At 69.7% G+C, this 57,671-nt stretch carries 46 protein-coding genes, 1 rRNA gene and 2 pseudogenes; 32 read left to right on the forward strand and 17 right to left on the reverse strand.

Features of this window, described 5'->3' with window-relative positions; genetic code table 11:
• The 7 genes and pseudogenes from rrf to recN form a co-directional block, all read left to right on the forward strand.
• Positions 1–82, forward strand: a 5S ribosomal RNA gene (gene rrf / locus ACWEQQ_RS27820); the annotation flags it as partial.
• 1,095 nt (positions 83–1,177) lie between these two features.
• Positions 1,178–2,119: pseudogene (locus tag ACWEQQ_RS27825) on the forward strand (hypothetical protein); the annotation flags it as partial.
• 279 nt (positions 2,120–2,398) lie between these two features.
• Positions 2,399–3,301: an HAD-IIA family hydrolase gene (locus tag ACWEQQ_RS27830; protein ID WP_452350308.1), complete on the forward strand. Its 903-nt coding sequence runs from the start codon at positions 2,399–2,401 to the stop codon at positions 3,299–3,301.
• A 658-nt stretch (positions 3,302–3,959) separates the two neighbouring features.
• Positions 3,960–4,190, forward strand: coding sequence for a hypothetical protein (locus ACWEQQ_RS27835; RefSeq protein WP_452342670.1), 231 nt, complete (start codon positions 3,960–3,962; stop codon positions 4,188–4,190).
• A gap of 1 nt (position 4,191) precedes the next feature.
• A complete protein-coding gene (locus ACWEQQ_RS27840; RefSeq protein WP_452350309.1) occupies positions 4,192–5,082 on the forward strand; it encodes a TlyA family RNA methyltransferase in 891 nt (296 codons plus the stop codon).
• On the forward strand, positions 5,079–6,044 hold the full coding sequence (locus ACWEQQ_RS27845; RefSeq protein WP_364624179.1) for an NAD kinase: 966 nt from the start codon (positions 5,079–5,081) through the stop codon (positions 6,042–6,044). Before ACWEQQ_RS27840 ends, ACWEQQ_RS27845 begins: the two co-directional genes overlap by 4 nt.
• Positions 6,022–7,803: a DNA repair protein RecN gene (gene recN, locus ACWEQQ_RS27850; protein WP_452350310.1), complete on the forward strand. Its 1,782-nt coding sequence runs from the start codon at positions 6,022–6,024 to the stop codon at positions 7,801–7,803. The genes ACWEQQ_RS27845 and recN overlap by 23 nt, the downstream gene beginning before the upstream one ends.
• Before the next feature lie 97 nt (positions 7,804–7,900).
• On the opposite strand, the gene ACWEQQ_RS27855 is transcribed toward recN, so the two are convergent.
• Positions 7,901–8,320, reverse strand: coding sequence for an SRPBCC family protein (locus tag ACWEQQ_RS27855; RefSeq protein ID WP_354844850.1), 420 nt, complete (start codon positions 8,318–8,320; stop codon positions 7,901–7,903).
• 261 nt (positions 8,321–8,581) lie between these two features.
• Between ACWEQQ_RS27855 and steA the strand changes: the two genes are divergently transcribed.
• From steA to xerD, 5 genes are all read left to right on the forward strand, one after another.
• Positions 8,582–9,793 carry a putative cytokinetic ring protein SteA gene (steA, locus tag ACWEQQ_RS27860; RefSeq protein WP_452350311.1) on the forward strand — a complete coding sequence of 404 codons (1,212 nt, stop codon included), beginning with the start codon at positions 8,582–8,584 and terminating at the stop codon, positions 9,791–9,793.
• A 7-nt stretch (positions 9,794–9,800) separates the two neighbouring features.
• A complete protein-coding gene (locus ACWEQQ_RS27865; protein ID WP_452350312.1) occupies positions 9,801–10,721 on the forward strand; it encodes a copper transporter in 921 nt (306 codons plus the stop codon).
• A 152-nt stretch (positions 10,722–10,873) separates the two neighbouring features.
• Complete coding sequence (locus ACWEQQ_RS27870; protein WP_452350313.1) at positions 10,874–12,601, forward strand: CTP synthase; 1,728 nt, start codon at positions 10,874–10,876, stop codon at positions 12,599–12,601.
• A 95-nt stretch (positions 12,602–12,696) separates the two neighbouring features.
• On the forward strand, positions 12,697–13,350 hold the full coding sequence (locus ACWEQQ_RS27875; RefSeq protein WP_402776802.1) for an NUDIX domain-containing protein: 654 nt from the start codon (positions 12,697–12,699) through the stop codon (positions 13,348–13,350).
• 100 nt (positions 13,351–13,450) lie between these two features.
• Positions 13,451–14,371 carry a site-specific tyrosine recombinase XerD gene (gene xerD / locus ACWEQQ_RS27880; RefSeq protein WP_452350314.1) on the forward strand — a complete coding sequence of 307 codons (921 nt, stop codon included), beginning with the start codon at positions 13,451–13,453 and terminating at the stop codon, positions 14,369–14,371.
• 66 nt (positions 14,372–14,437) lie between these two features.
• Here xerD and der read toward each other — a convergent pair whose 3' ends face one another.
• The 6 genes from der to ACWEQQ_RS27910 form a co-directional block, all read right to left on the reverse strand.
• Positions 14,438–15,853, reverse strand: a complete 1,416-nt coding sequence (gene der / locus ACWEQQ_RS27885) for a ribosome biogenesis GTPase Der (protein WP_452350315.1) — start codon at positions 15,851–15,853, stop codon at positions 14,438–14,440.
• On the reverse strand, positions 15,850–16,518 hold the full coding sequence (cmk, locus tag ACWEQQ_RS27890) for a (d)CMP kinase (RefSeq protein ID WP_452342764.1): 669 nt from the start codon (positions 16,516–16,518) through the stop codon (positions 15,850–15,852). The genes der and cmk overlap by 4 nt, the downstream gene beginning before the upstream one ends.
• A gap of 65 nt (positions 16,519–16,583) precedes the next feature.
• A complete protein-coding gene (locus ACWEQQ_RS27895; RefSeq protein ID WP_452350316.1) occupies positions 16,584–18,185 on the reverse strand; it encodes a pseudouridine synthase in 1,602 nt (533 codons plus the stop codon).
• Between the two features lie 11 nt (positions 18,186–18,196).
• Positions 18,197–18,925, reverse strand: coding sequence for an SMC-Scp complex subunit ScpB (gene scpB, locus ACWEQQ_RS27900; RefSeq protein WP_452350448.1), 729 nt, complete (start codon positions 18,923–18,925; stop codon positions 18,197–18,199).
• Between the two features lie 329 nt (positions 18,926–19,254).
• Positions 19,255–20,124 carry a segregation and condensation protein A gene (locus ACWEQQ_RS27905; RefSeq protein ID WP_452350449.1) on the reverse strand — a complete coding sequence of 290 codons (870 nt, stop codon included), beginning with the start codon at positions 20,122–20,124 and terminating at the stop codon, positions 19,255–19,257.
• An 89-nt stretch (positions 20,125–20,213) separates the two neighbouring features.
• Positions 20,214–21,110, reverse strand: coding sequence for a ParA family protein (locus ACWEQQ_RS27910; protein ID WP_379389062.1), 897 nt, complete (start codon positions 21,108–21,110; stop codon positions 20,214–20,216).
• Positions 21,111–21,797: 687 nt separating this feature from the next.
• Between ACWEQQ_RS27910 and ACWEQQ_RS27915 the strand changes: the two genes are divergently transcribed.
• A complete protein-coding gene (locus ACWEQQ_RS27915; protein ID WP_452350317.1) occupies positions 21,798–24,071 on the forward strand; it encodes a bifunctional serine/threonine-protein kinase/ABC transporter substrate-binding protein in 2,274 nt (757 codons plus the stop codon).
• Here ACWEQQ_RS27915 and ACWEQQ_RS27920 read toward each other — a convergent pair.
• Positions 24,065–25,333 (reverse strand): hypothetical protein, encoded by a 1,269-nt coding sequence (locus ACWEQQ_RS27920; RefSeq protein WP_452350318.1) that lies wholly within the window; start codon positions 25,331–25,333, stop codon positions 24,065–24,067. The two genes, ACWEQQ_RS27915 and ACWEQQ_RS27920, sit on opposite strands and share 7 nt — an antisense overlap.
• Positions 25,334–25,398: 65 nt before the next feature.
• Complete coding sequence (locus tag ACWEQQ_RS27925; protein ID WP_452350319.1) at positions 25,399–26,304, reverse strand: LysR family transcriptional regulator; 906 nt, start codon at positions 26,302–26,304, stop codon at positions 25,399–25,401.
• 114 nt (positions 26,305–26,418) lie between these two features.
• Between ACWEQQ_RS27925 and ACWEQQ_RS27930 the strand changes: the two genes are divergently transcribed.
• Entirely contained in the window at positions 26,419–27,741 is a 1,323-nt protein-coding gene (locus tag ACWEQQ_RS27930) for an MFS transporter (protein WP_452350320.1), read from the forward strand.
• Here the strand turns inward: ACWEQQ_RS27930 and ACWEQQ_RS27935 are convergent.
• Positions 27,707–27,988 carry a hypothetical protein gene (locus ACWEQQ_RS27935; protein ID WP_452342684.1) on the reverse strand — a complete coding sequence of 94 codons (282 nt, stop codon included), beginning with the start codon at positions 27,986–27,988 and terminating at the stop codon, positions 27,707–27,709. The two genes, ACWEQQ_RS27930 and ACWEQQ_RS27935, sit on opposite strands and share 35 nt — an antisense overlap.
• Before the next feature lie 214 nt (positions 27,989–28,202).
• The gene (locus ACWEQQ_RS27940) at positions 28,203–28,934 is read right to left on the reverse strand and encodes a TetR/AcrR family transcriptional regulator (protein ID WP_452350321.1); all 732 of its coding nucleotides are present in this window, start codon (positions 28,932–28,934) and stop codon (positions 28,203–28,205) included.
• A gap of 104 nt (positions 28,935–29,038) precedes the next feature.
• Between ACWEQQ_RS27940 and ACWEQQ_RS27945 the strand changes: the two genes are divergently transcribed.
• Positions 29,039–29,986: an ATP-binding cassette domain-containing protein gene (locus tag ACWEQQ_RS27945; protein WP_452350322.1), complete on the forward strand. Its 948-nt coding sequence runs from the start codon at positions 29,039–29,041 to the stop codon at positions 29,984–29,986.
• Complete coding sequence (locus ACWEQQ_RS27950) at positions 29,986–30,753, forward strand: ABC transporter permease (RefSeq protein ID WP_452350323.1); 768 nt, start codon at positions 29,986–29,988, stop codon at positions 30,751–30,753. The genes ACWEQQ_RS27945 and ACWEQQ_RS27950 overlap by 1 nt, the downstream gene beginning before the upstream one ends.
• A 138-nt stretch (positions 30,754–30,891) precedes the next feature.
• Here the strand turns inward: ACWEQQ_RS27950 and ACWEQQ_RS27955 are convergent, their stop codons facing one another.
• Positions 30,892–31,059: a hypothetical protein gene (locus tag ACWEQQ_RS27955; RefSeq protein WP_364624212.1), complete on the reverse strand. Its 168-nt coding sequence runs from the start codon at positions 31,057–31,059 to the stop codon at positions 30,892–30,894.
• A 396-nt stretch (positions 31,060–31,455) separates the two neighbouring features.
• On the opposite strand from ACWEQQ_RS27955, the gene ACWEQQ_RS27960 reads away from it, so the two are divergent.
• The 8 genes from ACWEQQ_RS27960 (at position 31,456) to ACWEQQ_RS27995 (ending at position 40,462) form a co-directional block, all read left to right on the forward strand.
• Entirely contained in the window at positions 31,456–32,304 is an 849-nt protein-coding gene (locus ACWEQQ_RS27960) for a lysophospholipid acyltransferase family protein (protein WP_452350324.1), read from the forward strand.
• Between the two features lie 497 nt (positions 32,305–32,801).
• Positions 32,802–33,884 carry a polyprenyl synthetase family protein gene (locus ACWEQQ_RS27965; protein ID WP_452350325.1) on the forward strand — a complete coding sequence of 361 codons (1,083 nt, stop codon included), beginning with the start codon at positions 32,802–32,804 and terminating at the stop codon, positions 33,882–33,884.
• 496 nt (positions 33,885–34,380) lie between these two features.
• Positions 34,381–35,406, forward strand: a complete 1,026-nt coding sequence (locus ACWEQQ_RS27970; RefSeq protein WP_452350326.1) for a polyprenyl synthetase family protein — start codon at positions 34,381–34,383, stop codon at positions 35,404–35,406.
• Between the two features lie 13 nt (positions 35,407–35,419).
• Complete coding sequence (gene ispH / locus ACWEQQ_RS27975) at positions 35,420–36,412, forward strand: 4-hydroxy-3-methylbut-2-enyl diphosphate reductase (RefSeq protein WP_452350327.1); 993 nt, start codon at positions 35,420–35,422, stop codon at positions 36,410–36,412.
• Positions 36,413–36,482: 70 nt separating this feature from the next.
• Entirely contained in the window at positions 36,483–37,559 is a 1,077-nt protein-coding gene (locus ACWEQQ_RS27980) for a polyprenyl synthetase family protein (protein WP_452350328.1), read from the forward strand.
• Positions 37,560–37,735: 176 nt separating this feature from the next.
• A complete protein-coding gene (locus tag ACWEQQ_RS27985) occupies positions 37,736–38,305 on the forward strand; it encodes a hypothetical protein (RefSeq protein WP_452342692.1) in 570 nt (189 codons plus the stop codon).
• Between the two features lie 88 nt (positions 38,306–38,393).
• Positions 38,394–39,503, forward strand: coding sequence for a PrsW family intramembrane metalloprotease (locus tag ACWEQQ_RS27990; protein ID WP_452350329.1), 1,110 nt, complete (start codon positions 38,394–38,396; stop codon positions 39,501–39,503).
• A 59-nt stretch (positions 39,504–39,562) separates the two neighbouring features.
• On the forward strand, positions 39,563–40,462 hold the full coding sequence (locus tag ACWEQQ_RS27995; RefSeq protein ID WP_452350330.1) for a GNAT family N-acetyltransferase: 900 nt from the start codon (positions 39,563–39,565) through the stop codon (positions 40,460–40,462).
• A 63-nt stretch (positions 40,463–40,525) separates the two neighbouring features.
• Here the strand turns inward: ACWEQQ_RS27995 and ACWEQQ_RS28000 are convergent, their stop codons facing one another.
• Positions 40,526–41,545, reverse strand: coding sequence for an alpha/beta hydrolase (locus ACWEQQ_RS28000; RefSeq protein WP_452342695.1), 1,020 nt, complete (start codon positions 41,543–41,545; stop codon positions 40,526–40,528).
• A gap of 199 nt (positions 41,546–41,744) precedes the next feature.
• Between ACWEQQ_RS28000 and ACWEQQ_RS28005 the strand changes: the two genes are divergently transcribed.
• The 4 genes from ACWEQQ_RS28005 (at position 41,745) to ACWEQQ_RS28020 (ending at position 46,333) form a co-directional block, all read left to right on the forward strand.
• Positions 41,745–42,194, forward strand: a complete 450-nt coding sequence (locus ACWEQQ_RS28005) for a helix-turn-helix transcriptional regulator (protein ID WP_354844782.1) — start codon at positions 41,745–41,747, stop codon at positions 42,192–42,194.
• Positions 42,195–42,199: 5 nt separating this feature from the next.
• Positions 42,200–42,613, forward strand: a complete 414-nt coding sequence (locus ACWEQQ_RS28010; protein ID WP_452342696.1) for a VOC family protein — start codon at positions 42,200–42,202, stop codon at positions 42,611–42,613.
• 46 nt (positions 42,614–42,659) lie between these two features.
• Complete coding sequence (locus ACWEQQ_RS28015) at positions 42,660–45,041, forward strand: ATP-binding cassette domain-containing protein (protein ID WP_452350331.1); 2,382 nt, start codon at positions 42,660–42,662, stop codon at positions 45,039–45,041.
• Positions 45,042–45,121: 80 nt separating this feature from the next.
• Positions 45,122–46,333, forward strand: coding sequence for a serine hydrolase domain-containing protein (locus ACWEQQ_RS28020; protein ID WP_452350332.1), 1,212 nt, complete (start codon positions 45,122–45,124; stop codon positions 46,331–46,333).
• Here ACWEQQ_RS28020 and trpS read toward each other — a convergent pair.
• On the reverse strand, positions 46,330–47,382 hold the full coding sequence (gene trpS / locus ACWEQQ_RS28025; protein WP_452350333.1) for a tryptophan--tRNA ligase: 1,053 nt from the start codon (positions 47,380–47,382) through the stop codon (positions 46,330–46,332). The genes ACWEQQ_RS28020 and trpS overlap by 4 nt on opposite strands.
• Positions 47,383–47,554: 172 nt before the next feature.
• Positions 47,555–48,859, reverse strand: coding sequence for an MFS transporter (locus ACWEQQ_RS28030; protein WP_452342700.1), 1,305 nt, complete (start codon positions 48,857–48,859; stop codon positions 47,555–47,557).
• Between the two features lie 185 nt (positions 48,860–49,044).
• Between ACWEQQ_RS28030 and ACWEQQ_RS28035 the strand changes: the two genes are divergently transcribed.
• The 3 genes and pseudogenes from ACWEQQ_RS28035 to car all read left to right on the forward strand — a co-directional run bounded on the left by ACWEQQ_RS28035 (position 49,045) and on the right by car (position 54,780).
• Positions 49,045–50,586 (forward strand): MFS transporter, encoded by a 1,542-nt coding sequence (locus ACWEQQ_RS28035; RefSeq protein ID WP_452350334.1) that lies wholly within the window; start codon positions 49,045–49,047, stop codon positions 50,584–50,586.
• Between the two features lie 182 nt (positions 50,587–50,768).
• Positions 50,769–51,077 (forward strand): annotated as a pseudogene (locus ACWEQQ_RS28040) (alpha/beta hydrolase); the annotation flags it as partial.
• A 172-nt stretch (positions 51,078–51,249) separates the two neighbouring features.
• On the forward strand, positions 51,250–54,780 hold the full coding sequence (gene car / locus ACWEQQ_RS28045) for a carboxylic acid reductase (protein WP_452350335.1): 3,531 nt from the start codon (positions 51,250–51,252) through the stop codon (positions 54,778–54,780).
• Between the two features lie 3 nt (positions 54,781–54,783).
• Here car and ACWEQQ_RS28050 read toward each other — a convergent pair whose 3' ends face one another.
• Positions 54,784–55,422: a TetR family transcriptional regulator gene (locus ACWEQQ_RS28050; RefSeq protein ID WP_452350336.1), complete on the reverse strand. Its 639-nt coding sequence runs from the start codon at positions 55,420–55,422 to the stop codon at positions 54,784–54,786.
• A gap of 119 nt (positions 55,423–55,541) precedes the next feature.
• On the opposite strand from ACWEQQ_RS28050, the gene ACWEQQ_RS28055 reads away from it, so the two are divergent.
• Entirely contained in the window at positions 55,542–56,681 is a 1,140-nt protein-coding gene (locus ACWEQQ_RS28055) for a lipase family protein (protein WP_452350337.1), read from the forward strand.
• Positions 56,682–56,733: 52 nt separating this feature from the next.
• On the opposite strand, the gene ACWEQQ_RS28060 is transcribed toward ACWEQQ_RS28055, so the two are convergent.
• Complete coding sequence (locus ACWEQQ_RS28060) at positions 56,734–57,516, reverse strand: VOC family protein (RefSeq protein ID WP_452350338.1); 783 nt, start codon at positions 57,514–57,516, stop codon at positions 56,734–56,736.
• Between the last annotated feature and the right edge of the window lie 155 nt (positions 57,517–57,671).

Here is a 57,671-nt window from a genome sequence, read left to right on the forward strand (position 1 = left end):
CATTCCGAACCCGGAAGCTAAGGCCACCTGCGCCGATGGTACTGCACTCGACAGGGTGTGGGAGAGTAGGACACCGCCGGAACATCCTTCGCGAAAGGGGACCCTCACCGGGTCCCCTTTCGGCGTTTGACCACCCGGTGCCGCGTTGACGCTCGAGAGCGGCGTGATTGAATTCATGGGTAGGTGGGATCGCCCACCGGCCCTCCTCACGCGCTCCAGCGCCGTGGCCGGGTACCGCAGGCTACAAGAACAGAGAGGGATCACCGTGGCGGAGCAGAACGACGGCCGCAAACCCTTCCGCCGTAATAGTGGTGGGACCGGACAGGGCGGCTATGGCCGGCGCGACGAAGGCGAACGCCGCGACCAGGGACGGTCGTCGGGCGGACCGCGCCGCGAGCGCGATGGCGGCCGTGAGGGCGGATTCAACCGCAGCGGTGGCGGATTCAACCGCGGTCGTGACAATGAGCGTGGCGGCTACCGCTCCGAGGGCGACAGCGATCGCGGCGGCTATCGGGGCGAGGGCGGCGGCCGCGGCGGGTCCGAGCGCGAAGGTGGCCGGGGCGGCTACAGCCGTGAGGGCGGATTCAACCGCGGTGAGCGTCGTGAAGGCGGTTTCCAGCGCGGCGGTGATCGTCGTGAGGGCGGTTTCCAGCGCAGCGGTGAGCGTCGTGAAGGCGGATTCAACCGCGAGCGTCGTGAGGGTGGCTTCGATCGCGGCGGTGATCGTCGCGAGGGCGGTTTCAACCGTGGTGACCGTCGTGAAGGCGGTTTCCAGCGTGGCGAGCGCCGTGAGGGCGGTTTCAACCGAGGCGGCGATCGTGACGGTGGCTTCAATCGCGGCGAGCGCCGCGAGGGTGGCTTCAACCGTGGCGATCGTGACGGTGGCTCCTACCGTGGTGACCGTCGTGAAGGTGGCTCCTACCGTGGTGACCGTCGCGAAGGTGGCTTCGACCGTGGCGAGCGTCGTGAGGGCGGTTTCCAGCGCAGCGGTGAGCGTCGTGAAGGCGGATTCAACCGCGAGCGTCGTGAGGGTGGCTTCGATCGCGGCGGTGATCGTCGCGAGGGCGGTTTCAACCGTGGTGACCGTCGCGAAGGCGGCTTCAACCGTGGTGAGCGCCGTGAAGGCGGATTCAACCAGGGAGACCGTCGTGAAGGCGGTTTCCACCGTGGCGAGCGTCGTGAAGGTGGCTTCGATCGCGGTGACCGTCGTGAAGGCGGGTTCAACCGTGGTGGGGGACGGGGATTCGACCGGGACCGCGGGGAGCGGGAGGAGCGGAAGGGCTTCGCGCGCAACGGGTTCGCGGATGAGCGTCCGGAACACTCGGGGGCGGGACAGGATGTCGAGCGGGCCGGAAGCGGCTCGAGCGAGAGGTCGTTCGAGGGCGAGCGTCGCCGTGGTGGCGAGGGCGCGCGGGTCAGCGGCGGCCGGCCGGGGGAGCGGCGTTCGGGTCGTCCCGATGAGCCGAACCTGCCGGACGACGTCCAGGCCTCCGATCTCGAGCCGGCGGTGCGGCGCGATCTGCTGAGCCTGGACAAGGGCAATGCCGAGTCGGTGGCGCGGCACCTGGTCATGGTGGCGCAGCTGCTGGACGAGGATCCGGAACTGGCACTGGAGCACGCGCGCGCTGCCCGGCAGCGGGCCGGCCGCATCGCGGTGGTGCGCGAGACCGCCGGTGTCGCGGCCTATCACGCGGGTGAATGGGCCGAGGCGCTGTCGGAGCTGCGGACCGCGCGCCGCATGTCCGGCGGCGCGGGTCTGCTGGCCGTCATGGCCGACTGCGAGCGTGGTCTGGGCCGTCCCGAGCGCGCCATCGAGCTGGGCCGCAGCGACGAGGCCCGGGCCCTGCAGGGCGACGAGGCCACCGAGCTGCGCATCGTGGTCGCCGGCGCCCGGATGGATCTGGGGCAGTTCGACCAGGCCGTCGTCACCCTGCAGACCGCCGAGCTGGACCCGGCGCGCACCGGTTCCGCGGCCGCGCGCCTGTTCTACGCCTACGCCGAGGCCCTGCTGGCCGCCGGTCGCGAAGACGAAGCGCTGACCTGGTTCATGAACGCCGCCTCCGCCGACCTGGACGGCGAGACCGACGCCGAGGACCGCGCCGCCGAACTCTCCGGCGACGGTGACGGCGGCGCGGACTGGACCGCGGCGTTCGACGAAGACGAGGACGACGACGAGGCCGAGGACGACGCGGATTCCGCTGCGGCGGAGGAGGATTCCGACGCCGCCGACACCGCTGCCGAGTCGGAGCCGACCGGGAAAGCCGCGGATGGCTCCGGCAAGCCCGCGGACGACTCCGAGAACTGAGGACCGGCAAGTGATTTCGACCGTGCGGCCGCGCAACAGCGCAGCCGCACGGTCGTTTTTGTTTCTGTGAAGAGTGACGAGAGGGACGGCGTAATGCGACTGCGGGATCGGTTCGAGGCATTGCTGTTGGATCTGGACGGAACGCTGTTCCGCGGCCACGAGCCGATTCCGGGTGCGTCGGAAGCACTTTCGGCGGGCGATCCGGAACAGCGCCTGATGTATGTCACCAACAATGCGAGCCGCTCGGCCGACGCGGTGGCCTTCCACCTGCGGGAGCTCGGATTCGACGCCCACGAGGACGAAGTGGTGACCAGCGCGCAGGCGGCCGCGCGTGTGCTGGCGCAGCGGATCCCGCCGGGATCGACGGTACTCGTGGTCGGCACCGATGACCTGATGGCCGAGGTGGAGAACGTCGGCCTGCAGGCGGTCCGCCGCTTCGACGGCCTCGTGCCCAGCGCTGTGGTGCAGGGCCATTCGATGCAGACGGCATGGGCGGATCTGGCCGAGGCCGCCTACGCGCTGCGGGCGGGGGCGCTGTGGGTGGCCGCCAATACCGATGCCACGCTCCCCACCGAGCGGGGCCTGGCTCCCGGCAACGGCTCGATGGTCGCGGCGCTGCGACAGGCGTCGGGCCTGGAGCCGATCGTGGCGGGCAAGCCGTACGCGCCGCTGATGGAGGATGCGCTCGAGCGGGCCGGTACCCGCGACGCCCTGGTGGTCGGCGACCGCCTCGACACCGATATCGACGGCGCGCACGCCACCGGCCTGGCGTCGCTGATGGTGCTGACCGGCGTGAGCACGCTCGAGGATCTGGGCACCCAGCCCTCGGATCGCATGCCGACCTACATCGCCGAATCCCTCGACGCGCTGAATCGCCCTGTCGCCGACCTCGATCCGGTCGTTCCGGGCGTCGGAGACATCGCGAAGGAGATCGCGGCCCGTCTGGACGCGGCCCCGGGCCGCGCCATCCGGATCTCCTCGACGCCTCGCGGGTAATCCAGGACTTGCCGCGGGCCTGGATCAGGTCGCGTCGTCGGAGGAGTTGCCCACGGTGACCTCGGCGGCCGACAGGTCCGCGGTGAACGCACGGACTCCTCGAACTTCACGACGGTGTTGTACGCCGCCTTCCGACCATGACGCGGAAAGTCCCACGGATGCTGCCGGGCTCGAGGGTGACCTCTTGCCCGGCGATGCGGAAGGCGACGACGGAGAAGTTCGCGGTGTGCGGCTCCGCGCCTTCTCCGGCGCTGTCGTCGATCGGACTGCAGCCCAGCGTTCGGCGACCTCGACAACTCATTATTGTGAAGTCTCACAATGGTCTTCACGCCTCGAACGGTCGCGCGATGGCGGCTGGTGGCCAGGTCGAAGTGTCGGCACGAAGGTCGGCGCCTCGGCGATCGGCTTTCTCGACGTCTCTGTCCATTTGCCTCGCCCTGTCGACTGCACACGAGCGGTTTTCCAGGAAATCCGGGAGAGCGGGGTGGGGCGACGCGGACGGGGCCGGTCGGCGGGGAGATCGGTAGCGGTGGGGTACGTGTGTTCGAATGCGGGTTCGGGTAGCGTTGTCGCCACGATGACTATGCCCACGCCTCGCCCGCAGTTTCCCGCGCCGGGATCCCCTATCGGGACGCCGGGGCCCCGTCCGGGGGCGCCGTTGCCCGGGCAGCATCTGCCGGGTGCGAATCAGGAGTTCGCCGACCCGGAGCGGGTCAAGGCGGAGGTGGCCGCGCTGCTGGCCGAATTGTCGGCGGGCGCACCGAATCCGGGCTTCCCGGGCGCGCCGAGTATGCACTCGGAGGGCACCGATATCGTGCGGCGGGCCAAGATTCTGGAGCAGGCGCACGAGGTGCTGGTGCAGGCACTGGCCACGGTGGACAAGATCTGAGGTGGCCAGGCGCGCGCGGGTGGACGCGGAACTGGTTCGCCGCGGGTTGGCGCGGTCGCGGGAACACGCGGTCGAGCTGATCAACGCGGGCCGCGTCCTGATCAATGGGTCGGTCGCCACCAAGGCGGCGACGGGAGTCGAGGCGGGCACGCCGCTGCTGGTGCGGGAGGAACCCGACGAGGTGCAGTGGGCCTCGCGCGGCGCGCACAAACTGCTGGGCGCGCTCGAGGCGTTCGAGCCGCAGGGCGTGTCGGTCGAGGGCAAGCGGTGCCTGGACGCGGGTGCGTCCACCGGCGGATTCACCGATGTGTTGCTGTCGCGTGGAGCCAAGGAGGTGGTGGCCGCCGATGTCGGGTACGGCCAGCTGATCTGGCGGCTGCAGAACGATGACCGCGTCCGCGTGCACGACCGCACCAATGTGCGGCAGCTGACGCCCGAACTCATCGGCGGCACAGTCGAATTGGTGGTCGCCGACCTGTCGTTCATCTCCCTCGGCCTGGTGCTGCCCGCACTGGCCGCCTGCTGTGCGCCGGGCGCGGACCTGCTGCCGATGGTCAAGCCGCAGTTCGAGGTGGGTAAGGATCGCGTGGGATCCGGTGGTGTGGTGCGGGATCCGGCCCTGCGCGCCGAGGTGGTGCGCGAAGTCGCCGCCGCGGCAGCGAAACTCGGGCTGCGTACGCGTGGCGTGACGGCCAGTCCGCTGCCCGGTCCGTCCGGGAATGTCGAGTATTTCCTCTGGTTGCGCAAGGAGACCGGCGCGCCGGAGCGTCCGGAGACCGAGCCCGCTGCGACCGGTGACGGCGCGGACGTCGGTGGGGGCGCATACGATGCAGACGAGGCGGCGCGTGTGGCGGCGCTGATCGAGCGTGCGGTGCAGGAGGGTCCACAGTGAACGCGGCTAGCCCGGCCAGGGAGGTTCTGCTGGTCGCGCACCCGGGACGGCCGGAGATCACCGATACCGCGCACCGGGTCGCGAAGATCCTGTGCGGGGCCGGGATGGGGCTGCGCGTGCTCGAGGACGAGGCGTACAGCACCCGGTTCGACATCGACGACGAGGGCGCGGCCGACGGGTACCCGGTGCGGGTGATGGCACACGATCTCGACGCGGCGGTCGGCACCGAGATGGTGCTGGCGCTCGGCGGTGACGGGACGTTCCTGCGGGCGGCCGAACTCGCCCGCAGTGCCTCGGTGCCCGTGCTCGGAATCAATCTGGGGCGCATCGGTTTTCTCACCGAGGCCGAGGCCGAGCATCTGGACGAGGCGCTGTCCCAGGTGGTGCGGCGCGACTACACCGTCGAGGAGCGGATGACCATCGACGTCACCGTGCGCGTCGACGATGTGGTGGTGGAGCGCGGCTGGGCGTTGAACGAGGCCAGCATCGAGAACGCGGCGCGCATGGGCGTGCTGGAGGTGGTGCTGGAGGTGGACGGCCGGCCGGTGTCGGCCTTCGGCTGCGACGGTGTGCTGATCGCCACGCCGACCGGGTCCACCGCCTACGCCTTCTCGGCGGGCGGGCCGGTGGTGTGGCCGGAACTCGAAGCGCTGCTGGTGATCCCGTCCAATGCGCATGCCCTGTTCGCGCGGCCCCTGGTGACCAGCCCGAATTCGCTGATCGCGGTGGAAACCGTTGCGACGGGCCATGATGCGATCGTTTTCCTCGACGGCCGACGCACCCTCGCACTGCCGCGGGGCGGCCGGGTCGAGACGGTCCGCGGGACCGACCCGGTGCGGTGGGTTCGGCTCGACTCCGCGCCGTTCGCCGATCGGATGGTGCGCAAATTCCAGTTGCCCGTGACAGGCTGGCGTGGCCGACGGCGAACGGAGAGCACGAGTGCTGACAGAGATCAGGATTGACGGGCTGGGCGTAATTTCCACCGCCACCGCACAATTCCACGAGGGTTTGACCGTTTTGACCGGTGAGACCGGTGCGGGCAAGACCATGGTGGTGACGAGCCTGCACTTGCTCAGCGGCGCCCGCGCCGACGCGGGACGGGTGCGCCTCGGGGCGTCGCGGGCCGTGGTGGAGGGCCGTTTCACCGTGGACGAGGTGCACGACGGCGCCCTCGGCGAGGTCGAGCAGGTGCTGGAATCCACCGGCGCCGAACGCGATGACGACGGCAGCATCATCGCCGTCCGCACGGTCGGATCCGACGGCCGCTCCCGCGCCCACCTGGGTGGCCGCAGCGTGCCGGCCGCGGTGCTCGCGGACTTCACCACCCCGCTGCTCACCGTGCACGGGCAGAACGATCAGCTGCGGCTGCAGCGGCCCGACCAGCAGTTGCACGCGCTGGACCAGTTCGCCTCCGACGCGGTGGCGCCGCTGCTGTCCAAGTACCAGAAGGCTCGAAAGGCCTGGTTGGACAAGCGCAATCAGCTGCTCGAGCGGACCGCGCGCAGCCGGGAGCTGGCCCTGGAAGCCGACCATCTGACGCAGTCGCTGGCCGAGATCGACGCCGTCGCACCGGAACCCGGCGAGGACGACCATCTGGTGGCCGAGGTGCGCCGGCTGTCGGATCTGGATTCGCTGCGCGAGGCCGCCTCCACCGCGCACGACGCGCTGGCCGGTCCGGCCGATTCACCGGGTGAGGACGCGGGCGCCCTGGATCTGCTGGGCACCGCGCGCGCCCGCATCGAAGCCTCCGACGATCCGATCCTGACCGCGCTGGCTCCCCGTCTGGGCGAGGCGATTTCGGTGGTGGTGGATCTGACCACCGAGCTCAGCTCCTACCTGTCGGACCTGCCGGCCGATCCGGGCGCGCTGGAGTCCATGCTGACCCGCCAGGCCGAGCTGAAGACGCTGACCCGCAAGTACGCGCCGGATATCGACGGGGTCATCAAGTGGGCCGAGGAGGCGCGCACGCGCCTGGCCTCGCTGGACGTGTCGGAGGAGGCGCTGGCGGCGCTGGCCGCGGATGTCGAGACCGCGGCCGAGAAGGTGCGCGAAGCGGCCAAGAAGCTGACCGCGGCCCGCAGCAAGGCCGCGGGGAAGCTGGCGTCGGCGGTGAGCACCGAACTGGGTGGTCTGGCCATGGGTCGTGCCCGGCTCGAGGTCGGCGTCGGTCCCGTCCTTGCGGGCGTACAGGATTCGGCCCCGCTGGTCATCGACGGCACCGAACTGCACGCCGGCTCGACCGGCGTGGACGAGGTGGAATTCCGCCTGGCCGCCCACTCCGGCGCGCACCCGCTGCCGCTGAGCAAGAGCGCCTCCGGCGGTGAGCTCTCCCGCATCATGCTCGCCCTGGAAGTGGTTCTCGCCAGCTCCGAACATGGCACCACCATGGTCTTCGACGAGGTCGATGCCGGTGTCGGCGGCCGCGCCGCCGTCGAGATCGGCCGCCGCCTGGCCCGGCTGGCCCGCACCCACCAGGTCATCGTCGTCACCCACCTGCCGCAGGTGGCCGCCTTCGCCGACACCCACCTGGTGGTCGACAAGCTCGACGACGGCAAGGCCGTCAAATCCGGCGTCAAAGCCCTCACCCAGGACGAACGCGTCATCGAACTCGCCCGCATGCTGGCGGGCATGGGCGATACCGAAACCGGCCGCGCCCACGCCTGGGAACTCCTCACCACGGCCGACGCCGAGAAGGTCGGCGCCGCCGTCTCGGGCGAGTAACCGGGCACCGAGACAGAAGAACCGGCCGGGCCCGCGAAGGGTCCGGCCGGTTCTGTCCCTGCCGCCGCGCCGACTCCGAAAGCGCGGTGGCCGAGCGTTACTTGATCGCCTTGCGCACTCCGCCGATGAGGGCGTTGGTGAGGGCGCGGAGGCCGGGCTCGAGGATCTGGGCGGGGACGGGAAGGCTGGGCTCGGATTCCATGGTGTAGACGACCCGGGTGCCGCCCGGCGCGTCGGAGAAGCTGATGGTGCCGACGTGCCGCTTGACCGGGGCGCCCGCGATGACGCGGTAGACCATGCGCTCATTGGGGACGAGCTCGGTGGTCTCCTCGGTCGGGCCGATGCCGGCCAGGCCCAGGTGGTACTGCGCGCCGACGCCGGACGGGCTCCCGATGCCCGGCTTCTTCAGTGAAATCTGAATGGGCAGAAAGGCATTGAGGCTGTCGCGCTCGGTGAAGAGCTTGTAGACGACCTCACGCGGGGCGGGTAGGACGGTATCAACGGTGGTGCTGGCCATGTCCGGAGCATAGCCTTACCGGTCGGTAAGAAGGAAGGTGCGACGGGCGCGGCACCCGGGTCGGGCGTATGGAGGGCGACCACTGATTTCGTACCGGTTGGGGTAACTCGTCGGGTACGCCCGGAATCGGTTCGGCACCAACCGCGGGCACGGATGCATGGCCGGCGACGGCTCTTGGCCGGCCGCAAAGGTCGCGGGGAGGCGGGGGAGTCCGGCGCGCCTCCATCAAAGGTTGAGACTTTGCCGTAATCATCGATCGTTATGAAGATGCTGGCCCTGTTGTCGCGTAATACCGAAACGCTTCCGGGTCTGACCGGGATGGCCCGGGTGGACCGCAACACCAGGCGTTTGCTCCAGCGCGTGGGGCCTGGCGACGTGGTGGTGCTCGATGAGATGGACCTGGATCGGCTCACCGCCGACCGGCTCGTCGAAGCCCAGGTGGCGGTGGTGGTGAACGCCTCGCCGTCGATCTCCGGGCGATATCCGAACCTCGGTCCGGAAGTGCTGGTGGCCAATGGCATCCAGTTGCTGGACGCGGTCAGCTCGGATGTCTTCAAGAAGATCAAGGACGGCGCCAAGGTTCGCGTCGAGGGCGGCGTCGTCTACGCGGACAAACTGGCGAAGAAGGAACCCGAGGTACTCGTCGAGAGTATCGAGCTCACCGAGCTCACCATCGCCGAGCGCATGATCGAGGCGCGCAACGGGCTGGCCGACCATCTGGAAGCCTTCTCCGGCAACACCATCGAGTTCATCCGCACCGAATCCTCCTTGCTCATCGACGGAATCGGCGTCCCGGAAGTCGAAGTCGACATGAAGAAGCGGCATGTCGTGGTGGTGGCCGACGGTCCCGAGCACATCGACGACCTCAAGCGCATCAAGCCGTTCATCAAGGAGTACGCGCCGATCCTGATCGGCGTCGGCCGGGGCGCGGACACCCTGACCCGCCACGGCTACCGGCCCGACCTCATCGTCGGTGACCCGGAGGAGATCACCGCGAACACGCTGAAGTCCGGCGCGGAGGTGATCCTGCCCGCCGATACCGACGGCCACGCCAAGGGTTTGGAGCGCATCCAGGATCTGGGCATCGGCGCGACCACCTTCCCGTCCTCGGGCGCGCCCGCGGATCTGGCGCTGTTGCTGGCGGATCACCACGGTGCGTCGCTGATCGTCACCGTCGGTGCGGCGGCCTCGCTGGACGACTTCTTCGACCGCGGCCGGCGCGATTCGAATCCGGCCACCTTCCTGACCCGGCTCAAAATGGGCACCAAGCTCATGGACGCGAAAGCCGTTGCCTCGCTGTACCGCCACCGGGGCTCCGGCTGGGCGGTCGCGCTGGTGGTGCTCGCGGCGCTGGTTGCCCTGGTGGTCGCGTTGCTGGCCACCCACATGGGCGTTGAGGCGCTGACCTGGACCGCCGACACCTGGCATCGCGGATCGCACTGGGTGCAGGGCCTATTCGACCGGCACATCTAGGGGACCGATGATTTCCTTTCGCCACCACGCGATTTCGATCGCCGCGGTATTCCTGGCCCTGGCGGTCGGCGTGGTGCTGGGCACCCGCACACAAGGCAATGGGTTGTTTCCCGGCACGGGCGACCGGCAGCAGATCGACGATCTGCGTGCCGAGAACGGGCGTTTGAACGAACAGGTGAAGGCGGCCGACGCCTTCCTGTCGGGTTCGGCGGGCAAGCTGCTGGCGGGCGCGCTGGCCAACCGGTCGGTCCTCGTCTTCACCACCCCCGACGCCGACAGCGGCGACGCCGATGCCGTCACCGCGGCCCTCACCACCGCGGGCGCCGCGGTCACCGGCCGGATCGGCCTGACCGGCGCGTTCGCCGACTCCTCCGAGGGCGACCGACTGCGCACCGCGCTGCTGAACGTGGTCCCCGCGGGCGCGCAGCTGAAGGTCGACGCCGTGGATCAGGGCAGCCTCGCGGGCGATCTGCTCGGCCAGGCGCTGCTCGACGATCCGGTCAGCGGGCAGGCGCGCGGCACCCCGCAGGAGCGCGGCCTGGCCCTCGAGACACTGCGCGGCGGCGGCTTCCTGACCTTCGCCGAGGTGCAGCCCGCCCAGCTGGCCGTGGTGGTCACCGGCGACGGGGCGCGGGCCGACGAGAACAATCGCGGCACCATCATCGCCAGGTTCGCCGGGGGTCTGCGGTCCCACAGTGCGGGGGTGGTGCTGGCGGGTCGCTACGGGGCCGCCGAGGGGCCCGGGGCGATCGCCGTGACACGGTCCGAGGGTGGGCTGTCGACCGTCACGACCGTCGACAATGTCGATCGTGAGATCGGGCGGATCACCACGGTGCTCGGACTCACCGAGCAGTTGAACGGCGGTACCGGCCGTTACGGCACGGGTGAGAAGGCGACCTCGCTCACAGTCGCGGCCATGCCGCACTGAGACGATCCCCGGGCCGCACGTCGGAAAGCCCCGGCCACGCCGATGCCGACATGGGGAAGGCTTCCCGCGATACGCAGAATCGAGCCAATCGCGGGCAACCAACATGCGCGGCATGCGATCGGCGTCGCCGATCCGTGTTACCGTGAAGTCCCGTGGGTCAATCACGGATTCCGGCGCGCGCGGCCACGAAACACATCTTCGTCAGCGGTGGCGTCGCCTCTTCACTCGGTAAGGGTCTGACCGCCTCCAGCCTCGGTCAGCTGCTCACTTCACGCGGACTCCGCGTCACGATGCAGAAGCTGGATCCGTACCTGAATGTCGATCCCGGCACCATGAACCCCTTCCAGCACGGTGAGGTGTTCGTGACCGAGGACGGCGCGGAGACGGACCTCGATGTCGGCCACTACGAACGATTCCTGGATCGCGATCTGTCCGGGGACGCCAATGTCACCACCGGCCAGGTGTACTCGAAGGTGATCGCCAAGGAGCGCCGGGGTGAGTACCTCGGTGACACCGTGCAGGTGATCCCGCACATCACCGATGAGATCAAGAGTCGCATTCTCGCCATGACGGGACCGGACCTGCACGGGCAGGCGCCGGATGTGGTGATCACCGAAATCGGTGGCACCGTGGGCGATATCGAGTCGCAGCCGTTCCTCGAGGCGGCGCGGCAGATTCGCCACGAGGTGGGTCGCGACAACTGCTTCTTCCTGCACGTCACGCTGGTGCCCTACCTGGGTCCCTCGGGCGAGCTCAAGACCAAGCCGACCCAGCACTCGGTGGCGGCGCTGCGCAATATCGGTATCCAGCCCGACGCGCTCATCCTGCGCTGCGACCGCGAGGTGCCGCAGCCGCTGAAGAACAAGATCGCGCTCATGTGCGACGTGGATGTGGACGCCTGCATCTCGACGCCGGACGCGCCGTCGATCTACGACATTCCGAAGGTGCTGCACCGGGAAGGCTTGGACGCCTACGTCGTTCGCAAGCTGGGGCTGCCCTTCCGCGACGTCGACTGGACGGTCTGGGGCGATCTGCTGGACCGCGTGCACAACCCGCGCGAAGCGGTCACCGTCGCGCTGGTCGGCAAGTACGTGGACCTGCCCGACGCCTACCTGTCGGTCACCGAGGCGCTGCGCGCGGGCGGTTTCGCCTCGCGGGCCAAGGTGAACATCCGCTGGGTGCAGTCCGACGAGTGCGAGACCGAGGCGGGTGCGCGCTCGCACCTGGCCGACGTGGACGCCATCCTGATCCCGGGCGGCTTCGGCATTCGCGGCATCGAGGGCAAGGTGGGCGCCATCCACTACGCCCGCGAGCACAAGATTCCACTGCTGGGCCTGTGCCTGGGTCTGCAGTGCGTGGTCATCGAGGCGGCGCGCTCGGTGGGCATGAAGGACGCCAACTCGGCGGAATTCGAGCCCGACACCAAGTACCCGGTCATCTCGACGATGGCCGACCAGGAGCAGATCGTGGCCGGCGAGGCCGATCTGGGCGGCACCATGCGGCTCGGCGCGTACCCGGCTGTGCTGCAGCAGGATTCGCTGGTGGCGCGGGCGTACGGCGAGACCGAGGTCTCCGAGCGGCACCGGCACCGGTACGAGGTCAACAACACCTTCCGCGACAAGATCGCCAAGAGCGGCCTGAAGTTCAGCGGCACCTCCCCGAACGGCCACCTGGTCGAGTTCGTGGAGTACTCGCAGGACAAGCACCCGTTCCTGGTCGCCACCCAGGCGCACCCGGAGCTCAAGTCCCGTCCGACGCGCCCGCACCCGCTGTTCGCGGCGCTGATCTCGGCGGCGCTGGAATACAAGGCCGCCGAACGGCTTCCGGTGGAGATTCCCGACGAGGTACCCGCCTCGGAGGCCGAGAAGGTCTCCAAGTGATCCCCGCCTGACCGGGATTCCACGGCCCGCCCGAGCATTCGACGAGTGCTCGGGCGGTTTCGTATCCGCCGGGGTATCCGCGCTACGGTTCTGGAATGACCTCTTCGGAACCGGTCCCCGGCACACACGATTTCGATGTCCTGTCCAGTCGCACGGTGTACTCGGGCGCGATCCTGGCGCTGCGGTTGGACCAGGTGGTCATGCCCGGCGGCAAGGTCGCCGAGCGGGAGGTGATCGAGCACCACGCGGCGGTCGCCGTGGCGGCGCTGGACGACGACGACAATCTGGTGCTGGTGAATCAGTATCGGCATCCGATCGGGCGGCGGCTGCTGGAACTGCCGGCCGGACTGCTGGACAAGGCGGGCGAGGATCCCCTCGAAGCCGCCCGGCGAGAGCTGGCCGAGGAGACCGGGCTGGCGGCACGGGAGTGGTCGGTGCTGGTCGATGTGGCGCTCTCGCCCGGGTTCACCGATGAGGCGCTGCGGGTGTATCTGGCGACCGGGCTCTACGAGATCGACCGGCCGGACCCGGAAATGGAGGAGGCCGACCTCCAGATCCTGCGGATGCCGTTGACGGAGGCCGTACAGGCCGCGCTGGCGGGCGACATCACCAATGCCACCGCGGTGGCCGGTGTGACCGCGCTGATGACGGCCCGGTCCAGCGGGGCTCGGCTGCGGCCCGCCGACGCGCCCTGGCCGGGGATGCCCACCGCGTTCCTGGATCGCAAGGCGCGGGAGGCATCGCAGTAGATCCCGATTGGGAAGGCAATAGGTCCCGATTGGGAAACTTGTTCGCTTCGCCGGGTTCGGGTCGGGGAGTTCGTCGGTGGCGGCTGCAAAGATGTGAGCCGTGCTGAAGCGGCAGATCGACGCGTACCTCGACCATTTGGCGGTCGAGCGCGGCGCCGCGCGCAATACGCTCAGCGCCTATCGGCGGGATCTGGGCCGATACCAGTACTTTCTGACCGAGCGCGGTGTGGAAACGCTTGCACGCGTGGCCGAATCGGACATTGCCGATTACATGGTGTCGCTGCGGTCGGGGGACTCCGAGCATCCCGCCCTGGCGGCCTCGTCGGCGTCGCGGGCCCTGGTCGCCGTCCGCGGGCTGCACCGGTTCGCGACGGCAGAGGGCATCACCGACGCGGATGTGGCGCACCCGGTGAAGCCGCCGACACCCGCCCGCAGACTGCCGAAAGCCCTCCCGTACGACCAGGTTTCCCGCCTGATCGACGCCGCCGGGGGAGACATCGCCGAGGGCCCGCGCGGGCTGCGCGACCGGGCACTACTGGAGTTGCTGTACTCCACGGGCGCTCGCATCTCCGAAATGGTCGGGCTCGACGTGGACGACATCGACACCGCCGAACGCGCGGTGGTCCTGCACGGCAAGGGCGGCAAACAGCGCATGGTCCCCATCGGCCGCCCCGCCCTGGCCGCCCTCGACAACTACCTGGTTCGCGGCCGCCCGGCCCTCGCCACCCGGGGCAAGGGCAACAGCGCGCTGTTCCTCAACCACCGCGGCGGCCGCCTCTCCCGCCAAACCGCCTGGCAGGTCCTGCAATCCGCGGCGGAGCGGGCCGGCATCGCCGCCCAGGTGTCGCCCCACACCCTCCGGCATTCCTTCGCCACGCATCTACTCGACGGCGGCGCCGACGTCCGGGTCGTCCAGGAACTGCTGGGCCACGCCTCGGTGACCACCACCCAGATCTACACCCTGGTCACCGTCGGCACCCTGCACGAGGTCTGGGCCACCGCGCATCCGCGCGCCCGCTGAACGAGAACGCCCGGGGGACGGTGGGATCCGTCGCCCGGGCGTTGGGTTTCGTTCGGCGCGTGGGCCTTACTTCTTGCGTTCGCGCTTTTCGCGGACGCGGACGTTCACGCGGACCGGGGAGCCGTCGAAGTTGAACTCTTCGCGGAGCTTTCGTTCGAGGAAGCGGCGGTAGCCGGCCTCGAGGAAGCCCGTGGTGAAGAGGACGAACGTCGGGGGGCGGGTGGAGGCCTGGGTGGCGAACAGGACTCGGGGGAGGCGGCCGCCGCGCATCGGAGGCGGGGTGGCGGCGACGACCTCCTTGAGCCAGTTGTTCAGGCGGCCGGTGGAGATGCGCTTGTCCCAGGAATCCAGGGCGGTTTCCATGGCGGGGACGAGCTTCTGGACGGCGCGACCCGTCTGAGCGGAGATATTGACACGCTGGGCCCAGCGGACCTGGACCATTTCGCGGTCGATCTCGCGCTCGAGCATCTCGCGGCGGTCCTCGTCGACCAGATCCCACTTGTTGTAGGCGATCACCAGGGCGCGGCCGGCGTCGGCCACCATGGAGATGACGCGCAGGTCCTGCTCGGTGATCGGCTCCGAAGCGTCGATCAGCATCACCGCCACCTCGGCGGCCTCGATGGCCGACTTGGTGCGCAGCGACGCGTAGAACTCGTGGCCGCTGGCCGTGCTCACCTTGCGGCGCAGGCCCGCGGTATCCACGAAACGCCAGGGCTTGCCGCCCAACTCGACGAGCGAGTCGACCGGGTCGACGGTGGTGCCCGCGACATTGTGGACGACCGAGCGCTCCTCGCCCGCCAGCCGGTTCAGCAGCGAGGACTTGCCCACATTCGGCTTGCCGACCAGCGCCACGCGGCGCGGGCCGCCGGTGAGACCAGTTCCCTCGCGCGGGGTTTCGGGCATCACCTCCAGAATCAGGTCCAGCAGATCACCGGTGCCGCGACCGTGCGTGGCCGAGACCAGGCGCGGCTCACCCAGGCCCATCGACCACAGCTCGGCCGCATCGGCCTCCAGCTTCTGGTTGTCGACCTTGTTGGCCACCAGGATGACCGGGGTCTTGCTGCGGCGCAGCGTCCTCGCCACCGCCTCGTCGGCGGAGGTCGCGCCCACGGTGACGTCCACCACCACGACGATCGCGTCGGCGGTCTGCATGGCGACCTCGGCCTGCCGGGCCACCGACTGCTGCAGGCCCTTGGCGTCGGGCTCCCAGCCGCCGGTGTCCTGCACCAGGAACCGGCGTCCGGCCCAGGTGGCCTCGTAGGAGATCCGGTCCCGGGTCACGCCCGGAATGTCCTCCACGACGGCCTCGCGGCGGCCCAGAATGCGGTTCACCAGGGTCGACTTGCCGACATTCGGCCGGCCGACGATGGCCACCGTCGGCAGCGGGATGTGCTCGGCGTCCTGCTCGCCCTCGAATTCGGCGATGTCCCAGTCGGATTCGTCCGACCAGATGCCATCACCGGCGAAGGTGTCCTGCGTCACTGCGCGCCTCCCGCCGAAATCCGTTCGGCCACCACGCGATACAGCTCGTCGATGACCTCGTCCTTGTTCAGATCGCTGGTGTCGACCAGCACGGCGTCCTCGGCGGGACGCAGCGGCGACACCTTGCGGGTCGAATCCAGGGTGTCGCGGCGCTGCACATCGGCCAGCACCGCCTCGAAATCGTCACCCCGGCCCTCGGCGATGTTCTGCGCATTGCGTCGCGTGGCGCGGGCCTCGGCCGAGGCGGTCAGGTAGATCTTCACATCGGCCTCGGGCAGCACGACGGTGCCGATATCGCGGCCCTCGACCACGATTCGCCCGGCCGCCGCGGTCAGGTCCCGTTGCAGGGCCACCAGCTGCTCGCGCACCTCGGGCACGGCCGACACCGCCGACACCGCCTTGGTCACCGCATTGCCGCGGATCTCGCTCGACACATCCTCATCGTCGAGCAGGATGACCTCCCGGCTCGGATCGGTGCCGATGGTCAGCGGCAGCTCCTTGACCGCGACCGCGATGGCCGCGGCGTCGTCCAGGTCCACGCCGGTGCGCAGCACGCGCAGTGTCGCCACCCGGTACATGGCACCGGTGTCGAGGTAGCTGGCCTCGAGCCGGGTCGCCAACAAGCGCGACACGCTCGACTTGCCGGTGCCCGACGGGCCGTCCATGGCGACGACCAGCCGCGCCCACCCGGTCAGCGCGCCGGTCGCGTCGATCAGACTTCCCACACCGTTCACAACGACACCGCCTCGTAGAGCTTCCCGATTTCGTCCCGGCCCAGCACGCGCAGCGTGCCCGGCCGCTGATCGCCCAGTGCGACCGGTCCAATGTGGGTGCGCACCAGCGCGGTCACCGGGTGGCCGACCTCGGCCAGCAGACGGCGCACGATGTGCTTGCGGCCCTCGTGCAGCACCACCTTCACCAGCGACTTGCCCTGGCCGACCTCGAGCACCTGGAACCGGTCCACCTTGGCGGGACCGTCCTCCAGCTCGACGCCGTCCTTCAGCAGCTTGCCGACCTCGCGGTTCTTGACCTCGCCGTTGACCGTGGCCAGGTAGGTCTTGGACACCTCGAAGGACGGGTGCATGAGCCGGTGCGCGAGATCGCCGTCATTGGTGAGCAGCAGCAGGCCCTCGGTGTCGGCGTCCAGACGGCCGACATGGAACAGCCGCTGCCCGGCCGCGATCCGCTCGGCGACGATGTCGCCCACGCACGGGCGGCCCATCTCGTCGGACATGGTCGACTGCCAGCCCTTGGGCTTGTTCAGCGCCAGGTACACCTGCTCGTCGCGGATCACCACGCGCACGCCGTCGACCCGGACCACCGCGGTCTGCGGATCGATGCGCAGGCCCTGCTCGCGCACGATCTTGCCGTCCACCTCGATGCGGCCGGCCTCGATCATCTCCTCGGCCGCGCGGCGCGAGGCCACCCCGGCCTTCGCGAGGACCTTCTGCAGGCGCTCGCCCTCGCCCCAGGGCAGCTTCTTCGGGCCCTGCGCGTCGGCGTCCACATGCTGGCGGCGTGCCGGCCTGGCATTGCTGATCAGGACCGGAGCCACGACCTGCTTGACCGGCTTGGCCTTCTTCTTGGCGGGAGTGTTCGGCGAGGTGTGCGGGGCCAGCGGGCTGCCGCCGCCGATCCGGCCGCGCGACGCATTGCGATCCTGGCCGAAACCGGCACGGTCGGAGCCGAATCCGGTGCGCGACTGGCCGCCACGGCTGTCGCCGCCACGCCCGGCGCCACGCGAATCGGAACCCCAGTCGCCGCGAGACTGGTTGCCGCGGGCGGAGTTTCCGAACGAGGAGCCGCCACGCGAGGACGCGCCACCGCGCGAACCGCCTCCGCCCCACTGGCTTTCGCCGCGCGAGCCGGAACCTTCACCGCGCGAGCCATAGCCTTCACCGCGCGAGCCATAGCCTTCGCCGCGCGAGCTGGAAGCGCCGCGCGAGCCGTAGCCTTCGCCGCGCGAGCTGGAAGCGCCGCGCGAGCCGTACGAGCCGCCGCGGGATCCGCCGGAGCGCGAGTCATAGGACCCGCTGCCGCCGCGTCCGCCGCCGTACGAGCCGCTGCCGCCGCGCGAGTCGCCTCGGGAATTGCCGCCCCACGAGGGCGAGTCGCCGCGCGATCCGCCGCGATTCGCGGAGCCGCCACGGCTGTTCGCGGCGCCGCCGCGTGAGTTCGCGGGGCCGTCGTAGCCTCCGCCGTACGAGCTGCCGCCGCGCGCGGACCGGTCGTCTCCGGTCCGGCCGCGGGCGGCCCGGGAACCGCCGCGGGGCGGTTCACTGCCACGTTTCCTACGATCCGGTGTGCCATCTCGGCGAGCGGGTGTATTCACGTTGTCCTGTTTCAGTCATCGGTGCCGAGGTCGATATCGGCCTCGGCAGGTTTCCTCAGCCTGGTGTACCGGGGGTCGGTGTCCAGGCTCTCGTTGATCTCGTCGATCAGATCGACGCCCGGGAGCAGTGGGGCCAGCGGCGGCAGATCCGCCAGTGACGCAAGTCCGATCCGTTCCAGGAACAGCTCGGTGGTGATGTACAGAGTGCCGTTGGTCTCCGGGTCCGCTCCGGCCTCCGCGATCAGGCCCCGCGCCAGCAGGGTCCGGATCACGCCATCCACGTTCACACCGCGCACCGCACTCACGCGTGCTCGGGTAACCGGTTGACGGTACGCGATCACCGCCAGGGTTTCCAAAGCGGCGCGTGTGAGCTTCGACCGTGCGCCGTCCAACAGCATACGTTCCACATACGGGGCGAATTCCGTCCGCGTGTAGTAGCGCCACCCGTCGCCGACGTACCTGAGATCCATGCCACTGCGCCGCGCGGTCAGCTCCGCCGACATCTCCCGCAGCGCGGTCTCCACCCGGATCGGGTGATCCCGCAAAGCCGACGCCAGCAACTCCACCGGCGCAGGCGCATCCACCACCAACAACATCGCCTCGAGCGCCGCCCGAAACTCGTCCTCCTCGAGCGCCTCCTCGTCCTCGAACTCCTCCGCATCGACGCCCGGCCCGTCCGGTGCCACGACCTCCACCCCAGGTTGAGTGACTTCAGCCACAGGCTCGGCAGCGCCAGCGATGGACTGGGAGGTATCAGCCACGGACGCCGGGCCGCCGTTCGCGGACTCGGGCGCGTCAGCCGCGGGCTCCATGGCGGCGGACTCGAGCATGGTCGCTTCGTCGGTGAGCACCGCACCCTCGGCCGGGGCCTCGACGCCCTCGGCCGTTGTTTCGACACCGCTGGGCTCGGTGACCTCGGCCTCGGACTCGGCGGCCTTCGCCCCGGCTGCGCGGGCCTTCGCTGCCGCGGCCGCTTCGGCCACGATCCTTTCGGCCAGGGTCGGTTGGGGCGCAGCCTGGTTGGCGGCGGCCGGGTCGTGCGCGTCGTCACCCATGTTCTGCACCTCGGTCACCCGTAATCCTCTTCAATCGTCACCGGTTGGGCGGGTTGGTCTTCGAGCTCGCCGATCCAGCTGATGGAGAGCGGGCCCAGGGGGTCGGGCTGATCGAACTCGATGGTCTTGCCCCGGTAGAGCTCGAGCAGCGCGAGGAAGCGGGCCACGATCTGGATCGGCAGTTCGCAGTCGGCGCAGAGTTCGTGGAAGGTCGTCCAGCCGCCCGCGCCACGGCTTTTCAGCATCTCCAGCACCAGCGCGGCCTGTTCGGCGATCGAAATCGCATGGGCGTGGATGTGATCCAGCCCCACCCTCGGTTTCGGACGCGGCCGGAACACGGTGGCTGCGACCTCGGCGAACCCCGCGGCGTCCACCCCCAGCGTAACCTCCGGCAACAGCGCCAGATACCGCTCCTCCAGCGACACCGCGCGCGGATAGCGTTGCAGCGCCGCGGCCTCCAGTTCGCCCAGCAGCGCCGCGACCTGTTTGAAGGCGCGATACTGCAACAGCCGTGCGAACAGCAGGTCGCGGGCTTCGAGGAGCTCGAGGTCCTCCTCGTCGGAGACCTCGCCGGAGGGCAGCAGCCGGGCCGCCTTCAGATCCAGCAGGGTGGCCGCGATGAGCAGGAATTCGGTGGTCTGGTCGAGGACCTTGTCCGCGCGCAGCCCCTTTTCTTCCGAGAGCCGGGCGGTGAGCGCCTTGGTGTGGGCGATGAATTCGTCGGTGACCTTGTGCAACGCGATCTCGGTGACGTCGAGCCGCCGCGAGCTGATGAGCTGCAGCAACAGGTCGAACGGGCCCTCGAAGTTGGCGAGCTTCAGGTGAAATTTGCCCGTTGCGTGCTGATCGTCCGGTGCCGCGGCATTACCGCCGCCTGCGACGATGCCGGCCGGGACCGGCGAGTCCGGATCTCCGGCGGGCAGGGCTGTATCCGCGTCCGCCGGGTCGTGCTCGGACGAATCGAGAGGACCGCTCAACGGCCCGACCGCTGGATGACTTCCCGGGCCATGGCCCGATAGGCTTCCGCGCCACCGGATTTCGGCGCCCAGGTGGTAATGGGCTCGCCGGCGACACTGGCGTCGGGGAAGCGGACGGTCCGCGAGATCACGGTGTCGTACACGAGGTCGCCGAACACCTCGACCACGCGCGTCATCACCTGACGTGAATGCAATAGGCGAGCATCGAACATGGTGACCACGATGCCGTACAGGGTCAGTTCCGGATTCAGCCGGTCCCGCACCTTCTCCACGGTGTCGTTGAGCAGGGCCAGGCCGCGCAGCGAGAAGTATTCGCACTCCATCGGAATGATGACGCCGTCGGCGCAGGCCAGGGCGTTCACGGTGAGCAGGCCCAGCGAGGGCTGGCAGTCGATCAGGATGTAGTCGTAGCGGTCGCGCAGCGGCGCGATGGCGCGGCCCAGCGTCTGCTCCCGGCCGACCTCGTTGACGAGCTGAATCTCCGCCGCCGACAGGTCGATATTGCTGGGCAGCAGATCCATGCCCTCGACCTTGGTGTTCATCAGCACGTCGTCGACGTTGACCTTGCCGGGGCCGACGAGCAGGTTGTGCACGGTGACGTCCAGATCGTGGTGCGCCACACCGAGTCCCGCCGACAGCGCGCCCTGCGGATCCAGGTCGACGAGCAGCACCTTTCGTCCGTATTCCGCCAGCGCCGCACCGAGATTGATGGTCGAGGTGGTCTTGCCGACGCCGCCCTTCTGATTGCACATGGCGACGATCAGGGCGGGTCCGCTGTGATCGGCTTCGTGAGGTTCCGGAATCTCGCGAACCGGGCGTCCGGTGGGGCCGAACTCCTTGCCATCGGACACCACATCGGGTGCCTCCCACAGTGTTTGCGCGGCGGTTTCGATCCGCTGGCCCGCACCACCGGTAGTCGTCACGTCCGCTGCTCCTTCGACGTTCCTGCCCTTGCTCCGTGCACCGACCTGCCGTGGACGAAGCGCCCGGCCGCGTGTGCGACCGGGTCCCTCCTAGACGCTACCGCCTGTTCACGCAAGACCAACGCTCGGACACGCACCCTAAACCTGCACTTCAGGGCGGGTAAGGGTGTCCTCGGTCGGACTGGTGTCCGGTCAGGAGCATTCTTCGCTTGTGGGACAGCAGGTTACGGCCTATGCACCGGGACTGCGGGAGATCAGCGGGGGTTTCCCCGAATCCTGTCCGATCCGGCCCACCCGATTCCCCTCCGGCTCACTCGATCCCGCCCAGCGGAACCGCCTCCCCGTCGCCGCCCCCACACCGACCCGCCATCAACTCTGACGGCAACTGCCCGCAATAGCCCGCGAGCCTCCGAGCCCGACCCACTCCGCATCACACAACCCCGTCGGCCGCGTCGCGAACTCCGTACCCGGATGCTCCGGTGCCGGAGCCGCCACCGCGTCGACATCGATATCCCGCACCGGATCATCCGGCCTCAGCGCCGAGAACTCCGGCACCAGCCCGGTCACGAAGGTCTGGGTGGGCGGGGCTGTCGATCGGATCTCTTGCGGGGTGTAGCGGGTATGGTTCGGGGGAGGTTGCGGGGTGCGAAGGGCCGAATGTTGTTTGCGGGTACGGAATTCGCCGGGTATTTGATCGAGCGGCGGCTCGGTGGGGGCGGGATGGGGGACGTCTTTCTGGCCCGGCATCCGCGATTGCCTCGGCGGGTGGCGATCAAGCTGCTGGCGCGGGAGTTGGTGTCGCAGCGCGAGACCCGGTTCCGGTTCGAGCGGGAGGCCGAGCTGGTGGCCCGGCTGGATCATCCGAATATCGTTGCGGTGCACGATCGGGGGGTCGAGGACGGGCGGCTGTGGATCGCCATGCAGTACGTGGACGGTGGGGACGCGGCGGCGCTGGACCCGTTCACCCTGCCCGCGCACGATGCGGTCCACATCATCGGCGAGACCGCCAAGGCGCTGGACTACGCGCATTCGATGGGGGTTATCCACCGGGATGTGAAGCCGGCCAATATTCTGCTGACCCGCTCGGTGCCGGGGCAGGATCGGCGGATTCTGCTGACGGACTTCGGGATCGGGCGACTGCGCGACGACTCGGCACAGATCACCCGGACCGGGATGCTGGCGGCGACGATCACCTACGCGTCGCCGGAGCAGCTGTCGGGGGCCGCGCTCGACGAGCGCTCGGATCAGTATTCGCTGGCGTGCACACTGTTCCGGCTGCTCACCGGATCGACGCCGTACCAGGCGGAGACCGCGGCGGCGGTCATCGCGGGGCACCTGCAGCATCCGGCGCCGCGGGTCACCGACCGGCGACCGGAGCTGCCCGCCGCCCTCGACGCGGTGCTGGCGCGCGGGCTGGCCAAACGACCGGAGGACCGCTTCGACTCCTGCCGTGCGTTCGCCGACGCTGCGCTGCGGGCACTGTCGGATGAGTCCGAGTCCACCATGCTGCCGCTGCGGGTGGCCGCCGCGTCACCCGTGACCACTCTCTTCGCCGGCGCCCGGGCCGCGTCGACCGGACCGAGCGACAGCGTGTCGGCCACCATCACCCTGCCCCGGGCGGGCGAGACCACTGTGCTGGACGATCCGTCGTCCCCACCGCCTCCGCCGCCGGACCGGAACGGCGGGCGCGGACGCTGGATCGCCGCCGGTGCGGCGGCGCTGGCCGTCGTGGTCGCGACTGCGGCCGGAATCGTCTGGGCGACACACGATTCCGGGTCGTCGAGGAGCACGCCCCCGGCGAACACCGGCGGCCCGTATGCCGCCGTGTACCCGGGTTTCGTGCCGCTCACCCAGATCGACGCCCTGGGTGACAAGGTCGCCTACCCCGTCTCGGTGGAGGACCCCGCGAACGACGGACGGCTGCCGTGCAAGCCGGTCTCCATCGCCGCCGCGGTGCCCCTGACTGGCGCTGAGACCGATGTCGCTCTGGGCCGCACGGTGATCGATGCCGTGCAGCTGGCCGTCGACCAGTTCGTCCAGGGTGGCAGCAAGGCCTGCCCGGTCGCCGTCCGGCGGTTCGACACCGCGGGCAGCCAGACGACGGCGGCGCAGATCGCCGAGCAGATCGCTGCGGACACCTCGATCGTCGCGGTGATCGGTCCCACCCTGTCCCGCGAGGTGGTGGCGGCGGGCAAGACGTTCGACGCCGCCGGGCTGTCGTTTCTCACCCCGGCAGCGACGAATCCGCTACTGGCGCAGTCGGGTTGGTCCGGCTTCTTCCGCGGCCTGGCCAACGACAATGCGGAGGGTCCGGCGCTCGGCCGGTATCTGGCGAACACCGCGCGCTTGTCCCGGGTCTGCGTGGTGCGCGACAGCGACGGCGGATTCGGCGGCTCGCTCGCGGACTCGGTGACCACGGGGCTGGGCCCGGCCGCGCTCGCGGGGTGCCAGGTCAGCATCGACCCGGACGGCGATCCGGGTGACGCCGTGAACACCATCGCAGGGGCGCACCCGGACGCGGTGTTCTACGCCGGGTACAAATCGGCCGCCGCCCAGCTGCTCACCAAGCTCCGGAGTGCCGGTGTCACGGCGACTTTCGTGCTGGGCGACGGCAGCTACGACCCGGACTTCCGGACGCTCGCGGGTCCGGCGGCCACTGGCACCCTGGTTGCCTGCCAGTGCGGGGCGGCCACCGAACGCTTCGTCGGCGAATACCGGTCCGCCACCGGTTCCGCCCCGACCGCGTATGCCGCCGAGGCCTACGACCTGACCGCGATCGTGTTGCGGGGCATCGTGTCCGGGCACGCGGGCCGTACGGAACTGCGGGCCTACCTGCACGGCTACCACGGCGACGGCATCGCCCACGCGTATGGCTGGGGCGCGACCGGTGAACTCGGCGATCCCCGGATCTGGTTGTACCGGATCTACTGATCCTGTTCGACCCGCTCGGGCCGCAGCCGTCGCAGCGCGATGACGGCGGCCAGGCATCCGGCCCCGAGAGCGATGGCCATCCAGGCGGCGCGGTCACCCGATCCGACGGCCCGGTTGGGATGCAGCGGGAACGTGTCGCAACCGCGGAACTCCAGCGTGAGCACGGCGGTCGGAATGAACAGCAGGCCGATCGCCAGCACGGTCCCGGCCGTGCCGCGGGTGGTCACCGCGCCGAAGCTGTACCCGGCCACCGCGGCGATGGCACAGCTGCCGATCAGCGCGCTCCACGAATCATCGTGCCGCGCGTCGGGAACCAGCAGCGCGAACACCCCGAGGGCGACGATCGCGACCGCGGCGACGACCGGCGCCTGGCGCCGCAGGCCGGCCGCCAGGCCGAGCGCCATGACCGTCAGTATCGGTGCGAGCTTCCAGTGCGCCTGGGCCGCAATGGCGATCGCGCTGCCGGTCGCGGCGAGCGCCACCGCGAGCAGTGTGAGGGTGCCGTCGCGCTCAGGCAGCAGCAGCGCCGCGATGACCGCCGCCGCGAGCACCGCGAGCGTTCCGGCCACGATGACCGCGGTGCCGCTCGTCGCCGTGGTGAGCCGCTCCGACACCAGGTCGATGGTGGTGACCACCACGGCTGCGGCGAGCACCGGCGCGAACGGCAGGTTCAACGCGGTGGGGTAGGCCGCCATCCGCGCGCGCGGGCACAGGGTGAAGCACACGGCCAGCAATCCCATCGTCGGTGCGGTGGCCCATTCCGGCGGCAGATCCACGAAGGCGCGTTCGAGCAGCGACTGGGTGCCCTGCTCGGCCGAGATGGTCTCGATATGGTCGCCCACCGTGACGCCGATGAGTGCCCCGAGCAGGTATCCGATTGCGGGCAGCCGGTTTTCGAGCGCTGCCGCCCCGGCCGCGCCGAGCAGCACGCCCGCCGCGATCGAATCGACGAAGTTGGAGGTGGCCAAGCTAGCGGAGCCGGCGGGCCCCAGCAGGTGGTTGGTGACCAGGATCAGCATCGCGACCGTGGCGGTGCCCCAGGCGGTGCGGGTGCCGAACATGCGCACGCACACCGCGGCCAGCACCGCGACGATCACGCCCACGGCGGTGGCCCGCGGCACGGTTACGCTCAGCAGCGTCATCTGCAGCGCGGACGATTCGGCGGCGCACCCGGTGTCGATGGGCACGATGAGGGCCAGGCCCGCGATCGCGGCGGCGGCGCACCCACCCACCGTGTCGAGGGCCGCGCGATACCGCTGCACGGGCGGCTCCCAAGGTCTGAAGCAACAGGTCAGTTACCGTCCAGCCACCGTAACAGCGCGCGCATTCACCGGGGGTGACGGCGGGCCGCCCAGTCGGCGGCGAAATCGCGGAACCGCCGCACCGCCTCCGACGGCGTGGCGGTCGCCGACCAGATCAATCCGACATCGCGGGACGCGCCCGCGTCGGCGAGCGGGACGACGGCCAGCCCCGGCGGCATCGGCTCCTCGGCGGGCACCAGCGCGACGCCGAGCCCGGCCGCCACCAGCCCGGAGACCGTCACCAGATCACTGGACTCGAAGACGATGCGCGGCCGGATCCCGGCCGCCGCGCACAGTTCGTCGAAGATCCGCCGCATGCCGAATCCCGGATGCATGGTGATGAATTCGGCGTCGGCCAACTCGGCCAGCCGGATCGGCCGCTGCCCGGTCTTGCCGGACGGCGCGGCCAGCCGGTGGTCGGCCGGAACCGCCAGCACCAGCGGCTGATTCAGCAGGGTGCGCCACCCGATGCCGGGCTCGCCGGGCCGCGGTGACACCAGCGCCAGATCGGCCTCGCCGTCGAGCACCTGCCGGGTGATGACCTCGGCCGCGCCCTGATACAGCGTGAAGCCGACCCGCCCCGAGCCGCGCCGGAATTCGCCGATCAGCTGCGGGGCCAGCCGGCCGCCGAAGGAATGCAGGAACGACAGCCGGACCACTCCCTTGGCCGGATTGATGCGGTCGGCGACGGCCTGCTCCCCGGCGTGCAGTTCGGCGCGGGCGCGGCGGGCGTGCTCGTAGTAGAGGCGGCCGTACTCGTTGAGCCGGATGCGCTTGCCGTGCCGGTCGAACAGCGGCGTGCCGAGCCGCTGCTCGAGCCGGGCGAGCATGCGCGACAGCGTGGGCTGCGCCAGGTGCAGCCGGTCGGCGGCCGCGCTGACATTCTCCGTTTCGGCGAGTGTCGTGAACCACTCCAGATCCGAGCCGAGCACGCCGCCTCCTCGCTATATGTCGACAGAGTATGAGAACTCCAATAATCATGCATTTCCGTTCTAAGTGCCAGCGTCGCACCCTGGATCCCGCACCCCCAGTACCGAGAGGATCCGATGACTACCGTGCAAGGGACCACCAGCACCGCCGCGTCAGGGCCGACCGGTACGGCGACACCGCAACCGATCGGTACGGCAGCGCCGGAGCCGACCAGCGTGGCCACGCCTGGGCCCACCTTTACCGCCGGGCCCGGCCGGCCGGGACACGCACACGAGAAGCGGGTCACCGCAGCCCTTTTCGCAGCCGGGCTGACCACGTTCGCGGCCATGTACTCCACCCAGTCGCTGCTGCCGAGCCTGTCGGCCGCCTTTTCGGTCCCGCCCGCGCACGCGGCCCTCGCCGTCTCACTGACCACGGGATTTCTTGCGCTGGCCATCATTCCGGCGGGTGCGCTGTCGGCGCGGATCGGCCGCACCCGGGTGATGATCGGTTCGGCGGTGGTGGCCTCGGCGCTGGGTCTGCTGCTGCCGCTGTGCCCGACGCTCGACACCCTGCTGGCGGTGCGGGCCGTGCAGGGCGTTTCGCTGGCGGGCGTGCCCGCGGTGGCCATGGCGTATCTGGCCGAGGAGATCGGGGCGGCCGGACTCGGCGCGGCCATGGGCGTCTATATCGCCGGGACCACCATCGGCGGGCTGGCGGGCCGGTTGATTCCCTCGCTCGCCCTCGGGCTGACCTCGTGGCGCTGGGCGGAGCTGGCGGTCTCGCTGGCCGCTGCGGCGTGCACGGTCTGGTTCGCGTACAGTCTGCCGCCCTCGCGCGGATTCGCCGCGCGCCCGGCCGGTTTCGGCACCATGTTCGGCGATCTCACGGCGCAGCTGCGGCATCGCGGCCTGATCGCGCTCTTCGGTCTGGCCTTCCTGCTGATGGGCAGCTTCGTGTCGGTCTACAACTTCCTGGGCTACCGCCTGACCCATCGTCCCTTCGAATTGCCCGCGACCCTGGCCGGATCGGTGTTCGTGCTGTACCTCGCCGGGACGGTCGCCTCGGCGTACACCGGCAGGCTCGCCGATCGTCGGGGCCATGCGCGGGTCCTCGCCGCCGCGGTGGCATTGATGGCCCTCGGTGCGCTGATCACCATCCCCGATCACCTGACCACGGTGCTGATCGGCATCCTGCTGTTCACTACCGGGTTCTTCGCCGCGCACACCACGGCCAGCGCCTGGGTGGGCACGCTGGCCGAAAATCGCGGCGCGGCATCGTCTCTCTACATGTTTGCGTACTACCTGGGCAGTGCGGTGGTCGGCAGCGCGGCCGGGATCGCTTACGCGGCCGGCGGCTGGGCCGGCCTGATGTCCTGTGTGGCAGCGCTTTTCGTGCTCGCGGCGCTACTGCTGGGCTCGCTGGTCACGGTTGGTCGGGCGGCGCGGGATCGGCACTGATGTCGGTATCGGTGTCCGCGCACGCCGGATTCGGGCTGTCCTCGGTGACCTCGGTGCACACCGGCAGCACCGCCGGGGGATCGGTGTGGACCTCGATCGGCGCGGGCGCGCGCTCGGCCGGACCGGCCACGGCGGGCACCGCCAGGTAGACGAAAGCAGTGGTCAGCCCGGCCAGGACGAGGACCATGGCCCCGGCCGCCAGCGTGGGGAGGGCGGTGGTGGAACGCGTCCACGCGACAACGGCCATGTCCCTCACCTCCTCGCAGCAGGACGACGATGCGTCTATCTCTCATCGCGTCGTAACGCGAGCCGCCCGCACCGGCCGTGCGGGCCTCATGAGGCCATGGTCGGGTTCGGTGCGGGGCCGGTCAAGCGGTAGCGGGCCCATTTGCACGATGTTTACGCACGGTTGACACGGCCCTGTGCCGTTCCCGCCCAGCGCAATCCGGCGGTAACCGGAATCAGGCTCCGATGTGGCTGTCGATGAAGACCTGGTAACCGTCCAGCAGCCGATCCAGGGCGAAGCTGAAATCGGCTTCCTCCCAGTGCATGTCGTCGGTGTCGAAGGCGCGGTTGGCGAGGGCGGCACTGACGATCGGGAAGCGCCCGGGGTCGAGCACCGCGGTCAGGATGGCGGTGAAGTCCTGGTCCTGATCGTGCTGCTGGATGGTGTCCCGCAGGAAGCGGGTGCGGCCGATGACATAGATCGAAAGGTTCACCAGCAGTTGCAGTTTGAGTGGCTCGGCGAGGTCGAGACCGGATAGCACGCCCATGCCCGCCTCGAGCCAGGCCATATTGTTCGGGCCCAGCGGGGGCGAGGTCATGGGGATGTCCAGCCACCAGTCGTGGGCGCGGATGGCGTGGAATTCGGCCCAGGCCCAGGCTTCCAGCCCGGCGCGCCAGCCATCGGCCGGCAGGTCCGGGGTCACGTCGAAGATGCGGTCGTGCAGCAGCTCGACGAGGGTGTCCTTGCTGTCGACGTACCGGTAGAGCGACATCGTGGTGAACCCGAGCTCCTTGGCGACCCGGGCCATGGACAGCGCGGCATAGCCCTCGGCGTCGGCGACCCGCACGGCGGTGTTCAGGATCTGATCGAGGCTCAGCCCGCGTTTGGGTCCACGGCTGCCCGCGTCGTCCAGATCCCACAGCAACTTCACCGCCTTGGGCAGGACTCGTTCGTCGGGCCCCTTCATCTGACCTCCTGTCGTCGTTCCGCCTCCATCTTGCGCCATCCCGAAAACTGTGTAGCTTATAAACAAAGTGTACGGCATAAACAGTTTCTGATCGGAGTCCCTCCATGACCACATCCAGACCCGAACCCGCCATCGCGGTCGCCGGGCTCACCAAATCCTTCGCTGATCAGCCAGTGCTGCGCGGCATCGATGTAACCGTGGCCGCCGGCACGGTGTTCGCCCTGCTCGGCCCGAACGGCGCGGGCAAGACCACCGTGGTGCGCATCCTCACCACGCTGAACCGGCCCGATGGGGGACAGGTGCGGGTGGGCGGCCACGATCCGGTGCGCGAGCCGGACGCGGTGCGCGCGGCCATCGGCGTCACCGGGCAGTTCGCGGCGGTGGACGAGATCCTCACCGGCGCCGAGAATCTGCGCCTCATGGGGCGGTTGCTGCATCTGGGTTCCAGCGAAACCGGCAGGCGCACAGCACGATTGCTGGAGCAGTTCGATCTCACCGATGCCGCGGGCAAGCGCGCGGGGTCCTATTCCGGCGGTATGCGCCGCCGCCTCGACATCGCCATGAGCCTGATGGGGCGGCCGCGCATCGTGTTCCTCGACGAGCCCACCACCGGCCTGGATCCGCGCAGCCGCCGCGAGCTGTGGCGGGTGATCCGGGGTCTGGTCGCCGACGGCGTGACCATCTTCCTCACCACCCAGTACCTGGAGGAGGCCGACCAATTGGCCGACCGCATAGCGGTTCTCGACGCCGGGCGGATTGTCGCCGAGGGTAGTGCGGCAGAGCTGAAACGGCTGGCGCCGGGCGGCCACCTGCGACTCGGCTTCGCCGACGAGCACGGCCTGGCGGCGGCGCGGGCCCTGCCCGGGGCCGAACCGGATACCGAGCAGCTGGCGCTGCGGGTGCCCTCGGACGGCAGCGTCGACGATATCCGCAAGCTGCTCGACCATCTCGACGACCATGCCGTGGCCATCGGCGAATTGGCCATCCACACACCGGATCTCGACGATGTCTTCTTCGCGCTGACCGGCGCCACCGTGAAAGGCGCTGCGTGATGGGTACTCTCGTGCACTCGGTCCAGGACTCCGCCACCATGGTCGGCCGCAATCTGCGCCACACCCTGCGCAGCCCGGACACCATGATCATGACCATCGCGGTGCCGGTGACCATCCTGCTGATGTTCGTCTACGTCTTCGGCGGCGCGATGAACGTCGGCGGCTCCTACATCGACTACGTGGTGCCCGGAATCCTGCTGCTGTGCGCGGGTTTCGGCTCGGGCGCCACGGCCGTGGCGGTGGCCACCGACCTGCACAGTGGCATCGTGGACCGGTTCCGGGCCATGGCGGTCTCCCGCAGCGCGGTCCTGACCGGGCACGTGCTGGAGAGCGTGCTGCGCAATCTGCTCACCACCGGGGTGGTGGTGCTGGTCGCGGTGGCGCTCGGCTTCCGACCGACCGCGGATCCGCTGCGCTGGCTCGCGGTGGCCGGCATGCTGGCGTGCTTCGTGCTGGCGCTGTCCTGGGCGGCCGCCGCCCTGGGCCTGCTGGCCTCCAATCCCGAAGCGGCCAACGGCTTCATGTTCATCTTCATGTTCCTGCCGTACGTCAGCAGCGCGTTCGTGCCGACCCACACGCTGCCGAGCTGGCTGCGCGGCTTCGCCCAGCATCAGCCGGTCACCTCGATCGCCGAGACGGTGCGCGGGCTGCTGATGGATACCCCGGTGGGGGACTCCGCGCCGACCGCACTGGCCTGGTGTGCGGGCATCGCCCTGATCGGCTATCTGGGCGCGGGCGCGTTGTTCCGTCGCCGGCGGGCACACTGAGATATGTATACGCTGATATGCGCATTATGGCATGAAAGTTCCGTATGTCGGCTTCCGGCCTGACGGAACGAAGCGCAGGGCACCGAGGATCTCGGTGCCCTGCACGGTCTGCCGGGCACCAGGGATCGCGCGCGTCGCCTAGCGTCGGCGCAGCACCGCGACCAGCACTGCCACCAAAGTGAGCAGCAGGATGGCCGAGCCGATCCAGATCTCGGTGCGGCTGTAGTCCGGAACCTGGTCCGGTACCGAGCCGGTGGCCAGCAGGATCGCCCCCAGGTGGCCGGCCGGGCCAGCTATCGTCACCATGATCGGCACATCCTTCCGAATCGCCGTGACCCGGATCGCCCTCGCTGTGAACGTCGCGTCCGGGGCACTCCCGCCATGGTCGATCCGATCGCGCCGCCGGGCAAGCACCGCCGCGTAAGGATTTCGTCCTGAATCGGATGAATGTTGGGATTCGCACACTCTATACCAAGCAAACGCTTGGGTTTGATAACGTCGGTGGGGCAGGAGGACGGTGACGGGCATCTGTCGCAACGCAGCGACGTCCGTACGCTGAACCGGACCGCGCATGCGCGGCCGTCGGAGCTATCAATGGGGATGTGACCCGGGGGCAATTCAATTCGGCTCGACGTTGTTCGACGACGTGGGGCGTCGTTGCGTGCCGCCCGTCCCCGGCATGGCAACCGACAGGAATGGCTCATGACCGAAACCAAGGTAATTCCCGACCCGAACCACCCGCTGCTGCCCCTGGCGCGGGCCTACACCGATTACTTCACCCCGACGGTCACCGGGCTGGAGAATCTGCCCGCGTCCGGCCCGGCCCTGGTCATCGGCAACCACTCGTCCATCTACTGGGCCCCCGAGGTGTGGATCACCTTCATGGCCATGCTGGAGCGCCGGCCGGACGAGCCCAGCTACGGCGTCGCGCACGACATCCTTTTGCGCGCACCGATTCTCGGCGACAGCCTGCGCCAGTTCGGCGTCATCGCGGCCTCGCGCGAGTCGGCGGCCAAGGGGCTCAAGGACGGTGGCGCGGTCATGGTGTACCCCGGCGGCGACTGGGAGGCGTGCCGCCCGTGGACCGATCGCGGCAAGATCGACTTCGCCGAGCGCAAGGGCTTCGTGCGGCTCGCCCTCGAAATGGGTGTCCCGGTGATCCCCGCGGTCGCCAATGGCGGCCACGACTCCATCTTCGTGCTCAGCCGCGGTGAGCGCACCGCACGGCTACTGCAGCTCGACAAGCTGGTGCGTGCCAAGGTGTTTCCGTACACCCTCGGCCTGCCGTTCGGCGTCGCGCCGATTCTGCCGCAGTTGCCGCTGCCCGCCTCGGTGACCGTCAGCTTCCTGCCCGCACTGGACTGGTCGGTCGAGCCGGGCGATCCGGAGGACGCGGACCTGGTCGACGAGTACTACACCCGGTCCGTCCAGACCATGCAGACCGAGCTGGACCGGCTGCGCGCCGAGACGCCGAACCCGGTGGCCGCCGGGATCAAGAAGCATGTGGCCGGACTGCCCGGGCCGCTGAAGGGCCTGGCCGATCTGCTGTAGCCGGACCGCTCTGCTATAGGGGGACAGCGGATTTCGTCGTATGAGCCAGAGGCGGATGCCGGGTGCGAATCTCCACGTCGCACCCGGCATTCGCATCCCGCGTCCGGGTGTGTCGGCGACGATGCTGAGCGGTAACGCTTTACCGTCGGCGATCGTGCGTATTACACTTTTCTCGGTTCAGGTCACGTTTCGCTCATTGGCTGAAGACTAACGGGATTGGTCTGCGCACTTCCGGCGCAGCACTGAAACGCATTGGCGTACATCATTTTCGACCACATGGATTGATCACAGAGCGCACAGCGACATCGCGTGGATTCGATTGCGCGCAGGGAGTAGCCGGAACATGGTCAGGGTAACAGGTTTCGGGGTTTTTCCGGGGGCACGAGGCGGCCTGTGGCCCAAGGCTGTTCGCGGCGAAGCAGGGGGGCTGCTCATCCTGAGACCGCCCGGCCCCGCGTCCCGCGATCGAAATCCGATGCCAGGAGAGGTGTGTCGACATGGCCGAGCCCGCTTGTGCCGAATGGACCGTTCCCCACGACATGACCGGGGTGCGCGACCGGGTGGACGCTGTCCTCGAGGGCTTCCTGTCGGAGAAGGCGCGGGTAGCGGACCGCGAGCGGCTACCGACCGACCTGGTGGATGCCCTGCACTCGTTCGTCTGCCGCGGCGGCAAGCGGATTCGCGCGCTGCTGTGCGTGCTCGGCTGGTTCGCCGCCGGTGGCAGCGATCGGCTGCCCATGGCCATCGTGCGGGTGGCCGCGGCGCTGGAGCTGCAGCACGCCGCGGTACTCATCCACCGCGATGTCATCGAACGCCGGCTCACCCGGCGCGGCTTCCCCACCATGTCCTGCGCCATGGCGGCCCGCTTCGCGCACAAGCCGGATCGGGAGCGCTTCGGCCGGCAGGCCGCGGTCCTGCTCGGCGATCTGGCCCTGGCCTGGTCCGATGAGCTGCTGTTCTCGGCGCATCTGAGCGCCCGTCAGCGCGCGGCCGCCAGCGCGGTCATGTCGGCCATGCGCATGGAGGTCGTCTACGGGCAGTACCTGGATGTGCGCGCGGCCGGGGATCCGGTCGCCGACCTGGAACGCGCCCTGGAGATCGTGCGCTACAAGACCGTCGGCTACACCTGCGAACGGCCGCTGCAGCTGGGCGCCCGCCTTGCCGGGGCCGACGAGAATACCCAGGCGGCACTGTCGGTCTACGCTCGCGCGCTGGGGGAGGCCGTGCATCTGACCGAGGACCTGCACCGGGTCTTCGGCGACCGAGCCGGTACCGATTCCCGGCTCGAGGATCTGCGCGACGGCCGGCACACCGCGCTGGTCGCCTCCGCGCTGGGCCGGGCGGTGGGCGCCACCGCCGTGGAATTGCGTGCGCTACTGGGCAATCCGGGCTTGGACGTGCGCGGGGCCACGCTGTGCCGGGACATCATGACCGAGGTGGGCGCGCGCGAGGAGATCGAGCAGATGGTCGCCCTGCGTCGCGAGCAGGCGCTGGACGCGGTTGAGGATATGTACGTACCCGCGCCGGCCCGGCAGGTATTGCGCGCTCTCGCCGAACACCTCACCAATACCGACAGCTGAGGGTAGAATTCGATGACGTCAGCGTATCCGCAGTGCCCCGAATTTCGGGAGCCCGATCGGTCGCAGAATATCGCAGCTTCGTAATCGCCTGTCGCGCACGGATTCCCATTTCAGTACCCGGGGCCGAGTATGCAGCCGTTTCAGCTACCCAATTTCTACTGCCATTTCCGCGCGCCTGAATCCCCATCCGGACGACGCCGGTGGGCGCAGGACGCGTGATTGAGGAAACAGCAACAGGAACAACAGATCTGGAGCGGAGAGGAGTCGAACGGACCCGCTACCGGCGGCTGTGCGCCCAAGCCCATCCCGGCACCGATTCGGCGCGGACCCGGTCTCGTAGGCAAGGAGGTCGAATTCGACGGCGACTTACACAATCTGGTGGTTGTTCTCGAGCGCGCGATCGAACTTCAGGATCGGTCGGCGTCCTCGGTGAGTTGTCACGCCCACGCCGACCGTGTGAGCCGAATTCCCTTCGCGCACCGAAAGAAGCGTCTCCATGACCGTGACCGCTTTCGTTCCCCCCGTGCACCGCCCCGCCGAGATTCTGGCTCGCGCCCGCACCGTGCTCGAACCGGTGCTGCGCGAGGCGGTGCTGTCCCTGCCGCAACCCATCCAGCGGATGGCCGGATACCACTTCGGCTGGTGCGACGAGCACGGCGCCGCCACCCGCGGCGCGTCCGGCAAGATGCTCCGGCCCGCACTGGTCACCTCCGCCACCCTCGCCTGCGACGGCGTCCCCGCCGAGGCCGCCGGCGCGGCCGCCGCGGTCGAATTGATCCACAATTTCACCCTGCTCCACGACGACGTCATGGATCTCGACGCGGTGCGTCACGGCCGTCCCACCGTCTGGAAGATCTGGGGCGTCCCGGACGCCGTGCTGCTCGGCGACGCCCTGCACGCGCTGGCGGTGAATGTCCTTGCGAGGGTGTTGCCCCCGGCCGCTGCCGTCGCCGCCATCGACCGGCTCGAGACCACGGTCACCGAGATGTGCCGCGGCCAGCACGAGGACTGTCACGCCGGGGCCGCCCAGGCCACCGCCGCCGGGTGGGAGCGGATGGCGATGGGCAAGACCGGCGCGTTGCTCGGCTGCGCGTGCGCGCTCGGCGCGCTGAGCGCGGGCGCGAATGCCGAAACCGTCACCGTTTTCGAATATTTCGGGCGGAACCTCGGGGTGGCGTTCCAGGCGAGCGACGACATCCTCGGCATCTGGGGCGATCCCGCGCACAGCGGCAAGCCCGCCGGGGATCTGGCCCGGCGCAAACGATCACTGCCGATCGTGCTGGCGCTGGAGTCCGGCACCGACGCCGGGCGGGCGCTGAACCGGTTCTTCGATACGACCACCCCGCCCTCGGCCGACGAGATCGACAGCGCCGCAGCGCTCGTCGAGCAGGCGGGCGGTCGGCGCGGCGCCGAACGACTGGCGCGGCAGCGCATGCGCGCGGCGGTGGCCGCACTGCCGGACCGGCCCGGGTGCGGCGATCTCCGCACCCTCGCTCAGCTCGTCGACCATCGGAACAAGTGACGAAGGAGAGGTCGTGAACGAGAACACCTGTGCCAGTTCGGTACTGGAGCGGCTTCCGAAGCAGCGCCGGCGCACCCTGCTGCTGGCCGCCCCGCGCTCGTTCTGCGCGGGGGTGGAGCGCGCCATCGTGACGGTCGAGCGGCTGCTCGCCGCGCCGGGCCGCACCGCGCCCGTCTACGTGCGCAAGCAGATCGTGCACAACATCCACGTGGTCCGGGATCTGGCCGCGCGCGGCGCGATCTTCGTCGAGGAGCTCGACGAGGTGCCGGTGGGGTCCACCGTGGTGTTCTCCGCGCACGGCGTCTCGCCCGCCGTGCGCGAGCATGCCCAGGAACGACTGCTGACCGTCGTCGACGCCACCTGCCCCCTGGTGAGCAAGGTGCATTCGGAGGCACAGCGTTTCGCGGCACGCGGCGACACCGTGGTGCTCATCGGGCACGCCGGGCACGAGGAAGTCGAGGGCACCGCGGGTGAGGCCCCGGAGTCCACGGTCATCGTGGACGGCCCGGCCGCGGTGGCCGCGCTGGTCGTGCCCGATCCCGACCGGGTGTCCTTCCTGACCCAGACCACGCTCTCGGTGGAGGAGACCCGCGACACCATTGCCGCACTGCGGCAACGCTTCCCGCGATTACACGGCCCCGCGAGCGCGGACATCTGCTACGCCGGCACCAACCGGCAGGCCGCCGTCGAGGCGGTCGCCGCACGCAGCGACCTGTTCCTGGTGGTCGGCTCCGCCAACTCGTCCAACTCACAACGCATGGTGGAAGTCGCACGGCGGCAGGGGATCGCGGCGCATCTCATCGACGACGGCGGCGACATCGACGGCGCGTGGATCGAGCCCACCCGGGTGATCGGGCTCTCGGCCGGAGCCTCCGCGCCGCCCGCCCTGGTGGACGCGGTGGTCGACGCGCTGCGCTGGTGGGGCCCGGTCACCGTGCGCGAGTACGAGATCGCCCGCGAGCACGTCGTCTTCGCCGCCCCCGCCGCGATGCGGAGGCGGCCATGACCACCACCCGGCTCGACCTCGCCGCGGCGACACCATCCCTCACCGAGAACGCCGGATCGGAGGACACCCTGTGAGTACCCCCGCGATCGCCCTATCCCCGCTGGACCGCACCGCCATCCGGGTGCGGGTGGAGGCCGCGCTCTACGAATTCCTCGGCGACAAGGCCGAATCCGCGGCCACCGCCGGATTGCCCCCCGACGTGGTCGACGCGGTGCGCGCGTTCCTGTTCGCGGGCGGCAAACGGATCCGGCCGCTGTTCTGCGTGCTCGGCTGGTACGCCGGCGGCGGCGGTGAGCTGCCCGACTCCGTGGTCCGGGTGGCCGCGGCGGTCGAGCTGTTCCACGCCGCCGTACTCATCCACGACGACATCATCGACGACAGCGCCACGCGCCGCGACCGGCCCACCGTGCACCGGGCCGTGGCCGAGGGCGCTCGCGGCGACCGCCCGGCCGCCGCCCGCTTCGGCGCCCACGCCGCCCTGCTCATCGGCGACTTCGGGCTGGTGTGGTCGCAGGAACTGCTGCACACCGCGGGCCTCTCGGCGGCCCAGAATGCCGCTGCCGCACCGATTCTCGACGCCATGCGCACCGAGGTGAACTACGGCCAGTATCTCGACCTGCTCACCACCGGCCGCCCCACCCGCGACCTGGACCGGGCGCTCGAGATCATCCGGTACAAGACGGCGGCCTATACCGTGGAACGGCCGCTCCAACTGGGCGCCGCGCTGGCCGGGGCCGGACCCGGCGTGGCGCGGGCACTCTCGTCCTACGGGCGGCCTTTAGGCGAGGCGTTCCAGCTCCAGGACGACCTGCTCGGGGTCTACGGTGACCCGGCGCAGACCGGCAAATCCAACATCGACGACCTTCGCGAGGGCAAGCACACCGCGCTGCTCGCACTCGCCCTGCGACACGCGTGCCCCGAGCAGCGCGCCCAGCTCGACGCCCTGGTCGGCAATGCCGGACTGGACCTGCACGGGGCCGAACTCTGTCGCGAGATCCTCAGCGCCACAGCGCGTCCCACGGTGGAACGGATGATCCGTGAGCGCTGGTTGCTCGTACAGCGGACCCTCGCCCACGCCCCGTTCCCGCCCGCCGCGGTGTCCGGGTTGCGCAGCATCGCCGACGCCGTCATCGCGCGCACCTCCTAGCCGCGCGCCCGATCACAACCCCGGGTCCCGCCCGGCGCTGCGACCCCGATCGCGCCCGCCGGTGTGGTTAACTCGCGGCAAGCGCCGGGCGGGCGACTGCCCGGACCCCGACCCGGGCGTCCGGAACGCATCCGCCCTCCCCGGCGTTGCCTCAGGGAGCCGAGAGGGTGGAAAGCATGGTGCGCCTTGTGCATTCGGTAGTGCCCGCGATCGGGGCGGTGGGAGCGCTGGCGGTCGCCCTCGTGGTGCCGCCCCTGCTGTCATCGGCGGTGCCGGTCCGCGAGACCGAGGTGGCGGCGGGAACCAGTATCAAGATCATCGCGACCGGGATCGGCGCCGTGCACGGCGCCGCGAATCCCGCCAACGCCATGGTCTTCCTGGCGCCCGAGCAGATGCGGCGGCGGGCCACCGGCGACGAATCTGTCGCCGTCCTGACCTCCGACAGCGGCGACCAGCGGGTGTCGGTGTCGGTGGTCGACGGCATCACCGACTTCGCCACCGCCGCCCCGCGCATGCTGCTCCCGCTGCGCGCGGCCGGGGTCACCGTGCGCTTCGACGGGGGAGCCGTGGATATCGGCGACTTCCACGGGCTCACCTGCGTGCTTCCCGACACCACCGGTGGAGTGTGTGCGGTGGCCAACAGCGGGGACGTGGGCGTGACCGTCACGGCCACCGGAACCACCCGCGAAGCCGGATTCCGGCTGATCGCGGACGTGCTGAACTCGAGCAAGGCGGTCGAGGCATGAGCGGTCGAGCCCGGAGGCGCCACTCCACCTCCCTGCGCTCGCGCAGCGTAACCGTGGAGGGCTCCCCTCAGGCCCGAAAGGATGCGGCATGAGCTGGTTCCAGCCGCGCTCGTTGCTGTTCTGGGTGTACTGCCTGGCCGTGATGGCCGGGCCGCTGTTGTTCGTGCTGCAGGCCGCCGGGCAGGTGTGGTTCGCGGGCGCGGCCGCCCTCGCTGCCCTGCCGATCACCGCCCTCACCCTGCTGTTCATCGGGCGAATCCTGTTCGCGCTGGACCCCTTCCGGGCCCGCCGCCACCTGGTCGCCCCCATGGTGATGGGCGCGATCTGGGGCGCCACGGTGTGGACCGGCCTGGCCATGTGGGCCAACGATCACGTGAGTCGCGCCATCACCAACCTGTTCGGCGACCGCTTCGCCGTCAATTGGAGCGCCGCCATCACCGCGCCCATCGACGAGGAGTACATCAAGGCCATCGGCATCGCCGTGGTCGCGCTGCTGTTCCGGGGCCGGATGACCCGGCCCATGCACGGCCTGCTGCTCGGCGCGGCGGTCGGGCTGGGCGCGCAGATCGCCGAGGACTGCCTCTACAGCACCCAGACCGCACTGTCCTCCCCGCAGGATCCGGTGGTGGACGTGATCCTGGTGGCGGTGCTGCGACTTTTCACCGCACTCACCTCGCACTGGGCCATGTCGGCGCTGGCCGGTGTCGGCATCGTGCTGCTGATCAGCCGCACCGACCGGTCGTGGTTCTGGCGGCTCGGCGTTCTCGCGCTGTTCTACGGGCTGGCCGTCACCATGCACGTCCTCTTCGACGCCCCGCGCCCGCCCGGTCCGGCGTTGTTGTCGACCTACCTGCCCATCCTCATCGACCTGGTCATCTTCGCCATCGCCTACGCCTGGGTGCTGACCACCGAGCGGCGCTGGTTCCGGGCGCTCATCGCCGGTCCGGCCGCCCGCACCGTCGGCACCGAGGCCGGGCTGGCGCCCCTGCTCACCTATCACCGCCGCCGCAAAGCCCGTGCCGCGCTGCGTCATTCGACCGGATGGTCGCGCAAGCAGGCCCTGGTCTACGAGCGCGGGCTGCTGGACCGGGTCACGGACCTGGATTCGGTTGCACCCCAGCAAACTTCACTGCCCCAGTGGTACGGGCCCGGGCCGGGCGGCATCCCCGGTGGCGCGGGTGCGCGTTCCGGCTGGTAGCGCAGTTTCTGCGTGCCGGTGACCAGTGCATAGTCAACTGGACGCTAGCGTGAGTCAGTATGAGTGAGGGTCGGACGCCGCCCATCGAGCCCGGGCGAGAGCGGGCGAGGGAGCTGTTGGAGCGCAGACAGCAAGCGCTGTGCAACTATCTCGACGCGAGCGCTGATATCGCCACCACCCGCATTCGCGCCAATCTGACCGGCTGGCAACGCTGGCTGCAGCAGCTGCCGGGCTCGCCGGTCGCCCGTGCCACCGCCCGCCGCGACGCCCTGGTCCGCGAGCTCGCCGTGCACGGCGTCGGCGCCGACGACCACCGCTGGGGCGTGCTGTCGGGCGCCTTCGTGCGCAGCCTCGGCGCGCCCTTCTGCCTCGAGGACACCCTCGCCGACCTGGCCCTGCGCTACGGCGACGACGCCCCACACTGGGCCCGCCGCCTGCCCGCCCTGGCCCACGCCACCGAGGAGGCCCGGCCCATGGCCGCGGTCGGGGACCGCGCGGTGGTCGCCGACCTCACCGAGGAGGTGCTGGCCGTGGCGCGCACCGCTCCCGACGAGGCCGCGCGGCAACGGCTGTCCGACCACCTGCCCGGCGTGCTGAGACCGGTGCCCTTCGACATCGGATCCCTGCGCCGCGCCGACCCGCTGGTCGAGGTGGTGTTCGACATCTACGCCGACACCATCAAGCTGGACAACATCACCGTGAATCCCGAACTGCGCGGCACCGGCCTGGGCACCGCGGTCCTGCAGCACCTGTGCCGCGCCGCCGACGCCCATCACCTCTACATCGTCGGCCAGCTGGTGCCGACCTTCCGCGACGACGATTCCGCGGTCCCCATCCTCGCCGCCTGGTGCCGCCACCACGGCTTCACGGTCAACGAACGGCTGGGCGGCCGCATCGCGCGCTCACCGATGAGCGTCCCCGACCCCGCGACCCCGATGGCGAACCCGGACAGGCGGTAGCAACCCCGGAGAACAGCAGCGCCGCATGCCGATCGACGGCATGCGGCGCTCGCGAACTGTGACTCAGGCGGGAATGCCCATACCCGAGGCCAGCAGCGGCCACGAGTCGTGCAGGGCGGTCTCCCAGTACGGCCAGTAGTGGGTGCCCACCGGGTCGAACTGGTAGGTCGCCGGGATGTTGATCGAGTCCAGCTTGTCCTTGAGGTTGTGGGTGCAGGCGTTGACGCCGCCCTCGATGATCATGCCCAGCGCCAGGTTGATGTCACCCTGCGGGCCGGGAGCGGACTTGGTGTAGTACTCGACGTCCTTCATCAGCGGAATGCCGCTGCCGCTGGAGATGTAGAGCTGGGTGCCGCGCAGCTTCTCGGCATTGATGACCGGGTCGTTGGCGGTCCACAGCGGGCTGTCGTCGGGACCGTACATGTTCTCGGTCTTGCCGCCCGCCCAGGTCTCCACGGCGAACTTGAGGAACTGCTTGCCCATCGGGTCGGCGATCTGCGCGCACCCGCTGTAGGCGGCCACCGACTTCCACAGACCGGGCTGGGCCTCGGCCAGCTGCAGCACCGAGGTGCCGGAGGTGGACAGGCCGGCCAGGGCATTGAGGCCGGTGGAGCCGAGCGCGGCATCGAGCAGCGGCGGCAGTTCCTGGGTGAAGAACGTCGTCCACTTGTTGCGCCCGAGCTGCGGGTCGTCCTTGATCCAGTCGGTGTAGTAGCTGCCGCGGCCACCGATCGGCTGGATCACATTGACCTGCTTGTCGGCCAGGAAGCCGAGGGCATTGGTCTGGGCGTTCCAGCTGGCGGTGCCCAGGCCGCCGTCGAGGCCGTTGAGCATGTACAGGTTCGGCGCGGCCTGCGACTCGTCGGCCGGACGCTGCACGTCCACGGGGATGTCCTGGCCCATGGCCGCGGAGTAGACCTTCAGATGCCAGGTCCGTCCATCCTTCTGGATGGAACTGATGGCCGAAGGCTTGTCCGGGTCGGCCGAGCCGGTGCCGGTGGCCAGGGCCACGGACAACGCGGCGGTGAGCGCGACGGCGGCGGTCCGCAGGGCGGTCCTATTACGTAGTGCAGAGAGCTTCATCGAACAGCTGATTCCAGTCCTCGGGCCACGCTCGGCCTCATCGTCGATTCGTGCCGGGGCCCCGGCCGATCCGGTTCCCCCGACACGCTATGTCTTGTGTCAAGGCAAAACTGTTACCTGACAAAACGTTTGCAGGGTAGCCCCAAATCACCGGGTACGCCGTCGCGACAGTATTCGCCCAGCGTGCGACCATCGACAGGTGACCGGCAAACCCGACGAGGAACAGCGGCTGCGCGATCTGGCGCGGCTGCGCCGCGTGCGGGACCGCATCGACCGCGAGTACGCGCAGCCGCTGGATGTCGAGGCCCTCGCCCGCGACGCGCACATCTCCGCCGGGCATCTGAGCCGGCAGTTCCGGGCCGCCTACGGCGAATCGGTGTACGCCTACCTGATGACGCGGCGCATCGAACGGGCCATGGCGTTGCTGCGACGCGGGGACCTGAGTGTCACCGAGGTCTGCTTCGCGGTCGGCTGCTCCTCGCTGGGCACCTTCAGCACCCGCTTCACCGAGCTGGTCGGGGTGCCGCCCAGCGTGTACAAACAGCAGATGGCCGATGCCCCCGAGGGCATGCCCTCCTGCGTCGAGAAGCAGGTGACCCGACCGATCAGGAATCGAGAAGCCCAGGCAAGCGCCCCGCAACTAGCCTGATCGCCATGGATATCACCATTGCAGCGAGCTTCCTCCCGCACAATGACGCCGAGGCCGCGCTGGCCTTCTACCGCGACGCGCTCGGCTTCGAACTCCGCAAGGACGTCGGCTACAACGGGCTGCGCTGGCTCACGGTCGGCCCGGCCGATCAGCCCGGAACCTCCATCGTGCTGCACCCGCCGGCCGTGGATCCGGGCATCACCGAGGACGAGCGCAAGCTCATCGTGGAGATGATGGCCAAGGGCACCTACGGCGCCATCCTGCTGGCCTCCGCGGACGTCGATGCCGCCTTCGAGAAGCTGCAGGCCGGCGACGCGGTCGAGATCGTCCAGGAGCCGACCGATCAGCCCTACGGCGTGCGTGACTTCGCCGTGCGCGACCCCGCGGGCAATCTGGTTCGTATCCAGCAGGCTTCCTGACCCGCTCTTCCGCCCCACCGGTACGCCCGCACAGATGGAGACACGCATGGCCCCGAGCAAGTCCCCGCAGCCCGCCCTGCCCGCCGCCGACGCCCACGACCTGATCCGGGTGGTCGGCGCGCGGGTGAACAACCTCAAGGACGTCTCCGTCGATCTGCCCAAGCGCCGGCTCACGGTGTTCACGGGCGTATCCGGTTCGGGCAAGAGCTCGCTGGTCTTCGACACCATCGCCGCCGAATCCCAGCGGCTGATCAACGAGACCTACAGCGCCTTCGTGCAGGGGTTCATGCCGACGCTGGCCCGTCCCGAGGTGGACGTGCTCGAGGGCCTGACCACCGCCATCAGCGTGGATCAGCAACGCATGGGCGGGGATCCGCGCTCCACCGTCGGCACCGCCACCGACGCCAGTGCCATGCTGCGCATCCTGTTCAGCCGCCTCGGGCAGCCGCATATCGGCTCGCCGCAGGCGTTCTCGTTCAATGTCGCCTCCATCAGCGGCGCGGGCGCGGTGACCGTGGAGAAGGGCGGCAAGCAGGTCAAGGAGCGGCGCAGCTTCTCGGTGACCGGCGGCATGTGCCCGCGCTGTGAGGGGCGCGGCGCGGTCAACGACATCGATCTGACCCAGCTCTACGACGACAGCAAGTCGCTCAACGAGGGCCCGTTCACCATTCCCGGCTACAGCATGGACGGCTGGTATGGACGGATCTTCATCGGCAGCGGCTACTTCGACCCGGACAAGCCGATCAAGAAGTACAACAAGCGCGAGCTCGCCGACCTGCTCTACCGGGAACCGACCAAGATCAAGGTCGAGGGCATCAACCTGACCTACGAGGGCCTGATTCCCAAGATCCGAAAGTCCATGCTGTCCAAGGACATCGACTCGCTGCAGCCGCACGTGCGCGCGTTCGTCGAGCGCGCGGTCACCTTCCAGATCTGCCCCGACTGCGACGGCACCCGGCTCAGCGAGCTGGCCCGGTCCTCGAAGATCCGCGAGATCAGCATCGCCGACGCCTGCGCCATGCAGATCAGCGATCTGGCCGACTGGGTGCGCGAGCTGAACGAGCCGTCGGTCGCGCCGCTGCTGGAATCGCTGCAGCAGGTGCTGGACTCGTTCGTCGAGATCGGGCTGGGCTATCTGAGCCTGAACCGCGCATCGGGCACGCTGTCCGGCGGTGAGGCGCAGCGCGTCAAGATGATTCGGCATCTGGGTTCGGCGCTCACCGATGTCACCTACGTCTTCGACGAGCCGACCGTCGGCCTGCACCCGCACGACATCCAGCGCATGAACGATCTGCTGCTGCGGTTGCGGGACAAGGGCAATACCGTGCTGGTGGTCGAGCACAAGCCCGAGACCATCACCATCGCCGACCACATCGTGGACATCGGCCCCGGTGCGGGTTCCGGCGGCGGCGAGATCTGCTTCGAGGGCACCGTCGACGGGCTGCGCAGCAGTGGCACCATCACCGGACGCCACTTCGACGACCGGGCCGCGCTCAAGGATGTGGTCCGGAAGTCCGAGGCGGCGTTGGAGATCCGCGGCGCCACGGCCAACAACCTGCAGAAGGTGGATGTCGACATCCCGCTGGGCGTGCTGGTGGTCATCACCGGTGTCGCGGGCTCGGGCAAGAGCTCGCTGGTGCACGGGTCGATTCCCGCCGGTGAGGGCGTGGTGTCCATCGACCAGGGCGCGATCAAGGGTTCGCGGCGCAGCAATCCGGCCACCTACACCGGCCTGCTCGAGCCGATCCGCAAGGCGTTCGCCAAGGCCAATGGCGTGAAACCCGCACTGTTCAGCGCGAATTCGGAGGGTGCGTGCCCGACCTGCAACGGCGCGGGCGTGATCTACACCGACCTGGCCATGATGGCCGGCGTGGCCACCGTGTGTGAGGAGTGCGAGGGCAAGCGTTTCCAGGCGGCGGTGCTCGAATACCAGCTCGGCGGGCGCGATATCAGCGAGGTGCTGGCCATGCCGATCAGCGCGGCGCTCGAGTTCTTCGCGGACGGCGAGGCGAAAATCCCTGCCGCGCACAAGATCCTGCAGCATCTCGACGATGTCGGCCTCGGTTACCTGAGCCTGGGGCAGCCGCTGACCACGCTGTCCGGCGGTGAGCGGCAGCGGCTGAAGCTGGCCACCCACATGGGGGACAAGGGCGGCGTGTACATGCTGGACGAGCCCACCACCGGTCTGCACCTGGCCGATGTGGAGCATCTGCTCGGATTGCTGGACCGCCTGGTGGATTCCGGCAAATCGGTCATCGTCATCGAGCATCACCAGGCCGTCATGGCGCACGCCGACTGGATCGTCGATCTGGGACCGGGTGCTGGTCACGACGGCGGCCGGATCGTCTTCGAGGGCACCCCCGCCGATCTGGTGGCCGCCCGCTCGACGCTGACCGGTCAGCACCTCGCCGCATACGTGGGTGCCTGAGAGAACCACCCGAACCCCGTCGGGAATATCGGCGGCCGTCGGCGGTTGATTCCGGCTGCCGACGGAAGGGAGCGATTGCGGTGAACGGGTTTTCGGCCGAGGGGCTGAAGAAGGTGAGCGAGGTACTCGACGGGTACGTCGAGCGGGACGAGGTGGCCGGCGCGGTGGCCGCGATCTACCGGCACGGCGAACTGGTGCAGGTGGACACGGTGGGCTGGCGGGATCGGGGGGCCGAGCAGCCGATGCGGCGCGACACCCTCTTCCGCATCGCCTCGATGACCAAGCCGATCACCGCGGTGGCGGCGCTGACCCTGGTGGACGAGGGCCGCATCGCGCTGTCGGATCCGGTGGACGCCTGGCTGCCGGAACTGGCCGGCCGCACCGTCATGCGCGACCCGGACGGCTCGCCCGCGGACGTGGTGCCCGCCGAGCGCCCGATCACCGTGGAGGATCTGCTCACCTACCGGCTGGGCCTGGGCTGGGGCCGCTCCAGCCTCGCACCGCAATTGTTCGCCCTCACCGCCGATCCCATCGCGAGCGCCATCGGCGTCGCGAACGCCGAACGGCTGGCACCGGACGAGTGGCTGCGCCGGGTCGGCGAGCTGCCGCTCATCGCGCAGCCCGGCACGGTGTGGCGCTATCACACCGCCTCCGACATCCTCGGCATCCTGATCAGCCGGGTGACCGGGCAGCCGCTGGAAACCGTGCTGCGCGAACGAGTGCTGACGCCGCTGGGCATGATGGACACCGGATTCACGGTGCAAGAATCGGAGCGCGACCGCCTGAGCGTGCTGTACGGCCCCGATCGCACCGAACTCGACCGGCCGGCCACCACCGCGTGGGGCGAAGAGCCGCTGTTCCCCTCCGGCGGCGCGGGCCTGGTATCCACGGTGGACGATTACGCGCGCTTCGCCCGCATGCTGCTCAATGGCGGTGAGCTGGACGGGGTCCGGATCCTGTCGGCCGAAACGGTTGCCGCGCTGAGCCGGGACCACCTCACCCCCGAGCAGCACGCGGCAGCTCCCTTCAATCCGCCGCTGGGCCAGGCCATCTGGGCCGACCAGGGGTTCGGCTACGGCGTGAAGATGCAGACCGAACCCGGCAGCGGCATCCCGAGCGTCGGCACCCTGTCCTGGCCGGGCGGTCTGGGCACCGCCTGGTACGCGGACCCCGAAAAGGATCTGGTGACACTGCTTTTCGTGCAGTCCGCCAACATCATCATCGCCGCCGAGTGGCGCAGCCCGCTCGGCGACGACTTCCTGACCGCGGTCTACGGAGCCCTGGCGGACTAGTACACCGTCCCCATCGCCGAGCGCACCTCGTCGAGGGTACGTTCGGCGATCTCGTCGGCGCGCCGATTGCCCTCGCGCACAATGCTGCTCGCGAAATCCGGGTCCGCGGCCAGCTCCGCGCGCCGGGCCCGATGACCCGCGAAGAAGTCGTTCACCGCGTCGGTGGCCAGCTTCTTCAGCGCCGCGCCGCCGCCGTCGCCGAGCTTGTCCGCCAGCGGCTGCTCATCGGTGCCCAGGCACAGTGCGGCCGTGGTGAGCAGCGCCGAGACGCCGGGCCGGGCATCGGGATCGAAGGTGATGCGCCGGTCGGAATCGGTTGCGGTGCGGCGGATGAGCGCCGCGGTCTCATCCGCGGTCATGGACAGCGAGATCGCATTGCCGTAGCTCTTGGACATCTTGCGGCCGTCCAGGCCCGGAATCTCCGGGGTCGAGGTGAGCAGCGCCTGCGGTTCCGGGAACACCCGGCCGTAGCGCTCGTTGAAGCGCCGCGCGATGACCCGGGTGACCTCCAGGTGCGGCAGCTGGTCCTTGCCCACCGGCACCAGATTGCCCTTGCAGAACAGGATGTCGGCGGCCTGATGCACCGGGTAGGTGAGCAGCAGCCCGCTCAGCGCCCGCTCCGAGGCGGCCAGTTCCGCCTTCACCGTCGGATTGCGGTGCAGCTCCGACTCGGTGACCAGACTCAGGAACGGCAGCATGAGCTGATTGAGGGCCGGCACCGAGGAATGGGTGAACACGGTCGCCCGGCTCATGTCGATCCCGGCGGCGGCGTAGTCCAGCACCGCGCTGTAGACGTTCTCGCGGACCTGGCCGAGGCTGTCGCGGTCGGTGATGACCTGATAGTCGGCGAGGATCACCCACAGGTCCACGCCCAGTTCCTGCAACCGCACCCGTTCCCGGACGGTGCCGAAGTAGTGGCCCAGATGCAGTCTGCCCGTGGGCCGTTCACCGGTGAGGACGCGGAAGCGGCCGGGATGCGCGGCCACCTCGGCGGCCAGCTCGTCGCTGCGCTCGCGGGACGCGGCGAAGGAATCCGAAGGGGTGGTCACGTACAACTCCTGAAAGTTCATGGGGGCTGCACGAGCTGGGTGTTCCGGTCGGGAATCACGGGCCGCGTACAGCCCGTGGTCATGGTTCATCGGGCTGCTAGTGCAGCCAGCGCCATGCCTGCCGGGTGGAAATCACCTGTCCACCTTAACAAGCCGCGGCCGCGATCGCCGGTCAGGGGTGCGCCGAAACCACCCGCGGCATCGGCGCGACCGAGCCCGGGCACGGCGCCGGGCACAGATGTCCGGCCAGCGCGGTGTGCGGACTGCGGTGGCGCAGCGACCCGGCCAGGGCGACCGCCTCCATCGCGATCACGATCAGGCCGTAGCCGTAGGTCGTGGCGGCCAGGCCGAACCGCTGCACGCACAGTCCCGCGATGACCGCGGGCACACTGAGCGACAGGTAGGAGACCACATAGATCGCGGTCACCACCTCCGCCCGGGTCTCGGCCGGTGACAGACCGGTCAGCAGGCGCAGCGCACCCGAGAACGACGGCCCGAAGCCGACCCCGGCCACCACACTGGCCGCGAAGAACAGCCACACCGACTCGGTCGCCGCGCCCAGCAGCGCCAGCGAGACCCCGGACATGAGCAGGATCGGCCCGCGCAGCAGCGCCTGATCGATGGTCCAGTCGCGTGCCAGCAGTGCGGTCACCGCCGAGGTGCCCTGCAACGCGACCACCACCAGGCCACCGGCCAGCGGTGTGCCGACGTGGAAGTGCACCTTCATGAGCGCGCCGCCCAGCGCCAGATAGAGCCCGCCCAGCGCCCACGTGGCCGCGATCGATGGCACCAGGGTGAGGAAGGCCACCCGGACCTCTTGCGGCACCGACACTTTGGGCTTGAGTGAGGCCAGGCCCCGCCCGTCGGGCGCGACCGTCTCCGGAATCAGCAGCACGCCGATCACGATGACGGTGAACGCCACCGCCAGCAGCCAGTACACCAGCCGGGTCGGCGCGGGCGCGTAGGCCACCAGCAGCCCGGAACTGATCGCGCCCACCGCGAGCCCGCCGCCGGCCGCCACATTCGTCATGAGCGCGCCCAGCCGCGATTCCGCGGGCTGCAGATCGATGAGCGTCGCGGTGATCGCACCCGTGGCCAGTCCGGTCGCGATGCCCTGCACGATGCGGGCGGTGAAAAGCCAAGTCACGGACTGCGCTTCGGCGAAGGCCAGCGTCCCGGCCAGCTCCACCAGCACCGCCGCGATGAGCACCGGCCGCCGCCCGATGTGGTCGGACAGCGAGCCCGCGAACAGCAGAGTCACCAGCAGCGCAATGGCATTCGCGGCATAGACACCCGTCGAAACCAGCGACGAGTAGTGCCACATCTGCTGATACACCGGATACATCGGCGACGGGGCCGCCGACGCGAACAGCAGCAGCCCCAGCGCGATCGACAGCAGCCAGAACGCCGCTGAGTTCGAGATCCGGTAGCGCGCGGGGGTTTCGACGCGCACGGCGTCGTCGGGAAGGTTGTGCATGGTTCCTCGGGGCGGATCGTCGTGTACGTGCCGATCGAGTGTGACCCATCGGGGGACGGGAGTTCGACCCGTCATGCTGACCGGGCGCGCTGTCAGTCCGCTGGCAATCCGATACCAGGGCCCTGCCAGCGGATTCGGCGATGCTGGCGGTGTTCGCCTCTCCCGGAACGAAAGTCGTCGAGTCAATGAACAACGAAGAACACCGGCGCGCGGGCCGGCGGGAATGGAGCGCGCTCGCCGTGCTCGTCCTGCCGCTGCTGCTGGTCTCCATGGATGTCTCGGTGCTGTATTTCGCGGTGCCCTTCATCGTGCGCGACCTGGATCCCAGTGCCACCCAGCAGCTGTGGATCTTCGACATCTACGGCTTCGTGTTGGCCGGGCTCCTGCTCACCATGGGCGCGCTCGGTGACCGCATCGGCCGGCGGCGGCTGCTGCTGATCGGCGCGGCCGGCTTCAGTGTGGCCTCCTTCGCGGCGGCCTACGCGCCGAATGCCGAGGCGCTCATTGCCGCCCGTGCCGTGCTCGGCATCGCGGGCGCCACCCTCATGCCGTCCACGCTGGCGCTGATCCGCAACATCTTCGTCCACGATGCCGACCGCACCAAGGCGATGGCGGTGTGGGCGGGCGTGATGAGCAGCGGCGTGGCCATCGGTCCGGTGCTCAGTGGCGCACTGCTGCAGTACTTCTGGTGGGGCTCGGTGTTCCTGATCAATATCCCCGCCATGGCGCTGCTGCTGGTGCTGGCCCCGGCGATGCTGCCGGAATTCCGTGGGGCGCGGGCGGAACGGTTCGACTGGATCAGCGCGGTGCTGTCGCTGGCGGCGGTCATGCCGATCATCTTCGGGCTCAAGGAATGGGCCGCCAATGGATTCACGGTGTGGCGGTTGGTGATCCTGCTGGCCGGGCTGGCAGTGGGCGCGGTGTTCGTGATCCGGCAGCGGCGGGTGCCGGACTCGGTGCTCGACGCGGCGCTGTTCACCCGGCGCACCTACACGGTGTCGGTGTCGGCGCAGCTGCTGGGCATGTTCGCCCTGGTCGGCAATGCGGTGTTCGTGACCCAGTACCTGCAGTCGGTGCTCGGCATGAGCCCGTTCGTGTCGGCGCTGTGGAGCCTGGCCCCCGCCGTGGTGGTGGGCGGCGCGGCCCCGCTGGCGGCGGCGCTGGCCCCCAAGCTGGGGCCGGGCCCGGTGGTGGCGGCCGGATTCCTCATCGCCGCTTCGGGTTTCGTGGTGATGGCGCTGGTCGGGGTGCACTCGCTGGCGCTGGTGCTGCTGGCGGCCGCCCTGCTGGGCGCGGGACTGGTGGTGGTGATGACCCTGGTCACCGATCTGGCCATCGGCGCGGTCGCGCCGGAGCGGGCGGGCGCGGCCTCCGCGGTGCTCGAGACCGGCGGCGAATTCGGCGGTGCGCTCGGCATCGCCGTGCTCGGCAGCATCGGCGCGGCGGTGTACGGAAGCAAGGTCGATCGCGCCCTGCCCGCGGATCTGCCCCCGGCCGCCGCGCACACCATTCACGAAACCGTCGGCGGCGCTGTCGGTGTCAGTGTCGGCCTGCCCGGCGGGGACGCCATCCTCTCGGCGGCCCGCGCCGCCTTCACCTCGGGTATGAACACCATGGCGATCCTGGGCGCGATCGTCATGGCGGTGGCCGCTCTCGGCTGCGGCCTGTTGCTCCGCACCGACCGGCCCGCCGCCGAGCCCAGCCCCGCCGACGACGCCCTGGTCTGATCGGCCCTCAATTCGGGTGGATGCCACTTCCCGGCCGGGACCGGCGCCGGCGATCCGGATGATCGCGGTTGCGAGCACGGACAGCAGCGGGGCGGCCTGCGGTTCGTCGACCAGGAACGACCCGGTGACCCAGCGCGCCGGGCCGGCGACGGCCTCCAGGAGGTGGCGTCGCCGCGCGCGAGTTCCACGACAGCTTCTGCCAGGACCACACTGAGGACGAGGGTCCGGTCATGGGGGTCACCCAGAAGGCCCCACTGGGCTCCACCTTCGGTGACGCCGTCACCGCCCCGGCCTGGAAGGCCAAGCCGACCTGGTATCAGGTCTCCACCGGGGACCGCATGATCAACCCGGACAACGAGCGGCGCATGGCCGAGCGGACGGGCCCCGCCGGACCGTCGAGCTGACCTCCAGCCACGCCTCGCTGGCCTCGCAGCCAGGTCACCATCGCCGACCCGATCGATGCCGTGGTGACCGATCCGGGCTACCGGTAGCACGCTGCGGATTCGCGGCGCATCCTGGATTGGGGGTGCGCCGCGGAGTGCTTGACTTTCCCCTCCCGGCCGCCCATGGTTGAAACGTTAGCAAAGCTAATTGATGGGGAGAAAACCCGACGTCCGAACGAATTCGTGGCGTCGTGATCGCCGGAGACCAGGGAGGACATTGATGGTCGAGGACGCCGTTCGGGCGGAGCTTACCCAGCGATTCGCGGATCGGCTCGCGCATGCCGAGATCGCGAAGCGGTTCGAGGAACTGATGGCCGACGATCAGGTGCGGGCGCTGGTCCCGCTACCCGAGGTCGCGGCCGCGGCCCAGCAGTCCGGGCAGGGGCTGGCCGGTGTGGCGGCGGTGCTCTTCGGCGGATACGCCGACCGGCCCGCCATCGCCGAGCGGGCCACCGAGATCGTGGTCGGCGCCGACGGGCGGCGCACCCGGCGGCTGCTGCCCGCGTATCGCACCACGAGCTATGGCGAGCTGTGGGTGCGTTCCGGGGATATCGCGGCCGCCTGGCACGCGGACCCGCGACATCCCCTGCGCGCGGGGGACTTCCTGTGCATCCTGGGCTTCGCCAGCGGCGACTTCACCGCCGTCGAGCTGGCCGGCATCCGGCTGGGCCTGGTGAGCGTGCCACTGCAATCGGGTTCACCTGCCGCACAATGGCATTCGATCATCACCGAGACCGGCGCCCGGACGCTGGCGGTGAGCCTGGAACTGCTCCCGCCCGCGCTCGACTGCGTGCTCGGCGGCACGCCGGTGGAATCGATCGTGGTCTTCGACTTCGAACCCGGCGACGACCACCACGCCGAGACCTACGCCGCCGCACAGCGCCGCATCGCGGAGTCGGGAGCCGCGATCAGCCTGGAATCGCTTGCGGCCGTGGCGGACCGGGGCCGGGACCTGCCCGCGGCGCCGCTGCACGTGCCCGCCGACGAGGACGAGCTCGCCCTGCTCATCTACACCTCCGGCAGCACCGGGACCCCCAAGGGCGCGATCTACCCGCAGCGTCTGGCGACCGGTATGTGGTTGGGGCCCACGGTCATTCCGGCCCCGGTCATCAATTTCTGCTATATGCCCCTGAGTCACGTCGCCGGCCGCATGGTGCTGAGCGGCACCTTCGCGCGCGGCGGGACCGCGTATTTCGCGGCGGCCAGCGACATGTCGACCCTGTTCGAGGATTTCGGCCTGGCCCGGCCCACCGAGGCGTTCTTCGTCCCGCGCGTGTGCGACATGGTGTTCCAGCGCTATCAGAGCGACGTGCAGCGCCGCATCGCCGCGGGCGCGGCCCCCTTCGAGGCCGACGAGGCCGCGAAAGCCGCACTGCGACAGGACTTCCTGGGCGGTCGCCTGCTCCGGGTCATGGTCGGCAGCGCGCCCATCTCCGCGGAGATGAAGGAGTTCATGAACTCGGTGCTGGGCCAGCCGCTCGTCGACGGCTACGGCTCCACCGAGGCCGGCGGCGGCCTGCTCATGGACAACGAGATCCGCCGGCCGCCGGTCATCGACTACAAGCTGGCCGATGTACCCGAGCTCGGCTACTTCGCCACCGACAAGCCGTACCCGCGCGGCGAGTTCCTGGTGAAGTCGACGCAGCAGATCCCGGGCTATTTCAAACGTCCCGAGGTGACCGCCGAGATCTTCGACGAGGACGGCTACTACCGCACCGGCGATATCGTCGCCGAGGTCCGGCCCGACCATCTGGTGTACGTCGACCGCCGCAACAATGTGCTCAAGCTGTCGCAGGGCGAGTTCGTGGCCGTGGCCAAGCTGGAGGCCGTCTTCGCCACCAGCCCGCTGATCGCCCAGATCTTCGTGCACGGGTCCAGCGAGCGCTCGCACCTGCTGGCCGTCATCGTGCCCTCGGCGGCCGCCGTCGCGCTCGAACCCGCCGAGATGACCGCGGCCATCACCGAATCCATGCAGCAGATCGCCAAGGATGCCGAACTGGAGTCCTACGAGATCCCGCGCGAATTCCTGATCGAGACCGAGCCCTTCACCCAGGACAACGGCCTGCTGTCCGGCATCGGAAAACTGTTGCGGCCCAAGCTCAGGCAGCGCTACGGCGAGCGGCTCGAGGAGCTGTACCGCGCGCAGGTGCGGCAGCAGGAGGACGAGCTGCTCGCGCTGCGCCGCGAGGCCGCCGACCGACCGGTGCTCGAGACGGTGTGCCGGGCCGCCCGCGCCGTCCTCGGCGGCGGCGAGCCACAGGCGGATGCGCACTTCACCGATCTGGGCGGGGATTCGCTGTCGGCGCTGTCGTTCTCGACGCTGCTGCGCGAGATCTTCGATGTCGAGGTGCCGGTGGGCGTGATCGTCAGCCCCGCCGGCGACCTGGCCGGGCTGGCCGCCCGCATCGAGGCCGAACGGTCCGGCGCCGGCGGTCGTCCCACCGCGTCGACCGTGCACGGCGGCAGCGAGATTCGCGCCACCGACCTCACCCTCGACAAGTTCGTGGACGCGGCGACCCTGGCGGCCGCGCCCGGTCTGCCGCTCGCGCCGCAGCCGCCGCGTACGGTGCTGCTCACCGGCGCCAACGGTTACCTCGGCCGGTTTCTGTGCCTGGAATGGCTGCAGCGCCTGGACGACACCGACGGCACCCTCGTCTGCATCATTCGCGGCCGCGACGCCGAATCGGCGCGCCGGCGGCTGGACGAGGTGTTCGACAGCGGCGATCCCGAGCTGTTGCGGCTCTACCGGGAGCTGGCCGGGCGTCGCCTGCGCGTGCTGGCCGGCGACATCGGCGCACCGAATCTCGGTCTGGACCAAGAGGTTTGGCAGGAGCTCGCCGAGACCGTCGACTTCATCGTGCACCCGGCCGCGCTGGTCAATCACGTGCTGCCCTACGACCAGCTGTTCGGTCCCAATGCGGTCGGCACCGCCGAGGTGATCCGCCTGGCGCTCACCGCGACCCGCAAACCGGTCACCTACTTGTCCACGGTCGCTGTCGCCGATCAGATCGACCCCGCCGTGTTCACCGAGGACGGCGACATCCGCGAGATCAGCCCCGTACGCACGGTGGGCGACGGGTACGCCAACGGCTACGGCAACAGCAAGTGGGCCGGTGAGGTGCTGCTGCGCGCGGCGCACGACCTGTGCGGGCTGCCGGTGGCGGTCTTCCGCTCCGACATGATCCTGGCGCACAGCGTGTACGCCGGGCAGTTCAACCTGCCCGACATGTTCACCCGCCTGCTGCTCAGCGTGCTCGCCACCGGTCTGGCCCCGAAGTCGTTCTACGCCTTGGATTCCGGCGGCGGGCGGCGACGGGCCCACTACGACGGGCTGCCCGCGGACTTCACCGCCGCCGCCATCACGGCTCTCGGCGCCCGCGTCACCGCCGGTTTCGAGACCTACGACGTCCTCAACCCCCACGACGACGGCATCTCCCTCGACGAATTCGTGGACTGGCTCATCGAATCCGGCCATCCCATCGACCGCATCGACGCCTACCCGGACTGGGTCGGCCGTTTCGAGACCGCCCTGCGCGCCCTGCCGGAGCAGCAGCGCACTCACTCGGTGCTGCCGCTCCTGCACGCCTACCGCCGCCCCGGCCTGCCCATCGCGGGCGCGGCGCTCCCGGCCAAGCGCTTCCAGACGGCCGTGCAGCAGGCGGAACTCGGCCCGAACGGCGACATCCCGCACCTGACAAGGGAACTCATCGACAAGTACGTCACGGATCTGAGGCTGCGCGGTCTGCTGTAGCCCTCAGTCGTCGCCCGCCGCCGCGGGGATCTCGAGACCGTGCTGCAGCGCGGCGACGGTGCCGTCGAGAACCTCGTAGAGGCGGTCGAGGGACGGATCGGGGCTCGCCACCCAGTCGTCGAGCCCCACTCCGAACGCCGCGAAGCAGGTCGCGGCGGCGAGTTTCGCCCGCAGGTCGTCCTCGGCCAGTCCGCCGCGGCGGGCGAAACTCCGGGCCAGCGCGTCCCGGCGGCCGAACGTGCCGGTGAAATTCTCCTGGCGCAGTTGCGGATTGGTGATCAGCACCAGCCGCGCCCGCCGGGCGGTGTCGGCCTGGCGGCGCCGCAGCTCGGCCTCGGCATCGTCGAGCAGGAACTCCCGCAGCGCGGCCCGCAGCGCGACGAAGACCGCCTCGTGCGGCGGGCGGCGGTCCAGGGCGGCCAGCAGGTAGGACATGACGTCCTCCTCATGGCTGAAGACCACGGCCGCCTTGGCGGGGAAGTGACGGTGGAAGGTGCGCCGCGAGACCTGGGCGGCGTCGGCGATCTCCTGCACGGTGGTCTGCTCGAAGCCGCGGCGCTCGAACAGCAGCAGCGCCGCGTCGATCAATTCGCGCCGCACCCTGGCCTTCTCGCGTTCCCGCAATCCGGTCGGTGCCGTCATCCCGCCCTCTCGTGTCGCCGATATCCACCCTGGTGTCTCAAAGTGACACTTCTCAGGATAGTCTGACCGAAGTGTCTCACTGTGACACCAAAGCGAGACGATACGAGAGGACTCCTCCGATGACGCGACGCACCGTGATCACCCTGGTCTCGGCGGCCGTGCTGGCCACCGGGCCGCTCGCCGCCACCGCCCAGGCCGACCCGCCCGCCCGGGCCGAGGGCACGGCCCCGGGCGCCGTCGTCGGCAATGAGGCGCTGGCGCAGGACCTCTGGATCGACGGCACCGGCTCGGCCCGCAAGCTCACCTACTGGACCCGCGATTCCTCCGATCAGCCCGCGCTGTCCACCGGCGTGGTCTTCACCCCGGCGGGCGCCCCGCCGCCCGGCGGCTGGCCCGTGCTGTCCTGGGAGCACGGCACCGTCGGCATCGGCGACGACTGCGCGCCCTCGGTGGCCGGTCGCTCCGACCGTGACATGGGGTTCCTCGCCACCTGGATGAAGCAGGGCTACGCCATCGTCGCCACCGACTACATCGGCCTGGGCACCCCCGGCGTGCACGCCTACCTCGACGGCCGCGCCGAGGCGCACGCCGCCATCGACATGGTGCGCGCCGCCCGCGCCGTGGACGACTCGCTGGCCCCGAAGTGGGTGGCGATCGGGCAGTCGCAGGGCGGCGGCGCCGCGGTTTTCACCGCCTCGCTCGCGACACGCTATGCGCCCGAACTGGATTACCGTGGCGCGGTGGCAACCGGCCCGGCCTCCAATATCGTCGACGCCGCGACCCTGATCGGTCCGAACACCCCGCCCATCGGGTCCCCGCACATCACCGCCTACACCACCTACGTGTTCAACGGCCTGAAGGCGGCCCGCCCGGACTTCGACCTCGACAGCTACCTGACCCCGCTGGGCAAGCAGCTGGTGACCGACGCCCAGACCCTGTGCTTCGCTCCGATGGCCGAGCGTGCCACCGGTGTGTCGCTGAACCAGCTGGTGTCGCGGCCGCTGGTGGACGGCGATTTCGTGCCGACCGCGCGGTCGGTCATGGATGTCCCGCTGACCGGCTACGACCGGCCGCTGTTCATCGGGCAGGGCACCAATGACACCGATGTCCCCGCACCGCTCACCGCCAAGCTGGTCGCCGACATGGCCGTGGCCGGAACGCATCCCGAGGTGCACGTCTACGCGGGGAAGGACCACAGCGGCGCCATGCTCGCCTCCCTGGCCGACAGCGTGCCGTTCGTGGCGCGACTGTTCTCCTGACGCGAAAGGCCGAGTGGCACAGAGCCACTCGGCCTTGGCGTCGACCGATGGATCAGCCGATGGTGACGGTGGTGTCGATCAGACCGAAGACCTCGCCCTGCGGGCCCGACACGATGCCCATGCGCCCGAAGGGGCTGTCCGACGGGCCCATCAGGACGGTCGCGCCGAGCTCCTTGGCCTTGTCCAGCGCGGCGTCCGCGCCCGCGACCTGGAACCAGGTCAGCCAGTAGTTGGGGCCGTCGCCGGGCTGGCCGGTGCTGTCGGCCACGCCGCCCATCGGGCGGCCGTCCGCGCCGGCGAAGGTGGAGTACGGCATCTGCTCGCTGCCGATCTCGTCGAAGGACCAGCCGAAGACCTGCTTGTAGAACTCCTGCGACGGCGTGTACACGGCGGTGTGCAGGTCGTTCCAGCAGTACGCACCGGGCTCGTTGAAGATCCCGGCGCCGGTGTGCGCCTTGGCTTCCCACACACCGAACACCGCGCCCCCCGGGTCCGCACCGACGAACATGCGCCCGACATCCATCACGTCGAAGGGCGGCATGAACACCGAGCCGCCGGCCGCCGTGACCGCGCCCGCGACCGCATCGGCATTCTCGGCGGCGAAGTAGGTGGTCCACACCGAGGGCATGGCGGCCTCACCCATCTTGGGCCCGATGCCCGCGGCGGGCTTGCCGTTGAGCATCGCCATCAGATACCCGCCCGCCTCGGGCGGACTGTCGAGCACGTCCCAGCCGAGCAGCTGGGCGTAGAAGTCCCGCGCAGCGGCGGGATCGTCGACGGAACAGTCGACCCAACACGGAGTTCCCTGCGGCCAAACCTTGTCTGTCGTGGGCATACGGATCCTCCCGAGAATCGGTCGGTTGCGGCCTGTCGGAGGGCAGGCACATGGTCAGCTAACCATGCTTCCCGGCATTCCGGTCACGGAATACCGACTGGTCACGAACTTGTGTTGAACATTCCGGGAGCACCCGGGCATCGACCTGGCCAGTG

The organism is Nocardia sp. NPDC004123, from assembly GCF_053603795.1.

Bases quoted from the DNA above. Each gene is read 5' to 3' on its own strand.
- ACWEQQ_RS27830 (WP_452350308.1), top strand. From the start codon at position 2,399: ATGCGACTGCGGGATCGGTTCGAGGCATTGCTGTTGGATCTGGACGGA.
- ACWEQQ_RS27855 (WP_354844850.1), bottom strand. From the start codon at position 8,320: ATGGCCAGCACCACCGTTGATACCGTCCTACCCGCCCCGCGTGAGGTC.
- steA (WP_452350311.1), top strand. From the start codon at position 8,582: ATGAAGATGCTGGCCCTGTTGTCGCGTAATACCGAAACGCTTCCGGGT.
- ACWEQQ_RS27865 (WP_452350312.1), top strand. From the start codon at position 9,801: ATGATTTCCTTTCGCCACCACGCGATTTCGATCGCCGCGGTATTCCTG.
- ACWEQQ_RS27875 (WP_402776802.1), top strand. From the start codon at position 12,697: ATGACCTCTTCGGAACCGGTCCCCGGCACACACGATTTCGATGTCCTG.
- cmk (WP_452342764.1), bottom strand. From the start codon at position 16,518: ATGGACGGCCCGTCGGGCACCGGCAAGTCGAGCGTGTCGCGCTTGTTG.
- ACWEQQ_RS27915 (WP_452350317.1), top strand. From the start codon at position 21,798: ATGTTGTTTGCGGGTACGGAATTCGCCGGGTATTTGATCGAGCGGCGG.
- ACWEQQ_RS27930 (WP_452350320.1), top strand. From the start codon at position 26,419: ATGACTACCGTGCAAGGGACCACCAGCACCGCCGCGTCAGGGCCGACC.
- ACWEQQ_RS27935 (WP_452342684.1), bottom strand. From the start codon at position 27,988: ATGGCCGTTGTCGCGTGGACGCGTTCCACCACCGCCCTCCCCACGCTG.
- ACWEQQ_RS27940 (WP_452350321.1), bottom strand. From the start codon at position 28,934: ATGAAGGGGCCCGACGAACGAGTCCTGCCCAAGGCGGTGAAGTTGCTG.
- ACWEQQ_RS27945 (WP_452350322.1), top strand. From the start codon at position 29,039: ATGACCACATCCAGACCCGAACCCGCCATCGCGGTCGCCGGGCTCACC.
- ACWEQQ_RS27950 (WP_452350323.1), top strand. From the start codon at position 29,986: ATGGGTACTCTCGTGCACTCGGTCCAGGACTCCGCCACCATGGTCGGC.
- ACWEQQ_RS27955 (WP_364624212.1), bottom strand. From the start codon at position 31,059: ATGGTGACGATAGCTGGCCCGGCCGGCCACCTGGGGGCGATCCTGCTG.
- ACWEQQ_RS27960 (WP_452350324.1), top strand. From the start codon at position 31,456: ATGACCGAAACCAAGGTAATTCCCGACCCGAACCACCCGCTGCTGCCC.
- ACWEQQ_RS27965 (WP_452350325.1), top strand. From the start codon at position 32,802: ATGGCCGAGCCCGCTTGTGCCGAATGGACCGTTCCCCACGACATGACC.
- ACWEQQ_RS27970 (WP_452350326.1), top strand. From the start codon at position 34,381: ATGACCGTGACCGCTTTCGTTCCCCCCGTGCACCGCCCCGCCGAGATT.
- ACWEQQ_RS27985 (WP_452342692.1), top strand. From the start codon at position 37,736: ATGGTGCGCCTTGTGCATTCGGTAGTGCCCGCGATCGGGGCGGTGGGA.
- ACWEQQ_RS27990 (WP_452350329.1), top strand. From the start codon at position 38,394: ATGAGCTGGTTCCAGCCGCGCTCGTTGCTGTTCTGGGTGTACTGCCTG.
- ACWEQQ_RS27995 (WP_452350330.1), top strand. From the start codon at position 39,563: ATGAGTGAGGGTCGGACGCCGCCCATCGAGCCCGGGCGAGAGCGGGCG.
- ACWEQQ_RS28000 (WP_452342695.1), bottom strand. From the start codon at position 41,545: ATGAAGCTCTCTGCACTACGTAATAGGACCGCCCTGCGGACCGCCGCC.
- ACWEQQ_RS28010 (WP_452342696.1), top strand. From the start codon at position 42,200: ATGGATATCACCATTGCAGCGAGCTTCCTCCCGCACAATGACGCCGAG.
- ACWEQQ_RS28015 (WP_452350331.1), top strand. From the start codon at position 42,660: ATGGCCCCGAGCAAGTCCCCGCAGCCCGCCCTGCCCGCCGCCGACGCC.
- ACWEQQ_RS28030 (WP_452342700.1), bottom strand. From the start codon at position 48,859: ATGCACAACCTTCCCGACGACGCCGTGCGCGTCGAAACCCCCGCGCGC.
- ACWEQQ_RS28035 (WP_452350334.1), top strand. From the start codon at position 49,045: ATGAACAACGAAGAACACCGGCGCGCGGGCCGGCGGGAATGGAGCGCG.
- car (WP_452350335.1), top strand. From the start codon at position 51,250: ATGGTCGAGGACGCCGTTCGGGCGGAGCTTACCCAGCGATTCGCGGAT.
- ACWEQQ_RS28050 (WP_452350336.1), bottom strand. From the start codon at position 55,422: ATGACGGCACCGACCGGATTGCGGGAACGCGAGAAGGCCAGGGTGCGG.
- ACWEQQ_RS28055 (WP_452350337.1), top strand. From the start codon at position 55,542: ATGACGCGACGCACCGTGATCACCCTGGTCTCGGCGGCCGTGCTGGCC.
- ACWEQQ_RS28060 (WP_452350338.1), bottom strand. From the start codon at position 57,516: ATGCCCACGACAGACAAGGTTTGGCCGCAGGGAACTCCGTGTTGGGTC.